The sequence below is a fragment of the Solilutibacter tolerans genome (assembly GCF_900155935.1).
Taxonomy (GTDB): Bacteria; Pseudomonadota; Gammaproteobacteria; order Xanthomonadales; family Xanthomonadaceae; genus Solilutibacter; species Solilutibacter tolerans.
The window spans coordinates 281740-338081 of record NZ_FTLW01000002.1 but is presented as its reverse complement, the minus strand read 5'-3'; the positions used below and the strand labels follow the sequence as shown (position 1 = coordinate 338081).

Below are 56342 nucleotides of genomic sequence, written 5' to 3'. Positions count from 1 at the left end.
ACCCATGCCCGCCGCCGAGCCCTTCGTCGGCAACATGGACACGCATTACAGCTTCGACAACTTCGTCGAGGGTCGCAGCAACCAGATGGCGCGCGCCGCTGCCTGGCAGGCCGCGCAGAAGCCCGGTGATCGCTTGCACAACCCTTTGCTGTTGTACGGCGGTACCGGCCTCGGCAAGACCCATTTGATGTTCGCCGCGGGGAACGAAATGCGTCGGCTCAACCCCGGCGCCCGTGTGCTGTACATGCGCTCGAACGAGTTTTACAACGAATTCTTCCGTGCCTTGCAGGACAGGACTGCGGATCAGTTCAAGCGCCGCTTCCAGAATATCGACGCGCTCTTGCTGGATGACATCCAATTCTTCGCCGGCAAGGATCGCACCCAGGAAGAGTTCTTCCACACGTTCAATACATTGTTTGATGGCAAGCAGCAGATCATCCTGACCTGCGATCGCTATCCTCGCGAAGTGGAAGGCCTGGAGCCTCGCTTGAAGTCGCGTCTGGCCTGGGGCCTATCGGTCGCCATCGACCCACCGGATTTCGAGACGCGTGCGCAAATCGTATTGGCGAAAGCCCGCGAACGCGGCGTGCAACTGCCTGAGGACGTGGCCTTCCTGCTCGCCAAGCGCATGCACTCCAATGTCCGCGACCTCGAAGGCGCCCTCAATACATTGGCGGCCCGGGCCAACTTCACCGGCAAACAGATCACCGCGGAATTCGCCCAGGACACCTTGCGCGACCTGCTGCGTGCGCAACAGGCCTCGGTTTCCATCCCAAACATCCAGAAGACCGTGGCAGACTACTATGGGCTGCCGTTACGTGAGCTCCTGTCCAAGCGCCGCACGCGCTCCCTGGCCCGCCCGCGGCAGGTGGCGATGGCGCTGGCCAAGGAGTTGACGGAGCACAGCCTGCCGGAAATCGGGGACGCTTTCGGGGGACGTGACCATACGACGGTGTTGCACGCCTGCAAGCAGGTGCGCAATCTCATTGCCACGGATGCCAAGCTGCACGAAGACTGGGACAAATTGCTGCGCAAACTCACTGAATAACCCTATCGATGAGTCTGTGCGTCGCCTGTGGATAAGTCGGGGACAGTTTTTGGCCTTAATTTTATCCACAGCTTGCTCCACCTTTTTACCAACCTTTCAAGCCATCGATCCAACTTAAAATTTCTCTTTAAAAACAGATGGTTAAGTAGGTTATCCAGTGTTTTTGGGCGCTCCTACACCACCAAGTTTTTAAAGTTATTACTTCTTAAAAGCCAAGCAGCTCGACGACTCAAGGAACCTACTCGATGCGTTTTTCCCTGCAACGCGAAGCCCTGTTGAAACCCTTGGCCCAGGTCGTCAACGTGGTTGAACGCAGACAAACCTTGCCGGTGTTGGCCAACCTGCTGCTTCAAGTGGAAGACGCGCGCATTTCATTGACCGGCACAGATCTTGAAGTCGAGATGATTGCTCGCGCTGAAGCGCAAGACACCGAAGCCGGTGAAACCACGATCCCGGCCCGCAAGTTCTTCGACATCGTCCGCGCCCTGCCCGATGGCAGCAAAATCACCGTCACCCAGTCTGGCGACAAGATCACCGTGCAGGCGGGCCGCAGCCGCTTCAGCTTGTCCAGTCTGCCGGCGAATGATTTCCCCTCAATTGATGAGGTGGATGCTACCGAACACGTACAGGTGCCCGAGTCCTCGCTGAAGGAACTCATCGACCGCACCGCCTTCGCCATGGCGCAACAGGACGTGCGTTACTACCTCAATGGTCTGTTGTTCGATCTGCGAGACAGCTCCCTGCGCTGTGTGGCCACAGATGGCCATCGCCTGGCCTTGTGCGAAGCCCCGCTGGAAGAAGGTGGGCAGAAGCGTCAGATCATCGTGCCGCGTAAAGGCGTGCAGGAATTGCAGCGCTTGCTCGAAGGCGGTGACCGGGTGCTGGATCTTGAGCTGGGTCGCAGCCATATCCGGGTCAAGCGCGACGATGTGACTTTCACGTCCAAGCTGATCGACGGCCGCTTCCCTGATTACGAAGCGGTGATCCCGATCGGCGCCGACAAGCAGGTTAAGGTGGATCGTGAGGCGCTCCGCGCGGCCCTGCAACGCGCAGCGATCCTGTCAAACGAGAAGTACCGTGGCGTGCGCGTTGAAGTGTCGCCTGGCCAGATGCGCATCCAGACCAATAACCCTGAGCAGGAAGAAGCCCAGGAAGACGTCGAGGCCGAGACCAAGGTGGATGGGCTCGCCATCGGCTTCAACGTAACCTATCTCCTGGACGCCCTCACCGCCCTGCGCGATGAACAGGTCATCCTGTCGATGCGCGATGCCAACTCCTCTGCCTTGGTGCAGGAAGCTGGCAATGAGCGCAGCCGGCACGTGGTGATGCCGCTTCGCCTCTGACGTGCGGCAAACAATGTTCCACGTGAAACCTCACCGCCCGGCATGTCCGGGCGGTTTCGCATGCATAGCCGTCTGAAATGCATATCTCTCGCCTTGACCTGCAGGACATTCGCTCCATACATCAGGCACGCTTGATGCCGGGTCCTGGGCTGAATCTGTTGGTTGGCGAGAATGGCGCTGGCAAGACCAGCGTGTTGGAGGCTCTACACCTGTTGGGTTATGGGCGTAGTTTTCGCGGCCGGGTGCGTGATGGCCTTATTCGGACAGGTGCTGAGGCTTTACAGGTGTACGCCGAGTGGCAGGATGCTGCGAACCGGCCAAGACGCGTTGGCCTGCGGCATACCGGCAGCGATTGGACGGGGCGACTGGATGGTGAGGATGTCGCTCAATTAGGTGATTTATGCGCGGCCATGGCGGTCATCACCTTTGAGCCCACCAGTCATGCTTTGGTTTCCGGCGGCGGCGACCCGCGACGGCGATTCCTGGATTGGGGTTTGTTCCACGTGGAACATGACTATTTGGGCCAGTGGCGGCGCTATGTTCGGGCACTGAAACAGCGCAATGCCCTACTCAAGGCGCGCAACGCCGGGGCCCAGCTTGATGCTTGGGATCATGAGTTTGCCGAGGCCGGGGAACCACTTCATCGGCACCGGCAGACTTATATGGCCGCACTACTGCCGCACTTGCAAGCCGTGACCGAGCAATTGTTGCCTTCTTTCGGTATTGCGGCGTTTGATCTCCAGGCGGGCTGGAAGCAAAGCCAGATGTCGCTGGCTGATGCCCTGCTCCTTAATCGCGAACGCGATCTCGCCCTTGGGCACACAGGGGTTGGGCCACACCGTGCGGATTGGCGGGTGGATTTCGTTGCCCGGCCTGATCGTGAGCCCTATTCCCGAGGTCAGGCCAAGCTCGTTGCCCTCGCCTGTCTGTTGGCCCAGGCCCGGCAACTGCATGAGGCGCGCGGTGAGTGGCCGGTAATTTTATTGGATGATTTCGCTTCGGAACTCGATTCACGGCATCGCCAACGCGTACTGGATCAACTCGACAACGATGGGATTCAAGTCTTCCTGAGCGGGGTCGATACCTTGCCGGAGATCACGGGGAAAAGTGTCACGATGTTTCACGTGGAACACGGTCAGATTCACCCGGCGAGCTGAATCTCGGGCAGGGTCTGGCGAGCGCTGGATGCTACAATAATGCGTTGAAAACCAGCCTTTCGGCGCGCCTTTTTGGCGGTGCCACAACGGAGTTCTGATCCGCATGACGGAAGCGACTGAAGCGACCCCCGGCCAGCCCAACGCCAACTACGATTCCAGCAAGATCACCGTACTGCGAGGCCTGGAGGCCGTTCGCAAGCGCCCGGGCATGTACATCGGCGATGTGCACGATGGCAGCGGCTTGCACCACATGGTGTTCGAAGTGGTCGACAACTCGATCGACGAGGCGCTGGCCGGCCATGCCGACGAAGTCATCGTCACCATCCACGAGGATGGCTCGGTGTCGGTCAGCGACAACGGCCGCGGCATCCCGGTCGATATCCACAAGGAAGAGGGTGTCTCCGCAGCCGAAGTCATCATGACCGTGCTGCACGCGGGCGGTAAGTTCGACGACAACAGCTACAAGGTCTCGGGCGGCCTGCACGGGGTGGGCGTGTCCGTGGTGAATGCGCTGTCGGACAAACTGACCCTCGACATCTGGCGCGATGGCGGCCATCACTTCCAGGAGTTTTCGCTGGGCGAGCCGGTGGCGCCGTTGAAGCGTCTGGGCGAGCAGGGCGGTCGTCGCGGCACCACGCTGCGTTTCTGGCCCTCGGCTGAGATCTTCACCGATACCGAATTCCACTACGACATCCTGGCCCGCCGCCTGCGCGAGCTGAGCTTCCTCAACTCTGGCGTCAAGATCACCCTGACCGACGAGCGCGGGGAAGGGGAGAGCACGACCTTCCAGTACGAGGGCGGTATCCGCAGCTTCGTCGAGCATCTGGCCCAGCTGAAGACCCCACTGCATTCGAACGTCATCTCGGTGACGGGTGAAGCGAACGGCATCACCGTGGACGTCGCCCTGCAGTGGACCGACGCTTACCAGGAAACGATGTTCTGCTTCACCAACAACATCCCGCAGAAGGATGGCGGCACCCATTTGCAGGGCTTCCGTGCGGCGTTGACGCGCACGCTGACCAATTACATCGAGCAGAGCGGCATCGCCAAGCAGGCCAAGGTGAGCCTGTCCGGCGATGACATGCGTGAGGGCATGATCGCCGTGCTGTCGGTGAAAGTGCCGGACCCGAGCTTCTCCAGCCAAACCAAGGAGAAGCTGGTCTCATCCGAGGTGCGCCCGGTCGTTGAGAGCACGTTCGGTGCACGTTTGGAGGAGTTCCTTCAGGAACACCCCAACGAAGCCCGCGCCATCGCCGGCAAGATCGTCGATGCGGCGCGCGCCCGCGAGGCCGCGCGCAAGGCCCGCGACCTGACCCGTCGCAAGGGCGCGCTGGATATTGCCGGCCTGCCGGGCAAGCTGGCCGACTGCCAGGAGAAGGATCCGGCGCTGTCCGAGCTCTTCATCGTCGAGGGTGACTCGGCGGGTGGCTCGGCCAAGCAAGGCCGCAACCGCAAGACCCAGGCGATCCTGCCGCTCAAGGGCAAGATCCTCAACGTGGAACGTGCGCGCTTCGACCGCATGTTGGCCAGCGCGGAGGTTGGCACGCTGATCACGGCGCTTGGCACGGGCATCGGCAAGGACGAATATAACCCGGATAAATTGCGCTACCACCGCATCATTCTGATGACGGACGCCGACGTCGACGGCAGCCACATCCGCACCTTGTTGCTCACCTTCTTCTACCGGCAGATGCCGGAGCTGATCGAGCGCGGGCATGTCTATATCGGCCTGCCTCCGCTATACAAGATCAAGCAGGGCAAGAACGAGCTGTACTTGAAGGATGACGCGGCACTGGACGTGTATCTAGCCAACAACGCGGTGGAGGGCGCATCGTTGATTCCCGCGGAAAACGAGCCGGCGATCGAAGGCGCGGCGCTGGAGAAGCTCTTGCTGTCGTTTGCCGAGGCACGCGCCGCGATCGCTCGCAATGCGCATCGTTATGACCCGATCGTGCTGGAGTCGCTGATCGACTTCACCCCGCTCGATGCCGCGTCGCTCGCCGCCAATACCGACGAAGCGCACGAGCTGGAAGCCCTGGCAGCGCGGCTCAACCGCACAGGCCTTGGCAAGCCGCGTTACGCCCTCAAGCTGCAGCCGGCGACCGAAGGCCATCCGGCGGCGCTGCTCATCGTGCGCACGCACATGGGCGAGGAACTGACTCAAGTGCTGCCGTTGTCGATCTTCGAGCATGGCGAATTGAAGCCGCTGCGCGAAGCCGCCGCCGTGTTGCACGGCTTGATCCGCGACGGCGCGCAGATCGTGCGCGGCAATCGCGCGCAGGAAATCGCGAGCTTTGCCGATGCACAGGCGTGGCTGCTCGATGAAGCCAAGCGTGGCCGCCAGATCCAGCGCTTCAAGGGTCTGGGCGAAATGAACCCCGAGCAGCTCTGGGACACCACGGTGAACCCGGAAACGCGTCGTTTGCTCCGTGTGCGCATCGAGGACGCGGTCGCCGCGGATCAAATCTTCACCACGCTGATGGGCGATGTGGTGGAGCCGCGCCGCGAGTTCATCGAAGACAACGCGCTGAAGGTCGCCAACCTCGACGTGTGACAACAGCAATGTGCAAGCAAGTGCCGCAAGCCGCATAGAAAACCCGCCGGATGGGTGACATCCGGCACATGGTGGAGCGCGAAGGCGAGGGCACACTGCTGGCATGAACATGCCACCAGCCATCCCAAACGAAAATCCCGCACCCACGGTCGCATCCTCGACGTCCGAAAATCCATGGGCAGGCTTAGCCATCGATTTTCTGATCGCGATCGCGGTGCTGATTGGCACCGTGGTGGGCGGGATGGTGGCATGGGGCTTCTACAAAGCCATGCAGGCCGGCATGCAGAACCCGGGTATGGCGGCAAACCCGGACGCAATGACCAAGGCTATCGGTGCGCCGAATGATGCGTTAATGATGATCATCAGCAGTATCGGCATGGCTTTGGCGGCGCTGAGTGTGTACTACTTCCGCCGACGTGCCACGCCGGAAGAGCGGCGCGTATCAAAAGCGGCCGCGGCCCAACCACGGACCTGGATCGAAGCCATTGGGCTGGGTTTGGCCCTATGCATCGCCAGCATGGCGCTGACCTGGGGGCTGGAAAAGCTGGGCCATGTACCCAACCCCACCAATTTGAAGATGTTGGAAGCCGCCATGGCATATAGCCCGGCGCTGCTGGTTCTATTGGCGGTGGTCATGGCGCCGGCGTTTGAAGAGCTGCTCTTTCGACGTGGATTTTTCGGGCGGTTTTGGGCGGCAAAGAAGCCGATGACCGGCATGATCGCCAGCAGCGTGCTGTTTGCCTTCGCCCACGAAGTGCCCGGTACGTCCGATTCACCCATCGCCATGACCTTGGTTTTGCTGTTGTTTTATACGGGCATGGGCGCCTGTCTGGCCTGGATCTACCGTCGCACGGGCACGCTGTGGGCGCCGATCGCCACGCATGCCACCAACAACCTTGTGGCCGTGGTGGTGATGATCGCTGGCTACGCAGGCTGAACGGAGATTGGGCGTTGACGCGCCATTGAACTGAAAAGGCGTAAAACCAGAGGCCATTCATCCTCGGAAATGCAGCCATGCGCCTTCGCCAGACTCGTTCACTCGTCCTTGCCGCCGCCGTAGCGGTCGCCGTCAGTGCCTGCGCTACGACAACCTCACCGACAGGGCGCACCCAAGTCGTGGGCGGCGTTTCCCAGCAACAACTCGACCAGATGGGCGAACAAGCCTTCGCTGAAATGAAGGCTCAAAAAGCGCAAACCACGGATGCGCGACAACGGGCGTATGCCGCGTGCGTGGTGAATGCCATCGTCCGCGAATTGCCGCCGGCATGGCAGCAGCGTTATCGCTGGGAGTCGGCGGTATTTGTCGACAACAGCCCGAACGCGTTCGCATTGCCGGGTGGCAAGGTGGGCTTGTACACAGGCATCTTTACCGTTGCGCGCAACCAGGATCAGCTCGCTGGCGTGATCTCGCATGAAATCGGGCACGTACTGGCCAACCATCACAACGAGCGTATTACTCGTCAGGTGGGTGCACAGGGCGCGTTGCAGGTGGCAGGTGCCATCCTGGGTTCACGCTACGGGCAGGGGATAGGCGATGCCGCGATGCAAGGGGGCAGCATCCTTGCCCAGACCGGTTTTCTGTTGCCGGGTTCGCGCGTGCAGGAAGCCGAGGCGGACGTGGTTGGCCAGCAATTGATGGCGCGTGCAGGCTTCGATCCGCGTGCTTCCGTCGGGTTGTGGGAGAACATGATCAAGGCCAGTGGTGGCAACCGCTCGCCCGAATGGCTGTCCACCCACCCCGAGCCGCAGGCGCGCCTGGCCGAAATGAACCAGCGCGCCACGACGCTGATGCCCGAATATGAAAGCGCCAGGGCAGCAGGCAAACGCCCGAACTGCGGCTAACGGCCCGCACAGCAGCTGAACGCGAGCGTTGGCAAGACCTGCCGGCGGCTGGCGCATTCTGCTAGGTTTTACGGTCTACGCCGCTAGGCAACAAGACCGTTTTTCAGGAGAGCATCATGAAGACCCTCAACCGCCCACTGACCGCAGCTATTGCATTGGTACTGGGTGCCGCCATTGTCTCCCCCGTCTTTGCCGATCCGCAGAGTCGCCAGGCAGGCCGGCGCGATAGAGCAGCGCAAAAAGCGGACGAGCAGCAGAAAGAGGCCCCGCAGTTTCCGGAGGCCACACGCGAAGAGCCGAAAGCCCGCGCCACCGCCAAGGGTGCCAAGCAGCTCAAGGCCATGAGCGAGGCCTACAACGAAGAAAAGTATGCAGAAGTACTCGCCATCGCTGTGCCGTTCGCGGAGTCGAGCGAAAGCGATTACGAAAAAGCCTTCGCCTACCAACTGGCTGGTGTAGCCGCGAGCGAAGCCAATGACAGCGCGAAAGCCGCGCAATATTTCCAGGCCGCCATTGACGCCAACGGGTTGGATAACAACAGCCACTACCGGGTGATGAACAATCTCATCGCAACCCAGGCCCAACTCGAGCAATGGGATGCCGCGATGAAGACGCTGGAACGCTTCCTTGCGGAAACCAAGTCGCAGGAGCCGCAGTATCAGTCGATGCGGGCCAGCCTGTTGTCGAGTGCTGGTCGCAGTGAAGAGGCGTCCAAGGCGTTTGCGGAACTCTTGGCGAAGAACCCGAATGACAAGAAGTTGCTGATGAACACCGTGGTGACCCTGCAGCAGGCGGACAAATTTGCCGAAGCCAACAAGCTGCTGCTGGACGCCCAGAGCAAGGGCATGCTGACCGAGGCGAACGAATACCGCGCCTTGTATTCCGGCCTGTTGAATGAAGACGATGGTTGGAAGCGGGCCGCGGCAGTGGTTGAAGATGGCGTGGCCAAGGGTGTGTTGCCTAAGGACCAGGATCTTGGCAAAGCGTGGTCGGTCGTGGCCAACCAGGCATTTTTTGCTGATGACCTTGACGCTGCCGCGAAATACTATGCGGCAGCAGCGCCGCTGATGCCGGACGGTGAGGCGTGGCTCAATCTGGCCAAGGTCTACAACAACCAAGGCAAGACGAGCGAGCAGCGCGCTGCCGCCAAACAGGCCTTGGCTAAGGGCGTCAAGAACACGGCCGAGGCGCAGCGCCTGGCCAACGCCAAGTAAGGCCTGTCGCACAAACCCGGACCTGCGCGTAGTGCATCACGCGCAGGGTTTGGTATAAGCTTGCAGGTTCCTGCCGCCTCCGGGTGGCAGTCTCCATGAACCGGGCGTCCGCGCCCAGCAACAACGAGCCAGCGCATGACGGAAACCACCGCCCGCTACGAGTATCAGGAAGACCGCGAGGAAGGCCTGAACTGGCCCCGGATCGCAGGCATCTCGGCGGCTATTGCTGTCCACGTGGCCGCATTGATGTTGTTGATGGCGCCGGTTTCTCCGCCGCCGTCGGCGGATGAGCAAGAAGATCGCGTAGACGTGCAGTTCATCGAACCGCCGCCACCGCCACCGCCGCCGCCGCCGCCGCCGAAAGAGCCGCCCAAGGAGATCAAACTGACGCCGCAGCCTCCGCAGCCGCAGCCGAAGACGATCACCCCGCCGCCGCCGGAGCAGCCGCCGATCGTCACCGACACCCCGCGTGCGGTCGATGTCCAGGCCCCGCCGCCGTCGCCGCCGGCCCCGCCGACGCAGCCGCCGGCACGGCCAAGTCCGCCATCGGGCGACTTGTCCGCCAGCGTATGTTCGCGCGTGCAGCCCACGTATCCACGTGAAGCACTGCGTGCGGGCATCTCGGGTACGGTCCAGGTATCGGTCTCGTACAACAACTCGGGCGCCGTCACTAGTGCCTCGGTTGGTCGCAGCAGTGGCAATCGCGACCTGGATCGTGCGGCGACGTCCGCGGTGAAGCGCTGGAAGCTGTGCCCGGGTTCGGGTGATGGCAGCGGCTTCATCAACGTCGACTTCAATATGGGCGGATAATCCGTCTATCGAATCATCACTAACCCCTTGGGTCTTTTCATCCACTCAACAAAGGTAAGCGTCATGCTGCAGCAGCCCACCACCCAGCCCGCCGCCGGCGGCAACAATGCCGAAGCGCTCAACCAAATGAGCTTTGGCAACCTGATTCAGCATTTCGACTTCGTCGGCTGGATCGTGTTCATTACTCTGGTTGTCTTCTCGCTGTTCTCGGTCTACTGGATCGTGGTCAACTTCGTGAAGAACATGCGCCTGCGCGGTAGCGCTGACCGCGTGACCACCACGTTCTGGCAGACGCCGAACGCCCAGGACGCGATCCGCTACATGGAAGAGCAGCCGAAGTCCGAGCCGTTCTCCAAGATCGCGCTGGACGCTGCCCAGGCAGCTGCCCACCATCAGCGTCACGAAGGCTCGCGCCTGGCTGAGTCGCTGAACCGCTCCGAGTTCGTGGACCGCGCCCTGCGTCAGGCCGTGACCCGCGAAAGCGCCAAGCTCGACAACGGCTTGACCCTGCTCGCCACCGTCGGTGCGACCGCGCCGTTCGTCGGTCTGCTGGGTACGGTGTGGGGTATCTACCACGCGCTGATCCGCATCGGTTCGACCGGCGACGCCTCCATCTCGGCCGTGGCCGGCCCGGTGGGTGAAGCGCTGATCATGACCGCGCTTGGCCTGTTCGTGGCGATCCCGGCGGTGTTGGCGTACAACTTCTTCAGCCGCTTGAACCGCGTGACGAACTCCAAGTTCGACACCTTCGCGCACGACCTGCACGACTTCTTCGCGACCGGTTCGCGCGTCGGCGAGGCTAGCCGCTGATCCCAGCGGCTTCTCGGCTCCAATTCCACGCTAAGTTCGACCAAGGAAATCCTGCCCCATGGCAATGAGTAGCGGAAATGAAAGCGGCGGCGTCATGGCCGACATCAACGTCACGCCCCTGGTGGATGTGATGCTGGTGCTGCTGATCATCTTCATGATCACCACGCCGCTGATGAACCACAAAACCAAGGTTGAACTGCCGCAAGCGGAGTTGACGCCAGAAGTGAAGCGCGCCGATGAGGCACGCAACAAGGGCGCCTCCCCGATCACCATCTCGGTGACCGAGGGGGGTGAACTGTTCTGGAACGACGAACCGATCAGCCGTGAGCTGATCGAAAGCCGCCTGTCCAGTGAGGCCCAGAAGCAACCGCAGCCGCCGCTCAATTTGCGTGGCGACCGCACCACCAAACTGCGTGTGATCAACGACATCACCAAGCTTGCCCAGCAGCAGGGCATGTTGGATATCGGTTACGTTGCGACCCGCGAGAAGAAGAACTAAGGAGCATCCGCCATGGCATTTACTTCAGGTGGTGGCAAGGGCCCGATGGCCGACATCAACGTTACGCCGCTCGTCGACGTGATGTTGGTGCTCCTGATCATCTTCATGGTGACCATGCCCATCCAGTCCTACCCGATCAAGATCGACCTGCCGCAAAAATCGAACCTTCCGCCGCCGGAAGACAAGAAGGATGTGGAGCCGATCAAGCTGCGTATCGATGCGTCGGGTCAGGTGTACTGGAACGACTCGCCGACCCCGGTCAGCGCGTTGGAAAACATGATGTCGGCCGAGGTCCAGAAAGACCCGACCAATCAGCCGCAGCTGCAGATCCAGACCAATGACGACGCCGAATACGAGGTGTTGGCCAAGGTCCTGGCCGCAGCCAAGAACGCCGAGATGCAAAAGATCGGCTTCCTGCAGTCCGAGTGATATTCAGCGGGCGCTCGCCGCCCACTTTCGATATGAGTGGATCGACGCCGCCCCTTACCGGGCGGCGTTTTTTATGATGTCGAGGTAGCGGCGGACTGTCGTATCCAGGCCGGCATAGAGCGCTTCGCTGATCAACGCATGGCCGATCGAGACTTCCATGATGCTGGGGATGGCGGCCAAAAATGCGCCAAGATTGTCTTGTGACAAGTCATGGCCGGCATTGACGCCCAAACCGGCAGCCTGGGCGATGCCTGCTGCGCGCGCACAATCATCGAGGGCGGCCTGGTCTCCACGCGCATGGGCGTCAGCGAAAGGGCCGGTATAGAGCTCGATGCGGTCGGCGCCACATTCGTTTGCACGAGCAAGTGCGGGGTGATCGGCATTTGCGAACAGGCTGACGCGACAGCCCATAGTCTTGAGTGCGCTCACTAGCGGCGTCAGCTCGGCCATGGCGTGGTCGAAGTCAAAACCGTGATCAGAGGTGATCTGGCCATCGCTGTCCGGCACCAGTGTCGCCTGCGCGGGACGCACCGCGTCGCACAAGGCAAGGAAGCCGGGATAGCCAGGACGCGGCGGTGCGAAAGGGTTGCCTTCCAGGTTGAACTCGACGGCGTACTCTGCGCATAACGCGGCCAGGGCATGCACATCATCCTCGCGGATGTGTCTCGCATCGGGGCGAGGATGCACCGTGATGCCATCTGCGCCGGCATCCAGACAGGTACGCGCGGCGCGCACGACATCCGGTTCATGACCACCGCGCGAATTGCGCAAAACCGCAATCTTGTTGACGTTGACGCTAAGGCGGGTGCTCACGTGCTGCGTTCACCTGGGATGATGACGGAGCTCGGTTCATCCGGCACCACAAATACCGCGCGGCCGGTCAAGGGTCTTTCGACGGCAGCAGGCCCGGGTGCGATGGGCATCTGAGTCACATCAGGCACATGGTGCGAGGGCGCGGGATGTGCAATCGGGTGGATCGGATGCAGGGCCTCGGATTCGGCGGCGAGGCGCGCGCTGGCTTCGGCTTCGCGATTGGCCTGCGCTTGAAAACGAAGGCGAGCCAATTCGGCCGGATCAAGCGGGGTGAGGTCGGCGCTGGTGTCGCGCACCGGGAATAGCTGCCGGTAACGAAACCATGTCCATGCCGCCAGTGCGGCAAACACGACGCAGAACCACATCAACATCAAGCCGGGGGACGGCGTGCGCAGCGCCAGGATCAATGCCAGCGCAGCAGCAGGCAAGAGCAGCCAGTACATGGGCAGACTCCTCGGGGGATAAGGGGAGTGTAACGAGCCTTGGCGCCAGAAACGCCGCCGTCGGGGGCGTAAAAATCACCGTTCATTCTGCAAATCTAAAGCAGCGGCGACATCAGCCGCGCGATGGCTTCGGGCAGACGGGCAGTGAATAGCGGCCGGCGGTCGGTGCCTGGATCGCGGACGCGGGGCGCGTGGGCGAACTCACCTTCGATCAACTCCTCCAGTTCGCCGGCGATGTGGCGGTCATGGATGATTGCGTGGACCTCGAAGTTGAGGCGAAAGCTGCGGTGGTCGAAGTTGGCGCTGCCAATCATCGCCAGATCGTCATCGACCAACAGGGTCTTGCTGTGCAACATGCGTGGTCCGTATTCGTAGAGTTTCACGCCCGCGGCCAAGAGGGCATCGTAATAAGAGCGCGCGGCGAACGTGACCAGCTTGCTGTCACTCATCTTCGGCACCATCAGGCGGACGTCGATGCCACCGAGGGCCGCGGATGTCAGCGCCATCATCGCGGCCTCGCCGGGGACGAAATAGGGTGTGGTCATCCATACGCGGTGATGGGCGGCGTGGATGGCCGAGACATGGGCGCGATGGATGGCCTCCCAGCGCGAATCCGGTCCGGAGCTGACGATCTGTACCGGGATATCGCCGGCCACCAGCGGCGGCATCCCCTGCACCACGTCGGAAATCAGGCTGCGGTCGTCGGTGGCGTAGATCCAGTCTTCGACAAAGACTTGTTGCAGCTCGCGCACCACATTGCCCTCCATGCGCAGGTGGAGGTCGCGATAGGCATCGGTACGCAAGCGATCATCCTGCTCGTCGGTGATGTTGATGCCGCCGGTGTAGCCGATGCGGCCATCGATGAGCACGATCTTGCGGTGGGTACGCAGGTTCACCCACGGCCGCTTCCAGAATTTCCACACCCGGCCAAGGCGCATCGGGTGGAACCACGCCAGCTCACCTCCCGCATCGAGCAAGGGCTGGAAGAATTTCTTCGACGCTTTCTTCGAGCCGACCGCATCAAGCAACAGTCGCACCTTGGCGCCGCGCTTGGCGGCGGCGGTCAGTGCATCGCGCAGCGCGGTGCCGTTCTGGTCGGGCTCGTAGATGTAGTACTCGACGTGCACCTCGCGCGTGGCGGTGGCGATGTCTTGCAGCAGGCGTGGATACTTGTGGCTGCCATCGACCAGCATGTCCACGTGGGTGGCCGAGGCGGGCGGAAAGCCGGTGGTGGCTAGCACCATGCGCTGCATTTCCGCGTATTCGGGATTGCTGCTTTCGTCATCGAACGCCGCCAGGGCGACACGGCGACGGGCGCGGCGCAGGCGATGACGATCAATCTTCTGCGGGCCGAGCAGGTAATAAATCAGGAAGCCGAGGTAGGGCAGGAAGGCGAGGCTCATCAACCAGCTGAGCGTGGCGGCCGGCTCACGCTTTTGCAGGATGATCCAGCCACCCAGCCAGACCAGGTACGTCAGCCAGCCGAGGATCAGCCAGGTCTTGATGTGGGGAATGGCCCAAAAACCGTCCCAGCCGGTGTGCAACGCATTCAGCAGGTCCTGCAATGTCATGTCTCCGTATCGCAGTCTGTGCGATCCCGCGACGCTAGGCTAACCGCATGGCTTCTCCCAACAAAATCCGCATGCCCGAGGCGAGCGCCATCAAGGGGCGCGGCGCGGCATCGCAAGTGGTCGGGCGCTTCGAGAAAACCGTCAGCAGGGGCGAGGACGACGGCTGGGGCTCGCTCTATGCCGAGGATGACACCGACCCGATCCAGCCTGTGCAAACCGAGGTGCGAATCGAGCGCGCGCGCACCATCATCAGCCGCAACCAGTCACCCGATGTGGGGTTTTCGCAATCTGTAAACCCATACAGGGGATGTGAGCACGGATGCGTGTATTGCTTTGCCCGGCCTTCGCACGCGTATCTGGATTTGTCGCCGGGACTCGATTTCGAAACCAAGCTGAGCGCCAAGACCAATGCCGCGGAGCGCTTGCGCGATGAATTGGCCAAACCCGGCTATCAGCCGCATCCAATCGCGCTCGGCATCAATACTGATGGCTGGCAGCCGATCGAACGCGAGCATCGCATCAGCCGCCAATGCCTTGAGCTGCTGCTGGAGACGCGGCATCCGCTGTCCATCGTCACCAAGGCGTCGCTGATCGTTCGCGACATCGACCTGTTGGCTGAATTGGCACGACATGACCTGGTTCATGTGATGGTCTCGGTGACCACACTCGACAACCGATTGTCATCAAAACTCGAACCGCGCGCCGCGGCGCCGCATACGCGCTTGAAGAACATCCGTTTGCTGCGCGAGGCGGGGGTGCCGGTAGGCGCGTTGCTGGCCCCAATCATCCCGATGATTACCGATGCGGAAATCGAACACATCCTGGAGGCCGTACATGAAGCGGGCGCGATGGGCGCGGGCCACATCTTGTTGCGGCTTCCACATGAACTGAAAGAGGTCTGGCGCGAATGGCTGCATCTGCATTACCCAGAACGCGCGGCGCACGTGATGAGCCTGATCCAGCAGATGCGCGGCGGCAAGGATTACGACAGCCGCTTTGGCAAGCGCATGCAAGGCGAAGGGCCGTTCGCGCAATTGATCACCCAGCGGTTTCGCAAGGCCTATGCGCGATTGGGTTTCTGTGGGATGCCGCCGCTGGATGATTCGCACTTCACCCCGCCGCGCAAGATCACGCCGCAGGGCGAATTGTTTTGATCGCGAAGCCGATCAGCCGCCGCCGAGTTGCGGCCACAACGGGCCGTCCAGCCATAGCCATCGCGCCATCCATGCACTGACGAAGGCGACGACCACGGTCAGGGGCAAGCCGATCTTGAGAAAGTCGCCGAAGGTATAGCGACCGGGGCCGAGGATGAGCAGGTTGCCGTGATGGCCGATGGGCGTGAGGAAGGCGACCACCGCGCCGAGCGCCGTGCAGACGACATAGGGCGTGATGGGTTCGCCCAGGGCTTGCGCCAGTGAAATGGCGACTGGGCCGAGCAAGGCCGTCGTCGCTGCATCGGACATCACCTGGGTCAGGAACGCGGCGACGGTAAACATCACCAGCAAGATGGCGAGCGGCGGCCAGGTATCGACGACTTGCAAGAGACCCTTGGCGAGGAGATCCGCGGTGCCGGTTTGTTCCATCGCGATACCGAGTGGAATCACGCCGGCAATCATCACGAAGATACGAACGTCGATCTCTCGATATGCGCGGTCGATGTCGACGCAGCGGGTGGCGACCATCGCGACCGCGCCCAGTAGGAAGGCCAGCGGCGCCGGTAACCATTCGGTCGCGGCGGCAATGATCGTCGCCAGCAAAATAATCAGCGCCAGCGGCGCGCGGATGCGGCGACGGGTCTCGCCCGCGAACGGCACCAGCATCAGGAAGCCATGGTGTTGGGCGAGATCACTGAAACGATTGGCCTTGCCCCACAGCACCAGCAAATCGCCTTCTCGCAGGCGCGCATCGGACAGGCGCGGCGCGATCGCGCCATCGCGACGCCACAGACCGGCGATGATCGCGCTGAACTGCTTGGAGAAATCCAGCTCACGGATGGAGCGGCCGATGAACTCGGAACCCGGCGCGACCACGGCTTGCACGAATTGCGAATCACCTTCCCCGCTCACCGTGTCGCCATGGCGATTGAGCGCATACAAATCCAGGCCGATGTCGTCGTGCAGTGACTTCAACTCGTCCGCAGGCGCTTCGATCAGCAAAATGTCGCCGGAGAGCATCGGGCTGTCCGGGGTCAGGTCGTCGCGGCGCACGCCTTCGCGCAGCCAGCCCAGTACGGTGACGCCAAAGGCTTTCTGTAGCTCCGACAACGGGCGCGTGGCCCAACGCGAATCCTTCATCACCAGCAGCTCGGTGCGGTAGCGATCAAGGCGCAGATAGTCTTCATCCCCTTGTTCGCCGCTGCGTTTCGGAATGAGCCAGCGTGCCAGCAGCATGTAGACGACGCCCACCAACACCAGCGCGATGCCGATCGGGGTGATGGAGAAGATGCTGAGGCCCTTGCTGTCGTCGGCGCGGGAAATCATGTCGTCTGCCAGCAGGAAGGCGGGCGCACTGACCAAGGTGAGAGTGGTGCCGAGCGAGGCAGCCAACGACATCGGCATCAACAAGCGTGAGGCCGGCAGCTTTCGCTCGCGCGCATGGCGCAGAAGGATGGGCAGCATCATCGCCGTCACCATCACGTGGTGGGTAAACGCCGACAACGCTGCGACGGCAGGCATGGTCACCGCGATCGTTCGCGCCTCGCCTTTGCCCGCGGCCTTGCCGATCCACTGGCCCAATTTTTCGGTGATGCCGGTGGCCGCCAAGCCGCCGGAGATCACGAATACCGCAGCGACGATGATGGCCGGTTCACTGGCAAACCCCGACAGGGCTTCCTTCGGGTTCAATACCCGCGTCAGCACCAGTGCGAGCAGGATCAACATCGCGGTGACGTCAACCCGAAGTTTCTCGGTGACGAACAGATACAGGCCGCCGGCCAGGATCAGCAGGAAAATGATTTGTTGGGATTCCATGCGTTCATTCTGCCAGTGCGGGCCTTCACATGCTTTAGACCTGCATCTGCGGCGATGCAGGTAGGCTGAAGGCATCCCATGAGACAGCAAGATGAGCGGCGCCCCCCCTACCCAAACGCTTGAAAACCCAGGCGTTGACGGCAACGGTCAAGCAGACAAACTGCTGGACGTTGCGGAGCTTCGTGCACGCATCAGCACGCTGGAAATGCAGTTGGCCCAACTCTCGGCCGTGCAAGCGGCGATGGCCCAAGGCATCTCGCATGACTTGCGCGCACCGTTGCGTGCCATCGATGGGTTTGCCATGCAGCTGGCCCGCGAGCTGGATTCGGATGAAGCTGCCAGCCAGCAAGTGGCGAAGATCCGCGCTGCGGCGGCGCGAATGGGCGGTCTGACCGAGTCACTCATCGAGTATGCAAGGATGGCGAGCGCGCCGTTGCAACTGACCGCCGTGGACATCCCTTTTCTGGTCGATTGGGCGGTGATGGATCTGCGCGGGCAATATCCGGACCTGGATATCGATGCGCAGGTGCAGGCTGATCTCGAAGTTGCCGGTGATGAGCGCTTGCTGCGGATTTTTTTCGACAAGGTGTTGGACAACAGCCGCAAGTTCACCCGGCAGGGGAATGGCACATCGGTGCGCATTCGCGGTGAACGTACCGACGAAGGCATCCATATCGAGGTGTCGGATGATGGTATCGGGATGACGATGCGTAATGCCGAACAGCCCTTCGAGCCTTTCATGCGCTTGCATGGTCATCGTGATGGTGCGGGCGATGGCCTGGGTTTGGCGATTGCACAGGCCGTGGTCCTTCGACACGGGGGACGCATCTGGGCCGAGTCCGAGCCAGGCAAGGGCACGACAGTGCATGCCGTCCTGCCAGGATTTCCGCCCACGACGAAGGCGTAATGACCGTTGTTTCAGGTGCTGTAACAGCGGGGCGCGCAGTGTGACATCCATGCAACACCCGTTCGAACGGCGTTGCCACGGGGCTGTTTCGCCTCGGGTTTAGCCGCTCTGGGCGAGGCAGATGCAACATCGGTGTTACACCCAGGCGGGATGGCCACAGGCGTTACTTTGACGCAACCGATTGAATTAAAAGTATTTTCGGCGGTGGCATGAAGCGTGCGTGATGACTTCGTACCGGCGTATTGCCGAAACGAGGTGTGACTGCCATGCGCGTGCTATTGCCGCTGGTGATGATGTCGATGCTCCTTCCCGCTTGGCAGGCCAAGGCCGGGGATGCGCGCATCGGCGTGCACCCCAAGCATGGCGAGATGGTGTTGTTGCGCAATGTCGATGCGCGACCCGCGTACCGTCCGGCTCCGCCTGGGATCGCGCTGATCGTTGACCCAACACCGACCCGTGAAGTGCAGGCCGTCCATCAGGCAGGGGAGATGACCGACGCCGACTTCGCTGCGATGGTCGGCGGGACGACAACACGCACTACGGAAGTGACTCAGTCCATCGGCAGCATCTTGGGTGCTTCGGCCGACGGTAATACCAACACACGTATCGATAGCAGTGGCGTGGCAGGCATCAGCGGCTTGAACAGCCCGCTGGGCGCTGTTGGCGGCGTGACCGGCACAGTCGGTGCCAGCATCCGCGGCGCGCTTTCGCAATTCCCGATTGGTGGCAAGCAAGGAGGCGGGCCATGAAACTGCGAGTGCTATCCGCCATGGTGGTATTGGCAGGCCTGTTGGCCGCATCGCCTTGCATGGCGCAAGCGAGCGATGAAAGCCGCATCGATTACGACGCGGCGCTGGGTTGGCTGGCCAATAGCCGCATCGATGGCAACGCGCTGAGCGGCGCACGCGGCAGCATCGCGGTGAACCAGGCGGCAGGCGACCTTAACGTGCAAGCGAACCTGCGCAGCATCGCGGTCGGTCAATACGCCGCCGCAGATGTCGACGCGATCCAGTTTCAAACCAATAACCAAGCGAATGCGCCCACCCATGCCTCGGCCGTCATCGGCGGACGGGCATTACAGGGTGCCGGCGGCATTGCATCAATCAATCAGGCCAGTGGCAGCGGCAACACCGAGCTCAACGCGGTGTCCGTGGCATTGGCCCAACAGGGCATACGCGAGGCCAGTGACGACTTTCTGTCGCTCAGTGGCGTCGCGTCGGCAGTAGGGGCGCGCACCATCACCGAACCAGGGGACAAGACGACGCAAACCCGCAAGGTAGGCGTGGAGGCATCTGCCTTGCATGGGTTCGAAGGTGTATTGCAGCTCAACCAAGTTGCCGGAATGGCCAATGCCACGGAAAACCGCTTGCAGGTAGCCGTGCAAGGGCCATGAAGGCGCAGCAAAACCACCACGTGTAATCAAGGAGAGGAACATGAAATCGAACCTGAAAAAGACGGCGTTGGCCGTGGCAGTGGCTGCGATGGCCATGGGAATGGGGACGGCGCAGGCAGAAGACGATGGCAGCAATGTCACCAAGACCGTCACCATCAACAAGAACATCAACAAGAACTACACATCGAACCACACCGACACCCAGAACCACACTGAGAACACGAACTACAACCACAACGTCAACGTGAATCAGTCGTTGAACCAGTCCGTGAATCAGTACGTCAGTGAGTCCTACAATTCGCAAGTCAACGAGAAGGTCAACTTGGAACTCGATCTGCGCGAGCAGAACATCCAGTCCGACATCCGCAGGGAACGCAACGAGCATGGCGTCAGCGTGCAGATGGACAAGTCGCTGCGTCTGAAGTCCGACATCGAAATCACCGGCCGTCCGACGGTCTCGGGGGATATCGCCATCGACTCGGCGGCGATCTCGATCATCGACAACCGCCAATCCTCGAGCGACAACCTGGGCTTGAACGAGAACGTGACGAACGATGCCTCGATCGCCGATGACGTGGCTTCCAGCGCATCGGGCAACCTGGGCTTCAACGTGGCAGCGGGCGACAACAACGTGCAGGACAACGCAGCAGCGCTGGCCTCGACCGATGCCGCTTTCGCATTCGGCATGGCTGATTCCGAGATCTTCGTGAACCAAGCGGGTAGCGGCAATCTGACCTTGAATGTTGGTGTGACCAATAACGCCAACATTGGCGGCAATGCCTTCGAGAGCGCCTCGGGCAACATCCAGGTCAATGTGACCTCCGGTAACAACAACCTGCAGAAGAACGCACTGTCTGCCTCGGTTGCCACGACCAACTATGCAACGGCCAGTGTCAGCTCGAACCAGCACAGCGCAGGAAATGTGGTTGAAAACAACGGCCTGGCGCAGAAGTACACCGATACCGTTGAAGTTGCGATGGGCGGCACGGTGAGCGGCTATTCGCTTGCCATCGGCGAGGGCGGGTATGAAGGCAGCGGCAACGCCTACCAGTCCAGCAACTTCTATGCGGATTCGTGGGCGGGTGGTAGCCACCCGGGCGGCGGTAGCACCGGGCATGTCGACTTCGACAACCAAAGCCAGGGCGCAGTGCTCAACCCGAACCGTCCTGGTGTCGGTGGTCTCGGCTTTGATACCGAAGAGTCGGGCCAGTTGGGCTTCGTCGAGCTGGGCTATTCCGAGCTCGAGGCTTCTTTGACCGGCACTGTGGCCACGACCAACTGGTTGATCAAGGATGCGACCAACACCGCATCGTTGTCAGGTAGCGCCTTCAGCAGCGCCTCCGGCAACATCGGCGTCAACGTGTCGTCCGGCACCGGCAACATGCAGGCCAACAGCCTCGCGATGGCCGTCGGTCGTCCGGCAGCGGGTGGCGGAACGCCTCCCGGCGGCGAGTAATCGCCAGGCTAGAACATTCCCGCCCGAGAGGGCGGGAGTGCTTCGAAGCCCCGTTCGCCACCCCCGGGCGGGGCTTCATTCTTCGGAGTAGACGCAGATGTGGAACGCGGTGTCCAAGATGGTTCTGGCATTCGTCGTGATAGGTATCGCGGCAGGGGGCGAAGCGCGCGCCGATGGCAATCAATTTGCCGGCGTTCTGCCCAACGGCCCGGTGCTGACCAAGAAGGTCGAGAGCATGTTGGCTGCGCGGTATCGTCACTTGGTCAGGCAGCGGACCGATTACAGCTGCGGCGCTGCATCGCTCGCCACCATTCTGCAATACGCGTATGGCTTGAATGTCGATGAGGCCACGGTCATCGAAGGGATGATGGGCGTGGCGGATCCGGCGGTCGTGCAAGAGCGCGGATTCTCCCTGCTGGATATCAAGCGCTACGTGGAGTCATTGGGGATGCGTGGCCGCGGATACCGTGTGGACGAAGAGCGTCTCGGTAGCTTGCGCGTTCCCGGCTTGATCTTGATGGACGTGGCGGGCTTCCGCCATTTCGTCGTTCTCAAGCGCGTGGACGATGGTGAAGTTGAACTGGGTGATCCCATCCTGGGAAATCGGCGGTTGCCCATCAAGGAATTTCTGGAGGCCTGGCCTTCGCGTGCGGTGTTTGTGGTGATCGGTGCGGATTTCGATCGCAATACCGTGCTTCTACAACCTTCGGCGCGGCCCAGTGCACGCGCCCTGTATGCCCGACAAGGGCCCATTACCGATGCGGAGTTGCTGGATTTCGGCTTCACCCATGCGGATCTGTTTTAGGAGGCGTGTCATGGAAGCGCAACATGCCAAGGATGCAAAGGTTCGTCGTTCCCTTCCACTCATTTCAAGTTGGTTGTTATCGGTATGCCTGGGCCTGTTCGCCACGGCGCCATTGCTGGCAGAAGAGCAGCGCCCCGCAGCAAAGGGCTTGCATGAAATTCCCGATGGTGAGCTCGACCTCATGCGTGGTCGCTACACCGTCGGCAACAACAAAGTGTTGTGGTTTGGGGTGTCGATGATCACGACGTGGCAAACCCAAGCCGGACAAAGCGTGCAGGGGACGCTGAAGATCGGCATGGATTTTCAGAATGGGGCGCCGACCATCACCTTCACCCCCAACGTCAACATCGGGGTGGCGGATGCCGATGTTGCAATCGCCACGGGCGAGCGCACTATCGATAGCTCAGGGTTGAATAACGCGTCAGGCTTGGTGCAGAGCGTGCAAATCGCCGGTGACGGCAATCGCGCAGGCAATGCGACATCCCTTATCGTCCGCGATGGCGACGTCGCGGACGGCCAGGGCGCGAATACTGGGGCCTCGTCCATGGAAGCGGCTAACAGCGCAGCCACGGCAAGTGCACGGATGGATGCCAATGGCGCCAGGCTGACCATTGATGTCGCCGGCCAGGGCGTCGCAGAGCAATGGGTGCGCGCAGGAAGCGTGGGCCAGAGCATTCGCATCGCCGGTGATGGCCAGAACGTCAGCAACCAGTTGCAGTTAGAACTCGTGCGACAGGCCGTGCCGACCAACGCATTGGTCATGGCAAGTGTTGCCCGGGCCATCACACTCAACCAAGGGATTGGTAACCGGCCATGAGCAGTCAGGAGCTGGAGGGACTGGCGCACCGCCAGCGGCATCCGCTGGCGGTTGCTTTGGTGGGCGCGCTGGGATTTTCGATGCCCGTGGTCGCCATGGCACAACAAGCGCCGCAACAGCCGCAGCAACAAGGGCAAGACGAACAAGAAAATGAGCCCGAAATAAGCCAGGCAGATGCCACTGAAGTACAGCAGCTGCTGCGAGAGCTTGAATCACTCAAAGCAAGTTACGCCAGTGAACTAAGGCGCCTGCGCGAGCTTGATATGCAGATCCAGGCGCTCAATGCTCGCGTTACCGGGCGGGTGCCGCAGGCCATGCAAGCACCCGTTGCCACGCAGTCGCCGCCGGAAGGTGCCTCCACGATGGGCGCACCGCCGCCGCCCGTACAGACCAGCCGCACGCCGCCCACGCGGATACCGCAAGCCGGGTATGCCAGTACGCCTGCCGAGGCCAAGGCGGCGCAAGAGCGTGAGGCGCGCAGCGTCGAAGACGTAAAAGAACAGCAGCAGGCTTTGTTCAACAGCGGGTTCACGATTGAAAACGGCATCAGCTATAACCGTTATGACCGCAAGCAACTGTCCTTGAATGGCTTCCTGGCGTTGGATGCGATCTTCCTTGGCAACATCGCGATCGAGAATGTCGAATCCGACACCTTGGTCCATGACCTGAGCCTGCGTTGGGGCGCAAGCCCGCGCCTCACGCTCAACGCCAACCTGCCCTTCATTGCACGCAAGACGGTCTATCAAAAAGGCGGCGCTGGGGGGTCGGCTGCGGCCATCGCTCAGGAAACGACGACAGGCACGGGGATAGGTGACGTTACTGTTGGCGCCAACTACAAACTGTTTGGCGAGAATGGCTGGCGACCAGATGGTGTGTTGAACGTCAGTGTCACCGCACCCACGGGGCGCGAACCGTATGGCATCCCATGGCGCATTCTGGAGCGTGACGACGATGACTTCATCCGCTTTGCCGTGCCCGAAGAACAACCGACCGGCAACGGGTTGTGGCAGGCGAGCGTCGGCATGTCGTTCGTCAAGACGACGGATCCGGCCATCATCTTTGCCAACATCGGCTACACGCGAACCTTGACGGGTAGCTTCGACGATCTGGACAACAGCCCGGACACGGTCAATCCGGGCAAGGTGCGCCTGGGCGATGCTTACAGCTTTGGTGCGGGTGTCGCGTTTGCATTCAACGAGCGCACCAGCTTCAGCATGTCGGTCAGTGCACGCTTGGCGGCGCGCGCGCGCATGCGCTACGAAGGCGCGGAATGGAACAAGGTGATTGGCAGTGATGCCACGGCGGCCATGTTTAATCTGGGCGTCACCCATGCACTGACCAAGCGCACCACGGTGGTGGGGATGTTGGGGATTGGCTTGACGCCGGATGCGCCTGATTTCAGTCTCAGCCTCAAGGTTCCCTACGGCTTTTGAGGCGAGTGAGCAGCGCCGTCAGTTGCGTAGTTGCTCCAACGACAAGCCATGCTTGCGGCATAGTCGGTAGATGGTGACGCGCGAGACTTTCAGCTTGCGCGCACAAGCGCTGACGTTGTAACCGGTTTCGCGCAGGGTTTCGATCAAGGTTTCATGCTCGGCGTGGACGCGGGCGCTGTCCAGACCACTGGCGACTTGCGCGCCGGTATCCAAGCCAAGGTCTTCTTCGCTGATCATGCTGGCGGTGGCCACGACGGCTGCGCGGCGAACACGATTCAACAACTCTCGAACATTGCCTGGCCATGCGTGTGCCGCCATGCTGCGGCGGGCGGCGGGGCTGAAGCCGCGCGCGATCGTCGCCGGATGATCGTCGCGAAAGTCGCTCAGGAAATGATGGGCCATGAGCTCGATGTCATCGCCACGCTTATGCAGCGGCGGCATCTGCAAACGAAGGACGTCCAGGCGGAACAGCAGGTCGTTGCGGAAATTGCCGGCATCCACTGCGCGATGCAGGTCGATGTGCGTGGCAGCAATCACGCGCACATCGACAACCACAGGCTGGCTGCCTCCCACGCGCTGCAGGCTGCCCTCTTGGAGGACGCGCAACAAGTTGACTTGCGCATCCAGCGGAAGGTCGCCGATTTCATCTAGAAAAATGGTGCCGCCGTGGGCAGATTCGAAATGACCGATCCGCCGCGTGGTCGCACCGGTGAATGCGCCGCGCTCGTGACCGAACAATTCCGATTGGATCAGGTTGGTCGGCATCGCGCCACAGTTCACCGCAACGAAAGGCCCTTCCGCGCGCGAGGAGAGTTCATGCAATGCGCGCGCGGCCAGCTCCTTGCCGGTACCGGTCTCGCCGCAGATCATCACCGGCAACGCGATTGGCCCGTACTGATGCAGGCGTGCGCGCACCTCTAACATGGCCTGGCTTTGGCCAAGCAGCATATCTATCGCGTTGGCTTGCGGGCCATGCGAACGGCTGCTTGCATGCGCACTGCATTCCTCCAGCGCCCGCTGCAAGGTGTTGGTTTGTAGCGGCAAGGACACATCGGCGGTGCAGGTGCGCAGCAAGCGCTGCACATCCTGATCGGTGCGGGTTCGGGGATCGACGATCGCCAACACAGGCAAATCGGGATGGGTCAAAGCCAGCTGCTCGGCCTGCGAGAGCACATCGGCATCCAGCGAGCGCGTATCGATGCACACCACCACGGTCTCGTTGCCGCGCATGCCAATCTGCGCGGTCTGATCCGCTTCGATTGCACGCACGTTCCACCCCACGGCGGCCATGATTTGTCGATCTCGCGTACTCGGTTGGCCAAGCCAGATCAAGCAACGCTTTGTTGCTGAAGCAAAATCCATTCCCGTGCTACCTCCCCGTTGCGACTAGCAGCCGTACATCGGCCGTGGTCTTCGACAGGATGGCCCCCCTGCGTGCCAGTTCCCTACCGGCTTGCGCATCCGCCCACAAAGATACCACCGTGGCAGATATTTCCTGCAGCTGGGATGTGTGGGCGGACGAGAGCCGCCCATGTTTCCAGCCGACGTTTTGAAGTGGGCGGTGATGTCCAGTCAAGGCATTTTCGTGGCATCGGGTGGGTGTAGTTGATGGGCCCGAGCATCAACAGGCAGCACGCATCCCGTGTCGGTTCATGAGGCGATACAGGGTGACGCGCGAAACCCCCAACTCGCGGGCAGACTCGCCAATGCGATGTCGATTCCGGCGAAGCGCGGTGAGGATCGCATCACGCTCGGCGCCGGCGCGGGCTTCATCCAGAGTCAGGGCGGGCAAGGCGTCTTCGTTGTTGAGGCCCAGGTCGCTGGCCGAGATGTAACGACCTTCGGCCTTGATCACGGCCTGACGAACGCGATTGTGCAGCTCGCGGACGTTCCCTGGCCAAGCATGCGCTTGCAGCTGGCGCAGGGCGCAAGGGCTGAAACCTTTGATCCGGCGCCCATACTCGCTGGCATATTTCATCCGTGCGTGATGGGCGATGTGTTCGATGTCCTCACCGCGCTCGCGCAACGCCGGCAGCTGCAAGCGAAGCACGCTAAGACGATGATAGAGATCGGCGCGGAAGCGTCCCTCCGCCACGGCAGCTTCCAGGTCGTGATGGCTGGCCGAGATAACGCGGACATCGACGGGGATGCCGTCTTCGGCACCTGGCTTCATCAAGCGGCCAGTTTCAAGCAAGCCCAGTAACATGGCCTGGCTATCAAGAGGAAGGCGATCCGCCTCGTCCAAGAACAGCGTTCCGCGATGCGCCGATTCGATTCGTCCGCGTTGTTGCTCGTGTCCGGCCAGCATCGATAGCAGGGCCCCTGGCGCACTGCTTTCGCAATGGATGGTGATGAATGGTTTGCCGGCGCGGGCAGAGTGCTCGTGCAATGCCATTGCGGCCAGCTCTTTGCCGGTGCCGGTTTCCCCGGCGATGAAAACCGGCGCATCGTTGGATGCGGTTAGTCGCAGCAGCCGGAACAGCGAGCGCATCTCGGGGCTTTCACCAACCATTCCGCCGAAGCCGGCATCGTCATGGGGCAAGTAAGTCGTGCCGCGACCCAGCCAGGCCAAGCCAAATGCATGGCCGATAACCGTATCCAGGACGTCATCGGGGCAGGGCAACGTGACGAAGTCAAAGCAGCAATCGCGCACCAGCTGACGCATGCTGTCATCGGCGATCGTGCGGGCATCGGTCATGGCCACGCATCCCAAACGCGGATGCGAGAGGACCGGCGTCAGTTCTGCCACGGCTTCCTCAGAGCCCAGGTCGCGCAGGTCGATCAAGCCCGCCGCGGCGACAAGATCATCGCGGTCATGCAGGAAGCATTTCAGCGAAGGCAGGTCGGCGAAATGATGGACCTGCCAGCCCAGGCTACCAAGGCGCAGTACGAAGGGCATCTGAGCGTGCAGACGCGATGACAGCAAAAGCAGTGTCCGTTGGGCGGGGAGGGGTGGCAGGGCCATCCGGAACCACCAGGCATCGTCTCAGGAAACCTGAACATAACACGAACAACGCATAAATGTGAACTAAGTCACAAATTTCATAAGACGATCTGGCTGCGCGTTCAGCCAGGCAGGGCGTCGTGCTCCAGGTGGTAACGGGTCGCCGCTTCGACCTCTTTCTTTGAGCCGAGGAAAACCGGCACGCGCTGATGCAGCTGGTCGGGCGTGATATCAAGGATGCGCATGCGGCCATTGGTCGCGGCGCCGCCGGCCTGCTCGATCAAGAGGCTCATCGGGTTGGCTTCGTACATCAGGCGAAGCTTCCCGGGTTTGCCTGGGTCTTTCTTGTCCCATGGATAGATGAAGACGCCGCCACGGGTGAGGATGCGATGTACGTCTGCCACCATCGAAGCGATCCAGCGCATGTTGAAGTCCTTGCCGCGCGGGCCTTCCCTGCCGATCAACAGGTCATCGACGTACTGCTGCATCGGCGCTTCCCAATGCCGCTTGTTCGACATGTTGATGGCGAATTCCTTGGTTTCCTCGGGCACGGTCATGCTGCGCGTGGTCAGTACGAAGCTGCCTTGTTCGCGATCCAGGGTGAACTGATGCACGCCGTGGCCGACGGTCAGGATCAGCGTGGTCGAGGGGCCGTACACACAATAGCCGGCAGCGACCTGGTCACAACCGGCCTGCAGGAAGTGCGCGTCTTCAGGCGTGGTCACGCCTTCGGGGCAGCGCAGCACCGAGAAGATGGTGCCGACCGAGACGTTCACATCGATATTGGATGAGCCATCCAGGGGATCGAACAGCAGCAGGTAGTTGCCGCGCGGGTAGACATCCGGGATCGGCTGGCTGTGCTCCATTTCCTCGGAGGCAAGGCCCGCCAAATGGCCGCCCCAGGCATTCGCTTCCAGCAGCACATCGTTGGCGATGACATCGAGCTTCTTCTGCGCCTCGCCTTGCACGTTACCGGTGCCGGCATCGCCCAACACGCCGCCCAACGCACCCTTGCCGACCGCAACCGAGATGGTCTTGCAGGCACGGGCCACGACTTCGATCAGCAAACGCAGGTCGGCGCTGACGTGGCCGGCGCGCTGCTCCTCGATCAAATAGCGGGTGAGCGAAATCGGTTGGTCGACGGGCGGCATGGCGAAGCTCCGGTGGAATCTCGCCATTGTCGCCCAGCTCGACGCGAAGGCGAAACCTCAGTTGCCGGGCAAACGCAGCCACACCGCATTGGCGGGCGCATCGGCCGCAAGCGCGCGGCGATCATCGGCGTTGGCACCGCGCGCGGTAGTCACCAGGACACCTTCGGCGCGCGCCAACTCCGACACGTCGCGTGCGCGCTGGATGGCGGCGTCTTCGTCCTGGGCAATGCCGACCACCTCGATCCCGTTTGCCTGCCAGCGCTGCATCGCCCAGAGCTGGGTGGCCAAGGTCGAAGAAGGCCCTGGCTGCAACTTGCCGTCGGCATCCACCGCCCACGGCACGGGCGGCAGGGTTTGCAGCGGCGGCAATACGCGCGGCGGCGGTGCGGATTCGCCGACCACACCTGCCAACTCGCCTTCCAACGCGCGCGCTTGCGCCAGCGACATGACGCCAGGGTTGAGGCGCAGGCGCATCACCCCATCGTTGGCGGGTTGCTCCAGTGTGCCGATGCGCGAAACCAGCGCCTCCAGCACCGACAAGCGGGCTTCGCGCTGGCTCTGCATGGCCTGGCCGCGCTGTGCATCCGCCTGTTTGAGTGACGCGATGGAGCGGCTGAGTTCGGACAAGGTCGCCTGTTGGTTGGCGATGCTCTTGTCGTCGGCGGTGACCACTTCACGCAATTGCACGTCCACCTTGCGATCGAGCTGGCGGGTCAATATCTCGCTCAGGCGCTCATCCAGGCCATTGACGTAACGGGGCGTCATCAGCACCGCGTCCACGGTGAAGGCGTTGCCGACCGGATCCACCCGCAAGGCCGATACGCGCCCGCCAGACTCGGCAGCCGCGGCATCCAGCGCAGCGCGAATGCTGACTTCTGCCTGGGTTTGCAGGGCGATCCGACGCAGCGACAAGCCCAGCGGAATCGACAGCAGGACGAAGGTGCCGATGATGAGGCCGGCCTGCCACGCGGTTTGCTTGGGCGAATCGCTGCCGCCAAAGCCATACAGGCGCGCAACGACCGTTGCAGAGAGCGATATCGCCAGCAAGTTGGTCATCAGCAGCAAGCCCGCGCCGCCAACGATGCTCCAGTTCGCGAGCGCGAGGCCATAGGCCACGACTGCCAGTGGCGGCATCAACGCCGTGGCGATGGCGACACCGACGATGGTCTCGCCTTTCTGCGTGATGGTGGCATACGCACCGGCAAGGCCGGAGAACACCGCGACCAGCAAATCGAAGAAGGTCGGCTGCGTACGCGCAAGGATCTCGGGCGTCGCCTGTTTGAGTGGCGACAGCCAGACGATGATCATCGCCATCGCCAAGGCCAACACGATGCCGACGCCTATCGTTTTGAGCGCCGAACGTACGGTGCGGAAGTCGAATGTGGCCAGACCCATGCCGAGCTCGATGATCGGCCCCATCAACGGCGCGATCAGCATGGCGCCGATGATCACGGCCGCTGAATTCTGCAAGAGCCCCAGCATCGCGATGCCGCAGGCCATCAGCGTCATGAAGGCGAATCGCGGCCCCAGTGCGCCGGCATCGTCCACGTGGCTGAGCACGGCGACGCGGTCGATCGAGTCAACGAGTTCGTTCTTGCGCCATTGGCGCAGCCAACGCCAGAAGGCGCGCGGGGTCGGGAGGTCGTTCAGGTTCATCCGCGCAGGGTAATGCGACTGGCGTCAAGAAGCAGCAATGGTCAGATGATCCGCAAGGTGATCGCCTTCAAGACGGCGCGGGTGCGGTCTCGCGTATCGAGTTTTTCCAGGATCGCCGAAACGTAGTTTTTCACCGTGCCCTCGGCCAGGAACAGGCTGCGCGCGATTTCTTTGTTGCTGTAGCCGCCTGCCATCAGGCGCAGGACGGCGACTTCACGCTGGCTGAAAAGTGCAAGGGGGGCATCCTCTGCGTGGTAGCGATACCGCGCCCGCACCGGAGCGGTGCTCACGGGCTGCAAGAGCGACTCGCCGGAGGCGGCGCGAACGATGGCGTCTTGCAGGTCTTCCGGCGCGGCATCCTTGAGCAAAAACCCTTGTGCGCCAGCATCACAGGCCGCGAGTAGTAATTCGCTGTCATCAAACGTGGTGAGGAAGACGCAAGGCGTGGCATTGCCGCTTGCTCGCAGCATGCGCAGCGCTGCGATGCCATCCATGCCGGGCATGCGGATGTCGGAAAGGATGAGGTCGACCGGCTGTCGGGCGAGGTGTTGGATCAACTCTTCGCCACTCTCAGCCTCGAACGCGACTTGGATACCTTGGCGCTCCAGCAGCGCGACCAAACCTGCGCGCACCAGGGCTTGGTCGTCGACCAATGCTATGGAGAGGGGCGTCGCACTCATGCAGGCAACATCACGTCGAGGCGCAGGCCGCCGTGCGGGCCACGTGTTAGCGACAGGCTTCCGCTGCGCTCTTCAATGCGCTCGCGCATGCCGGTTAGGCCATTTCCTTCGCGCAGTGCGCCACGCAATTTGCCGTCATCCTGGAGCGCGATGTGCAAACGGTTTGCTTGCATCGACATATCAACCCGCAAGATCTTTGCAGCACTGTGCCGCGCCGTGTTGGTCAGGGCTTCCTGCACGATGCGAAGCACGGTTTCTGCCAGAGACGGATCGCTGATGCGCACGGCTGGTGCCATGTGCAGGTCAAGGCGCGTGGCAGGAAATGGTGCAGCCAGCGCTTGCAAGGAGGTGGCGATGTCGAGTCCGTCGGCATCGCGCAACGTGTGCACCACGCCGCGCACATCATCGAGTAATTCGGCCGACAACTGGTCGCACAACTTCAGGCGACCAGAGATACCAGGCTCGCCCGCGAGAGAGCGCAGGTTGATGCGCAAGGCGGTCAGTTTGTGGCCAAGCACATCGTGTAGTTCGCGAGCGACGCGCATGCGTTCGGCATCGCGACTGGCATCGGCCAGCAGGCTGCGAGTGGCAAGCAAGTCTGCATTGACACGTGCCAGTCGATCGCGAGCTTCTTCGGCGCGACGTGATGCCTGCACGGTGATGCCGGCGAACATCTGGAAGCCCACGTAGATCAGTACCATCATCAGGGCTTGGTCATGATCCTTGGCGCGCAGGATCAGGTACATCGCAAGATTGAGTGTCAGTGCGACGACGACGACCCAGCGCATCGGCCAGCACGTCGCAAGGCCTGCGACCAGCATTACCAGCAACACGGGTGCAACACCGCTGGCGGCAGACAGCCAGATCAAACCTAGTGCCGACGCGGCCTGCATGATCAACAGCAACAGGCGCAAGGCCGAGTCGCGGGGGACAAAATCTTCGCCGAAAAAAGCGAACAGGAAAACGAGCGCCATGGCCCAGCGCAGGCCAAGCGCCTCCGGTGGACCGTACTGCAAGGTAAAAGCCACGGCCGCCCACGTGAACAGGCCCGCGAGATTCAGCGGGCGCAGCAAACCGCGCAGGTGTTGGCGAAAGGACGTAGGCATGACGCCATGCTGAAGAGCGCGACAAGCGATGGCAAGACGCATGCGCAAGAAAGTGACTTCCGGCAGGGTGTGGTGGTGACCGTTGGGCCTGTGATGTGCAATGCGCGGAGTGGACGATGAGAGCCAGTCCACTGGAGCGTATCGAGATGCCCGCCTATCCCTACTTTGTTGCATTACACGCACTATTGGGCACGGTATCGCTCATCACCTTCTGGTCGGCCGCGGGGATGAAAAAAGGCAGCCAGCGACATCGCACCATCGGCAAGATTTTTTTGCTGGCGATGTGTGGAGTAATCGTCAGCGGCATCCCCTTGGTGGTCGAGTACGTCTTCTTTCGCCAAAATCTGGTTAGTGGTGCGTTTCTCGCTTATTTGCTGCCATTGACTGCGCAGGCCTGCTGGCTGGCGTGGCGTGCGGTGACCGACAAGCGCGACTGGCGGGTGATGACATCGCGTGTCGGTTGGCATTTGGTGTTGTGGTTGCCCGTGCTATCTGCCCTGCCGGTATTGGCACTCGGGCTGATGAAGATGCAATGGTTGTTCATCGGGTTTTCGATGATCGCCCTCATAAATGCCTGGCAGATGCTGCGGTTTGCCAAACGCGGGCCGAGCAAGCCGAACTGGCACGTCGTGCAGCATTATCAAGGGATGTTGGGCGCAGGAGTCGCCACGCATGTCGCCTTTCTCGGCATCGGCATGCAACCGGTATGGCGCTGGTTGAAAACAACGACGGATGTGCCGCCGGTGCTGATCGAGCTGTTTCCGTGGTTCGCACCGTTGGCGGTGGCGATGGCCGCCGCCGTCTGGCTGGGACGCAAATACAACCGCCCTCGCGCAGTACGCAACAACGCGAGGTTTCAATAGGGCTAAGCGTGCTGCGGCTAGGTGATGATCAGGTATCCGCGTCGGTCGGCCAGCCTTCACCACTGCCGCGATGGATCACGCGGTCATCGGCCTGCAGCTCACCTGCGGGGAACGAGGGCAAATCGGCCAGGCGCTCGTAGATCGGCGTGAAGTCGGGGCCGGTCGCTTCCATTAATTGCTCGAAACTATCGATGACGAAATAGGTCTTCTGGTAACTGTCGATGCGATAGCGCGTGCGCATGATGCGCTCAAGGTCAAAGCCAACGCGGTTGGGCGAATCCGATTCCAGCGAATAAATGCTTTCGCCCTTGGATGACACGATGCCGCTGCCATAGATGCGCAGGCCATCTTTCTGCTGGATCAAGCCGAATTCCACCGTGTACCAGTACAGGCGCGTCAGGTGGACCAGTGCATCGGGGTTGATGCCATGTGCCTTCACGCCGCCGCGGCCATACGCCGCCATGTAATCGGCAAACACCGGCACCATGAGCAGCGGCACGTGACCGAACAGATCGTGGAAGAGATCAGGCTCTTCGATGTAATCGAGTTGGTCCGGGCGACGGATCCACCACGTCACCGGAAAGCGGCGGTTGGCGAGATGATCAAAGAAGTCGAGTTCCGGCAGCAAGCCTTCGACACCGATGATCTCCCAGCCGGTCGCGGCTTTCAGCACGGCATTGAGGTCAGCAAACTTGGGGATGCGGTCGGGCGTCATGCCCATTGCATCCTGCGCGACAAGGAACTCATCGCTCGCACGGCCCACCAGCAACTCACGTTGGCGTTGATACAACATGCGCCAGACATCGTGATCGGTTTCGCTGTAACCCTCCCACGGCTGGTCGATGATGCCGGTCGCGTAAACCGGGACCTTGCCCTTGTCAGTGACGATGTTCTCGACGCGGCGTGGAGTGCTGTTCATACAATGATTCTACGCCGCGGGCCAAGCGCGCGCTTGCGCTGGATCAAGGCAGGACGATCAAGGCAGGACGCGCAGGTGATAGTCGCGACTTCCCTTCAATGTACAGCTGGACGGACCTGTCGATAAACAACGGACTTCTGCGCGCTGACCGACCGCGGGCAGGCTGTTGGGCTCACCCCAGACGGGGTTGTTGAGGCGCTCGCCGGTCATCGTCGTGACCACCACGCCATCGACGGTTGCGGTGCACACGCCATCGACATAACAGCCGGTATCGATGGCCGAAACCTTGCCACTGAAGGTCAATACGCCGTTTGCATCTGGCCTGGGCGATGTCGATGCGCAGGCAGTCAACATCACCGTGGCAGCAACGAGGGCAGCAAAAAATTTCATCGGCGACATCCACGATTGAAGATGCGGGGATATTGCAGCGCCGCGTCTTCGTAACCGGTGAAGACAAGGGCTGAAGACAAAAGGGTTGGCGGTTTCGATCTTTCTCGTTGCGAAAGTCGATGTGCGCAATGCGTCAAGGAACATATTGTTGCTAGCGCGCGATGGCGTCGCTGCTACGGTTGTCATACGCGCATGATCGGCAACGGGGCTGGACTGTCTGCCAGCCCCATTGAGCCGGATCAGCGCAGACTGACCTTCAATTCGAATGTTTTGGGCGCTGCATTGCGACGCGCCTCGGCGCGCACTTGGGCGACACGGATTTCGTATTCGCCCGTTTCAGGCAGCATCGCATCCAATTTGTCCAAGGGGCCGGCGATAGCGGTGTCCTTGGCGCTTGGCGCAAACAACAACGCAATCAAATACGGGCTGCCGATCAGGACCACCTCGATACGCTGACCTGCCTGCCCTTGCATGCGAAAGCTGCAGCCAGCATGCCCGGCGACCTTCCCAGATGCTGTCGCGGCGTTGTTGCCTGCGGCAAACGTAATGGTTTGATCGCAAGCGGTAGCCACCGCTGTCGATGTTGCTTTAGTACCCGGTGCTTCGGCGATGGGCGTAGCCGATACCGGCGCGGGCGAGGCTGCGCTGGCGGCGGCAGATGCGGTTTCAGCGGCGGGGGGAGTAGTGCGCGCATTTTGTGCCGCATCGTTGGCGGCTGGTGTACAGCCGATGAGTGCGGCAGCGAGGGCGAACGGCAAAGGGGCGTGGACAAGCTTCATATCAATATCCAATGGGTGCCGATCAATCAGTGGCGGCGCAGCTGCTATCGCGTCCAATCCAGCGGCCCAGCTTGTCCAGCAAGCTGGGATCGCATTTTGGTTTGGCTGGCGGCGGCGTGCGCTTGGCGATGGCCGCGGCGCGCGCACGCTGCCAAGCAGCGATCTTCGCCTTGATCTGCGGCATCGCTGCCTGGGTCGCGCGTTCGCCTTCCAGGATCGCGACATTCTTTTGCTCGAAATCCGCCGAACCAATCTTGCCGACGCGTGGGCGGATCACGATGTCCGCGCGCGCGAGTTCTTGCTCGCCCAGCTTCTGGCCCATGATCGTGATTGACTGGTTGACGATGCCAAGCATGCTGCCCGGCTTGTTCCCCGCCGCCTTGCTGGAGATATCCACCGCGATAACGACATCCGCACCCAGGTCTCGCGCGGCATCGACCGGTACGGGGCTGACCACGCCGCCATCGACATAACGGGTCTTGCCGATTTGCACGGGCTCAAACACACCGGGAACACTGCTGGAGGCGCGTACCGCTTGTCCCGCATTGCCGCGGACGAAGACCGTGCGCTTGCCGGTGGAAAGTTCCGTCGCCACCGCGCCGAACGGTTTGTTGAACGATTGCATCGGCTTTTGCTTCAGCAGGGTATTGACGTAATCCTGCAGCTTCTGGCCTTTGACGAGGCCGCCGGAAAACAGGCTGACATCGCGGATCTTGGTTTCATCCAGCGCGAAGGCCTGCGTTTGCAATTGATACGGGGTCATCCCGCTGGCGTACAGGGCGCCGACCACGCTGCCCGCACTGGTGCCGGCGACCACATCGGCCTGGATGCCGTTGGCTTCCAGCATCTTGATCACGCCGATGTGCGCAAAACCTTTCGCCGCACCGCCGCCGAGCGCGAGGCCGATCTTCGGCTTGGGCAGCGGTGCTTGCACGGTGGGCTTCGAGGCGGGCACAGCCGTCTTGACCGGTGCACTGCCGCATGCCGCGAGCGCGCAGGCCGCGGCAACGAGAGAAAGAGAACGAAGCGACATCATCATGACCATCGCACCATTGTCGGCGATGCGCGTGGCGCGATCACCACGCCACGCGTCATCGGCCACGCAGCGTTCAGAACGGGCTGTCACCGTCGAGGATGCGACCCAGGCCGCCCAGCACCGAGCCTTCGCCGACATTCTTGCCGCCGGCCTGCGGCGCGGCCGCCAGCATGCGACCGGCCATGCGTGAGAACGGCAACGACTGCAGCCACACCTTGCCCGGGCCACTCAACGTGGCGAGGAACACGCCTTCGCCGCCGAACAACATGCTCTTGATGCCGCCGACCGGGCGGATGTCCATGTTGATGGTGGATTCGAATGCCGCCACGCAGCCGGTATCGACATCGATGCGCTCGCCCGCGCGCAGCTCGCGTTCGACCAGCGTGCCGCCGGCATGCACGAACACCCAGCCATCGCCATCGAGCTGCTGCATGATGAAGCCCTCGCCGCCGAACAAGCCGGTTAGGATGCGCTTCTGGAAGAAGATGCCCAGCTTCACCCCGCGCGCGCCGGCGAGGAAGCTGTCCTTCTGGCAGATGATGCGGCCGCCATGTTCGGACAGACGCAGCGGGATCACGGTGCCTGGATAGGGTGCGGCAAATGCCACCTTCGCCTTGCCTTGGCCCGCGTGCGTGAACACGGTGGTGAAGAGGCTTTCGCCGGTCACCACGCGGCGCGCGCCGGCGAAGATCGCATCCATCACGCCACTGCCGCCACCTTCCTTGCGGCTGCCGTCGCCAAACACCGTGTCCATTTGCACAACGGCGTCCTTGTACATCAGTGCGCCGGCTTCGGCGACCGCGCTTTCGCCGGGGTCCAGCTCGATCTCGACGAACGGCATGTCGTTGCCGACGATGCGGTAGTCGATGTCGTCGGCCACCATGCGCGAGGACTGCGCGGCCGAAGGAATCGGCGGTAGGTCATCCGGCAGGCCCGCGCCGAAGGCTTCGGCAAATTCGGGCATCGCGCGTGCCGGCTGCCAGCCGGACAGGCCTTGCCGCCAGCACAGGGCATCGGGATGGGATTTCACATGGTCGAACGCGGCCTCGGGATCAAGCGGGCCGGTGCGCTCGGTCTGGCCGGGCTGGATGAAGAACCACTGCGACATGGGAAACTCCTTGTATCGGGACGCGGGTTGTCAGGCCCTCAGCATGCGATCAGCAGCGCCTCACCGTCACCGGCCGGAAGTCATGTCGATGTCGCTTCGTTCATCGATCGGACGGAGTTGTGCGGCGGAACGGCAGCACGTTGTTTTCATCGTCGGGAGCGGCTGTATCGCGATGCCACAACACCGGCACATTCTCCGGCCGCGCGGGCTCGAACTGCGCATCCAGCAAGGCCTGGCGTTCGGCTTCTTCTTCCTCCAGCTCCCAGCTGTATTTGCGTCGCGGCGGCATCGGATCGGCGCGGCGGAACAACCAGGCGGAGATCGCGCCACCCAGCGCGCCACCCAAATGCGATTGCCAGCTGATCCCGGGCTCCTGCGGCAGCACGGTCAGCAGCATCCCGCCATAAAAGAGAAAGGCCAGCATGCCGGCAGCAATCGCCGCACGATCACGCCGGAGCAGTCCCAGCGTGAACACCAGGAAGCCCAAGCCATGGGTCACGCCGCTGGCGCCGAGATGATGTTCGCCTGGGCCGCCCAAGAGCCATGCGACCAAGCCCGACGTGACCCACATGATGGGCAGGGCGCGGATCGTGGCGCGCGGATACACGCTGCCGGCCAGCGTGCCCAGCATCAGTATGGCGATACTGTTCATCGCCAAATGCTTCAGATCGCCATGCAGGAGCGGCGCCGTAATCACGCCAACCAGGCCCGCCAGGTCATGCGGCATCACCGTGAACTGGCGGAAATCAAAGGCCGATTGGCTGAAGAAGATCACCGTCAGCACCAGCACGGTCGCCAAGCTCATATTGAAGGCGCGCAAGAGGCGCCTGCGATCCTGGGCGCGCTGGGCGGGGGTGTCGGGGATGTCGTCTTGTGGCAGGTCCATTACGCAGACATGGTGGCAAAGGCCCGGCATTCAACCCGAGGAATCCGCCTTGGCCGGGTGGCGCAGGCTGAGCACCACCACACCCGCCAAAATTACCGCTACCACGCCTAGCGACGCGGCCACCGGGATCTTGTAGACGTCGATCAGTAGCATCTTGGCGCCGATGAACATCAGGACCAATGCCAAGCCGTAAGGGAGCAGATGGAAGCGATCCGCCATACCCTGCAAGAGGAAGAACATCGCGCGCAGACCCAACACGGCGAAAACGTTGGACGTCAGCACGATGAACGGGTCATCGGTGATCGCGAAGATGGCCGGGATCGAATCCACCGCGAAAATGACATCGGTAATGCCAATCAAGGCAATTACCGCAAACAAAGGCGTCAACCAACGCACGCCATCGCGGGTGACGCTAAGCGCATCCCCTTGGTAATCCTGGGTCAGGCGCAAGTGGCGGCGCATCCATTTCAACGCGGGGTTCCGCTCCAGGTCGGGGGCGTGGCCGGCGCTGCGCATCATCTTGTAACCGGTCAGTAACAGGAAGGCGCCGAAGACATACAGAATCCAGTGGAATTTGGCCAGCAGCAACGCGCCGACGAAGATCAGGATGGCGCGCAGCACGATGGCCAGCAGGATGCCGATGATCAGCACGCGCTGGCGCTGGATCTCCGGCACCGAAAAGTAGGTGAAGATCATCAGAAAGACGAAGATGTTGTCGACCGCCAGCGACTTCTCCACCAAATAGCCGGTCAAGAACTCCAGACCGACGCGATTAGCCTCCGCAGCGTCCGATTGCTGGCCCACGTACCACCACAGCCAAGCGTTGAAAGCGAGTGCCAGCAACACCCAGCCTGCGCTCCACCACGCGGCCTCCTTGAAGGTCACCTTGTGCGGGCCGCCATGGCGCAGCAATACCAAGTCGATCACCAGCGCAAGCACCACCAACAGGCCGAACACGGCCCAAAGTAGGGGGTTACCAATAGTTTCCATAGTCACGTTGTCCGTCAAAGTGTGCGCAAGGCACGAGACGGCTCTGGGGCTTCTGATCGAAGACGCACCTTAGCCGCATGGGCGAAGGTCTGGCTCACAGGCTGGTCTGCCTGCCACGACGCCGGGGACGGATCCGAAATGACGACGACGTGATTGGGAGTTACTCCCCTTCTGGGGTCACAATAGCAGGCCGCAGTCCGGAAAATCCACCGTCTCATGACCTCAGATCTGCCCGTTGTACGCCTGAAGAACGCGTGGAAATCCACGCATCCGTGGATTTTCCAGCGTTTGGTTGAAAAGCCGCTGCAGAAGCCCAAGCCCGGCAGCCTGGTGCAGGCGTACGGCGTGGACGGGGCCTTTATTGGCACCGGTTTCTACAACGGCCATTCGCGGATCGCGTTGCGCATCTTGGAGACCAATCCGGATGTGGTGATCGATGCGGACTGGTTCTCGCACAAGATTGCCGAAGCGATTCGTCTGCGCCGCGAGGTGTTGAAGCTGGATGAAGTGTCCAACGCGTGGCGCGTGTTCCACAGCGAAGGCGATGGCATCAGCGGCCTGGTTATCGACCGCTATGACGACTTGCTGGTGGTCGGCTTCTTCAGCGCCGGCGCGTGGCGACACCGCGACATCATCTTCAATGTCTTGCGCGAGGCGTTTCCCGGCTGCCGCTTCCACAGCTTTGCCGACGAGCACGTGCAGAAGCAGGAAAGCTTCGATTACCGCGACACCCAAGGCACCGAGGCCGCGGTCATCACCGAGTACGGCATCCAGTTCAATGCGGATCCTGCCGGCGCACACAAAACCGGCTTTTTTGCCGACCAGCGCGAGAACCGCGAATGGTTATCGCACCAATGCGCAGGCAAGCGTGTGTTGGACCTGTGCTGCAATACCGGCGGTTTTGGTGTGTACGCAGCAGTGCGCGGCGCAGAAGAAGTGGTCGGCATCGACATCGACCCATCCGTACTCGACATCGCGCGCGCCAACGCGAAATTGAACGGCCTGCATGGCAAGGCGATGCCGCGCTTCGTACAGGCGGATATCTTTCCGTGGTTGCGCGACGCGCAAACCAATGGCGAGCGATTTGATGTGGTCATCCTCGACCCCGCCAAGATGACCCGCGACCGCGAGCAAGTGATCCCGGCGCTGAAGAAATACCTCGACATGAACAAGGCGGCGCTGGGCGTAGTGAAGCCGGGCGGCCTGTTCGCCACGTTCAGCTGCACGGGATTGGTGAGCGAGGAGCAGTTCCTCGACATGCTGCGCCGCGCCGCGTTCTATGCCGGACGCACGGTGCAGGTGCTTAAAGTAGCCGGCGCCGGTCCGGACCATCCGTGGCTGGCGCAGGTGCCGGAGTCGCGTTACCTCAAGGCGGTGTTCTGCCGGGTGCTGGACTGACGGATTGTCATGATCAAACCCATCGCCACCCCGCATCATGAGCGGCATCGCAGCGAACATATTGGATGGTTGCGCGCCGCGGTGTTGGGGGCGAACGACGGCCTGATATCCACCAGCTCCCTGTTGGTGGGCGTCGCGGCCGCATCGGCCTCCCCGCATACGATTTTGATGACCGGTGTGGCTGCATTGGTCGCCGGCGCGTTGTCGATGGCGGCAGGCGAATACGTCTCGGTGAGCTCGCAGGCCGACACCGAAAGTGCCGACCGGGCGAAGGAAGTGCGCGAGCTGGAAGAAATGCCCGAGGCCGAGTTCAGGGAGCTCACGCATATTTATGTGCAGCGTGGTCTGTCCAAATCGCTCGCCGAGCAGGTCGCGCGTGAGCTGACCGCCCACGACGCGCTGGGTGCGCATCTGCGTGACGAGCTGGGCATCGTAGGCCACATGAGCGCGCGCCCGGTGCAGGCGGCGCTGTCATCGGCGGGTGCATTTGCGTTGGGTGCGTTGCCGCCGCTGTTGTTGGCCGGGTTGTGGCCCGGCAGCAGCCTCAGCATCGCGATCATCAGCATGACTTTGGTGCTGTTGGGCGTGTTGGGCGCAATGGCCGGGTGGCTGGGTGGTGCGTCCATGGCCAAGGGTGCGGCGCGCGTATTGTTCTGGGGCGCATTGGCGATGGGGGCGACCTCGCTGATCGGTCGTTTGTTTGACGCGCAAGTGGCCTGATCTCCAGCGTTGAGACCGGCCTCGCTACACTGGGTGCATGGACAATCAAAACCTCATGCTTGTTTTGTTCCTGCTGGCCGTCGCCGGGGCCGTAGTCACCCTGTTGCTATGGCGACGAACGAGTTCCGCGCTGAGCGCGGTAGCGAGCCAGAATCAACAACTGCAGCATTCATTCACTGAATTGCAGAAGCAGTACGCTAACCTGTCAGTGGAGGCTGCGAGGTTGACTGAGCGTTGTGAGGCCATCCCCAGGCTTGAATCGGCGCGCGATAGTGCGTTGCAGCAGCTCGAAGAAGTGAAGCAGGCCGCCACGACATTTGAAGCACAGAACAAGGCACAAGAAAATGCCATGCAAACGGAAGTTGCACGCGGCAAATCGTTGCAGGAGCAACTGGATTTGCAGAGAGAGAAATTTCAGCAGTTGAAAACCGAACATGCAGATGCCACGGCGCATCTCCAACATGCATCACGTGCTAATTCTGAAATGCAGGCATTCCTTCTGGAAGCAAAAGCACGGCTCTCAGAATCATTCGCCGAACTTGCAGGCAAGGCTTTTGACGAGCGGTCGAAGCGAGCGGCCGAGCAGTCTCGAACGGACCTCGATACTATCTTGAAGCCATTTTCCGAGCGACTCAATAACTTCAGAGAGCGGATAGACACGCTTTATCAAGATGAAGCAAAAGAGCGTCGCGAACTGGCCGGTGCCGTCAACGCTCTGAAAACCCTGAACGAGAATATGGCGGGTAGCGCTGATGCTTTGACGCGCGCCTTGAAAGGTAATGCAAAAGTGCGCGGCGACTGGGGCGAGCTTATGCTCGAAAACGTCTTGCGTGGCTCAGGCCTGGAAGAAGGTTCACACTATGATCGGCAAAAGCGAAGCACGGACGAAGACGGCAAGACTTTGCAGCCAGACATCATCGTGCGGTTGCCTGATGACCGCCGTGTTGTGATTGATAGCAAAGTGAACTTGATCGCTTGGCAAGAAGCGATGAATGCCGATTCCCCTGAAGAGCAATTGGATGCCATGCGGCGTCATGCAGTGGCGTTGCGCCAGCATGTAAAAGATCTCGCCGAACGCAATTATCCAAAGTCAGTGGGGGAGAGTGCATTAGACATCACGCTGGCCTTTGTACCCATTGAGGGGGCACTGTCGGCTGCATTGGGGGCTGATGCTGATTTGCAAAGCTTCGCGTTCGAGCGACGCGTTGCTTTCGCGTCCCCCAATACCTTGATGGCCGTGCTGCGAGTGGTTGAGAGACTCTGGACTCGAGACAAGATTCAGAAGCAGGCGCTTGATATCAGCGAGGCAGGGGGTAAGGTGCTTGATGCTCTTCAAGGTTTCCTTTCGGATTTCGATCAAGTAGGAAAGAAGCTTTCAGAGGCACAAACGGCATTCAATAGCTCCCGCAACCGTTTGACCGAGTCTAATCAAGCAGTAATTCCTCGCGCGCGCCGCTTAGTTGAACTAGGCGCCCGGGGTAAAAAAGTGCTGGTAGAAGAACTGAAACCCGAAACGCAGGCGCTGCAGTGGATTTCGGAAAGGAAGAGCGGAGACTAAGCCCTTCTTAATGCCCTGCGATCAGGGCTGGATCGGGATCGCGTCGATCGGCACGTCGGGATTTTCGATTTCCTCGTCGAGGTAATCGGGCAGGCTGCTGTCCTGCTCTTGCTTGTCGCGAATGCCGCTCATGATTTGATAGTTGCGACGCTGCAGCCAGGCATCGCGATACAGCGCGTAATCGTCCGCCGCGCCTTCGCGCATGCGGTCGACCGAGAACAGGCGCGAACGAATATCGGCCAGTTGCAGGGTGCGCAGCGCGGTTTGCGCTTTTTCCTGCCCGATATGCGGCAGCGGCGAGAGCGGTGCGTCGCCCAACATGCCGAAGATGTCACGCACGGTGCGAGGCCCAAAGATCGGCAACTCCACATACCTTGAAGTGCGCCAGCCCCATACGGCGAGCGTTTGCCCGAAATCTTCGTCGCGGTAAGGCACCTTCATCCGGCTGGCGACATCGAACAGACCACCGACGCCCAGCGTGCTGTTGACGCTGAAGCGAAGCAGGGAGAACCCGGCGTCCTTGGGCCTGCCTTGCAACAGGGCATTCACCGCGCCGACCGGTTGGCCCAGATTGTTGAAGAAGTTGCTGACTCCGAGGCGCATCGGGCGCGGGATCGCCTTGACGTACAGGCGCGCGAGCGGCGCGGCGAAGTAGCGATCAATGAAGTTGTTGAGATCGTGGACGCGGCGGTTGAAGGGCTCCCACGGGTCGTAGCTGGAGGGCATCACCACGCCAGGCGGCAAGGTTGAGTCGGCGACCGGGTCGTATTCCGGGTTGCCGTAGAGCGCGTTGAAGTCGTCCTCGGCGGCGGTCAACGTGGGTGCTTGTTCGCTCTGCTGCGCGGGAGGTGTGGAAGCGGTTTCATCCACGGCCTTGGCAGTGATTTCTTCGGCGCTGCTGCTATCGGATGTCGATGCGGCTACCGCCGCAACATCGACCACGGCTTGCGTGCTGGCGTCGGCCGCTTCATCGCCCGTCACCTGGGTGGCAACGGTGCTCTGCCCGGACACGACCGCAGCAGGCGCTTGCTCGCGCACGTGTGATCCAGCGCATGCCGATAGCAGCAAGGCCATTCCAATTGCGAGCGCGCGGGGATCGAAGAGACGGGTCATGGGGGTGGGGATGACAGGGCTTGAGGATTATCGGCGATCAACCCGCCGCGCAGGCGAGTGATTCGTCCAGACGATAGGCGGTGCGCAATTCGGCGTAACCGTTTGGGCTGCCTTGGATATCGGCGATGCCGGCTTGGCGCGCCAGTGCCGAGAGCATCGCCAAGCCCGCGCTGTCGATGTGCGAAACGCCGCCCAATGCCAACTGGCGCGCGCCGGACAATAAGGGCTGCGCTTGCCGCCATGCGGATGCGACGACGGGGCGCGTCAGCACCCCGTCGAACACCAAGGCGTCACCGCGGCGCGTGACCGCGATGGTGGTGGCCTCAGCGATTGGCACTGGCCTGGATCCGACCGGTCTTGAGTTCAGCAGCCACCGCGCGGATACCGCGCTGCGACAACGGTGAGTCGAACTGGTTGCGGAAGGTCTGCACGAAGGACACGCCTTCGACCATCACGTCGAAGACCTGCCACTGGTTGCCGACTTTGCGCATCAGGTAGTCCACCGGAATCGGTTCGCCACCGGCGCGCAGCATTTCGCTGGACACGCGCACGCCACGATTGCCTGGCAGCGCCGTTTCGGACTTGATGCGCACGCGCAGCGCGGTGTTGAAGTCGAGCAGAGACGAGCCATAACGCGTCATCAGGTTTTCGGCCAAGGCATCGGAGAACAGCTTCACATCCGCGTCGGCGGCACCGCGCGCATGGCGACCCAGCACCAGGCGCGCCGCATAGTCGCGGTCGAACATCTGGTTGAATTCACTGTTGATGAAGGCGTTCAGTGCGCCGCGGTTCTTGGTGAACTCGGCACGACGCTTCTCCAACGTCGACAAGACGCGAGTGGTGTTGTCGAGCACCAGCTTGCTGGGCGTACCCACCATGCTTTGCGAGGAGGCAGCCGGCTTCTTCACGGCCTGCGCCTGCACAGGCGCGACAAGCGCGAAGGAGGCGGCGATGGCGAGCGGGAGGATCAAACGATTCATGGGGTGGTTTCCGTGGGGATTTCGGTGGGGGTCGCGGTGTTATTGACCGCGTCTTCGTCCGCTTCCGCGGGGGTTTCTTCGGGCTTCGGCGCGCCCGAGCCAAACATGTATTTACCGGCCAGTTGCAACAGATCCACGGCCGGCTGGGTGAAGGCGATTTCGTCGCCTGGCTTCAGCACTTCCACATCACCGCCGGGTTGCAGGCCAATGTAGGCCTCGCCCAAGAGGCCGCTGGTGAACACGCCTGCGGTGGTGTCGGCGGGCATGTCCTTGTACTTGTTGTCGATGGCCAAGGTGACGATGGAATCGTATTTAACCGGGTCCAGCTGAATGTCGGCCACATTGCCGATGGTGACGCCGCCGATCTTCACCGGACCGGACGCGCGCAGCTGGCCGATGCTGGAGAAGCGCGCCTTCAGCGGATAAGTGCCGCCGCCCATGGAGAACTTGCCATTGGTGGAGGCAAGTGCCAACACCAGCAGCGTCGCCAGTGCGAGCAACAGGAATGCGCCAACGGCGAATTCGAGACGGGGGCCACGGATACTCATGGGATCACCTTGCAATACAGTCGATGAGGCTCAGCGGAACATCAGGGCCGAGAGCACGAAATTGAACATCAGCACCAGCAGCGATGCGTTCACCACCGCGCGGGTGGTCGCCACCGACGTGCCTTCGATGGTGGGTTCGGAATGGAAGCCGACATAAGCCGCCACCAAGGCCGAGATCGCACCGAAGACGCCAGCTTTCAGAAACGCGGAGAGGAAGTCGGTACGGAAATCGACCGCATCCTTCATCACCTGCCAGAACGTGCCGGCATCCAGGCCAATGATGTGGACCGCCTCGAACCAACTGGCGAGGATCGCGAAGCTGATGAAGAAGGCGGTGAGCAGCGGCACGCAGATCACGGCGGCCCAGAAGCGCGGCGCGACGACTTTCGCGACCGGATCGATGGCCATGAGGCCGAGCGCGGTGATCTGGTCGGTGGCGCGCATGAGACCGAGCTCCGCCGCGATGGACGAACCCGCGCGGCCGATGAACAAGAGCGCGGTCAGCACCGGGGCGAGTTCGCGATACAGGCCAAGACCCAGCATCGCACTGACCTGATTGCTGGCGCCGTAGGTGTCGAGCGCGCGATAGCCGAGCAGGATCACCGACAAACCGACAAACGCGCCGCCGACCGCAATGATCGGCAGCGAACGTCCGCCGATCTTGTAGATCTCGCGGGTCAGCTCGGCGAAGAAATCACGCGTCGGCTTGGACGCACGCAACACGGCGAGCGAAAACAGGCCCGCTTGGCCGATGGCGCGAATCAGGGCGGTCAGGTGCTTCATGCGGCGGACCTCGCGCTGCTATCGAAGGCGATGGGACCGTCGGGCTCGCCGCCGAGGAATTGTTTGACCAGCGGATCGTCGCTGCGCTCGAGTTCTTCCGGCGTGCCATCGAACACGATGCGGCCATTGGCGATCACCACCGCGTGGTCACAGACCGGCAGCGTCTCGTGCACGTGGTGGGTGACGATGATGCTGGTCAGGCCCAAGGTTTTGTTGAGCCGCGCGATCAGGCTCATGATCACGCCGGAAGCAATCGGGTCCAGGCCGGTCAGCGGCTCGTCGTAGATCATCAGCGGCGGGTCGAGCGCCAGCGCGCGGGCCAGCGCCACGCGGCGGGCCATGCCGCCGGAGAGCTCACGCGGATACAAATCCTTTGCGGCGCGCAGGCCGACGGCATGCAGCTTCATCTCGACCAAGGCGTCGATGACGTCACTCGGCAAATCCGTGTGGGTGCGCAGCGGCAAGGCAACGTTCTCGCCTGCGGTCAGGTCGGTGAGCAGACCATTGCCTTGCAGCAACACGCCTAAACGTTTGCGCATCGCCAAGAGCTCGCGGCTGCTCTGCGGCACCTTTTCGCCAAACAGGCGCACGTCACCTGTTGCCGGGACCAATTCGCCAGTCAAAGCTGCCAGCAAGGTGGATTTGCCGCTGCCGGACGGCCCCAAGACAGCCGTCACGCTGCCGGTCGGAACCGTCAGTCGGATGTCATCCAGCACGGTGCGATTGCCGCGCACAAGGCGCACGGCATCGAGGTGGACGGCAGTTTCAGCAGTCTGTGTCATGGCTGTCATAAGAACCCCAGCGTGCAAGCGTGGGGGATGGCACCTGAATGGCGGCCTGTATGGCGATCCGGAATCAAGATGGCCTTTGGGGATGCGGCATCCCTGCATCGCGTTACCATGCCCGCATGAACGCACCCGACGACAACGATAGCCGCCACGGCGTCGGCCGCACCGAGGCCGAAGCTGCGGTCCGTACCCTGCTGAAATGGGCAGGCGAAGACCCCACCCGCGAAGGCCTGCTTGATACGCCCAAGCGTGTGGTCAAGGCCTATGGCGATTGGTTCAGCGGCTACGCGATCGATCCGGACGAATACCTATCGCGCACCTTCGAGGAAGTTGGCGGTTACGACGAGATGATTGTCCTGCGCGACATCGAATACGAAAGCCACTGCGAGCACCACATGGCCCCGATCATCGGCAAAGTGCACGTCGGCTACCTGCCCAATGGCCGCGTGGTCGGTATCAGCAAATTGGCCCGGGTGGTCGATGCGTATGCACGTCGCTTCCAGGTGCAGGAGAAAATGACCGCGCAAATCGCCAATTGCATCCAGCGCGCGCTCATGCCGGCCGGCGTGGCCGTGGTGGTGGAAGGTGCGCATGAGTGCATGACCACGCGCGGCGTGCACAAGCGGGGCGTGAGCATGGTGACGTCCAGCATGTTGGGCGTATTCCGCGAAGATGCCCGCACCCGCAAGGAATTCCTCAGTTTCATCGAGGGCGGGCGTCGCTGATCGCCGCTTGACAATATCGCCCGGACAAAAACAATGGGCGATATGACATCGCCCGACCCTTACCGCATCGATACCCGATGCACCGCCTTCCTGGACGACCGCCGGATTGCTGCGGGCGAGCTTCGCCATGTCGCCCTGCGTGCTCAGCAGGCGTTGGAGGCCCAACCCGATGCGCGGCTGCTGATCTTTGACGATGCCGACGCTCGCCTGATTGACCTGGACCTGCGCGGCGGCGCGGCGGAGGTCGTGCAGCGGCTTAATCGGGGCGAAGTGCCCACCCCCAGTGGAACCGAAGTCCCTAAACGCGGCCGCGGCCGACCCAAGCTGGGCGTGGTGGCGCGCGAGGTCACCCTGTTGCCGCGCCATTGGCAGTGGCTGAGCGCGCAGCCGGGCGGCGCATCGGTGGCGCTGCGCAAATTGGTCGATGCCGCACGCGGCGAGCATGCAGCGGGCGATCAGCGGCGCGCAGCGCAGGAGCGTGCGTATCGTTTCCTGTCCTCGATGGGCGGCGATCGCCCCGGTTTCGAGGAAGCCACGCGCGCCTTGTTCGCAGGCGACAGTCTGAAATTCGATGCCGAAGTCTCGGCATGGCCCGACGACGTACGCGATCATGCGACCATGCTCGCCGCCGATGCCTGGCCGCACTGACGCCGGCCTCACTCCTTTCCGGATAACCGCATGACTTCGACGCCCGCCCCCCAGGCTCGCCGCGCCGCGCTGGTGTTCATCTTCGTCACCGTGCTGATCGACATCCTGGCGTTCGGCCTGATCATCCCGGTGCTGCCGCATCTGGTCGAAGAATTCGTCGGTGGCGATACGCGCACGGCGGCGTGGTGGGTCGGGATCTTCGGCACCGTGTTCGCGGCAATCCAGTTCTTCAGCGCGCCGATCCAAGGGGCGTTGTCCGATCGCTACGGCCGCCGGCCGGTGATCCTGCTGTCCTGTCTGGGGCTGGGCCTCGACTTCATCCTGATGGCGCTGGCGCCGAGCCTCATGTGGCTGTTCGTCGCGCGGGTGATTTCCGCGATGACCTCGGCCAGCTTCACCACCGCCAACGCCTACATCGCCGATGTCACCCCAGCGGAAAAACGTGCCGGCGCGTTCGGCATGGTGGGCATGGCATTCGGTGTCGGTTTCATCATCGGCCCGATGCTGGGCGGTTGGTTGGGCCACTTCGACCTGCGCTATCCGTTCTGGGGCGCGGCGATCCTGGCCCTGCTGAACTTCTGCTACGGCCTGTTCGTGTTGCCCGAATCGCTGCCGCCGGAACGCCGCAGCGCGCGCTTCGAGTGGAAGCAGGCCAACCCGATCGGTTCGATCAAGTTGATCCGCCAGTACCCGCAGCTGGTGGGGTTGGCGGCGATCCTCTTGCTCAGCAACCTCGCCCATTACGTGTATCCGAGCGTGTTCGTGCTGTATGCCGATTACCGTTATGGCTGGGGCCCGATGACGGTCGGCCAAGTGCTGGCGGTGGTCGGCGTGTGCTCGGCCTTGGTGCAGGGCCTCGTGGTGCGACGCATCGTGCCCAAGTTCGGCGAGACCAACACGCTGGTGCTGGGGTTGATGGCGGGTACGTTGGGGTTTGCCGCCTACGGCGCGGCGCCACTCGGCTGGCTGTTCCTGTGCGCGATCCCGTTGATGTCGCTGTGGGGCTTGGCCGGCCCGGCCGCGCAGGCGTTGGTGACCCGTGAAGTGGGGCCGGAAGTACAGGGCCGCATCCAGGGCGCGATGGCCAGCCTGATCAGCCTGGCGGGCATCCTGGGGCCGACGCTCTACACCGGTGCCTTCGCCTTGTTCATCGGCGACAAGGCGCCGATCGAGCTGCCGGGCATGCCGTGGTTCATCGCCTCGTTGTTGTTGGCGCTCGCGTTGCTGCTGGCATTGCGTCGACGCAACACGCAGGGCGTCACGGCACCTGCCGCGCCTTGAGCATCAACGGGCGGCGAGAGCTTTTCTGACGGCCGCAACGAACTGCGGATCCGGCACGCTGCCCAACTGCTCGGTGCGGGCCAGGATGCGGCCTTCGGCATCCAGCAGGACCAGTGCGCTGGTGTGGTTGAACTCGCCATCCGCCAGCTCGCGATAACGGATGCCAAGCACCCCCGCGATGGAGCGCACATCGGCGGATTGCGGTCGCAGCAATGCCCAACGCTTGAGGTCGAGCTTGCGACGCGTGGCCACCCGGGACAGCGCTGCTGGGTTGTCGCGCTTGGGATCCATGCTGATCAGGGTGATGCCAAGGCGTTGTTTCTCCGCAGGCGTGAGTTTTTTCTCGATCGCCAAACCGCTGTCGATGATGAGCGGGCAGATGTAACGGCACGAGGTATAGAACATCGACACCAGTTGAACGCGGCCACGACGACTCGCAAGCGGGGTGCTGCGCGCGGACTGGTCGGTCATCGACGCGTCGAGCTGGTACACCGAATCACGCGGCAAGGCGTGCTGCGCGAAGACGGCGATGGGCAGCAGCATCGCTGAAAGCAAGGCGATGCTGGCAAGGAAACGTTTCATTGCATTCTCCTGAGCGCTGCCGCGATCACTTCGCGCAGCGAAAACCGAGGTTCGCGGTGACATCGTTGGCCTCGAGCGAGGACAGCATCGCCACCCGCATCAGCACCGCGTAGTTGTCGCGATCATTCATCGACAGCGCGCCGGCGCCGCAGAACTTGGCCTTGTCGGCATCCCCCTGCTTGCGGTTGTCGACATCGACCAACAGCGATCCGGCATCGCCCGTCCATTCCCAAACCAAACCATGCAAATCGCGCACGCCGTAGGCGTTCGCCGCCTGCAAGCCGACCCGCGGCAACGCGCTTCGCGAGGGGCGCGCGTACCAGCCCAAGATGCGTTCGCGCCAGACCCGGTCCTTGCGTGCATCGGTGCGGGTTTCATCAGCCGCGGCGGCGTATTCCCATTCGTTCCAATCGGGCAGGCGGGCGCCTTTCGACTTGCAGTACGCATCGGCGGCGAACCAGCTGACGTTGACCACGGGCTGGTTGGGTTGGGCCTTGGCGCCGAGCGTGACGAGCCCGGCCCAGTGCTGCAGGTAGCGATCCTCCGCGAACACGGCGGCGGCGCGACCGCGTTGCCACTTGGGGTGCTTTTTCACGAATGCGAGAAAATCCGCGTTCGTCACCGCCGTTTCCATCAGCTGGAACGGTGCGGTGCGCACCAGGCTGCGATCTTCGTATTTCAGCGCGGAACGGAAGTTGCCGCCCGGCAGCCGCACCCAGCCGCCCGTGCCGGCGGCCAGCGCCATCAGGGGAAGCAGGAGCAGCGACAGGGCGGCTATGCGACGCATCGTCAGTGCGCCGCGGCCGCATCGGCGGGCTTGGCCGCGCGCGCTTTCTTGGCATCGTCGCGGGTGACTTCGCCGCCCTTGTTGCCGAAGCTGTTGAGGACATAGGTGCCGATGTTGGCGACCTCGTCATCGGTCAGCTGCACCATCGGCGGCATCACCGAGTTGTAATCCTTGCCGTTGACGGTGACCTTGCCCTGCAAGCCGTGGAGGATGATTTCCGGCAGCTTCTTCGGGTTCTTGGCGAGGTAGTCCGATCCGGCGAGCGGCGGGAATACGCCGGACATCCCCTTGCCGTCCGGGCCGTGGCAGGTCGAACACGTCCCGGCGAACAAGGTCTTGCCGGCAGCGATACGCTCATCCTTGGTGGCGTTGCCGGTCGTGGCGGCGGTGGCAACGGCGGCAGCCACCGCACCTGCCGGGGCAGAGGCGGCCTTGTCGCCCAGATAGACCTCATCCACCTCCTTGCCAGAGTAGATCGTCTTGTTCTCCGGACCATCGGCCTTGAGGATCGCCAGCGCCCCTTTGTTGAACGCGCGGAAGATGCTGTGATCGACCAGCACGTAGCTGCCCGGCACCTCCATGTGGAATTCCATCATCGCCGCGCCGCCCGCCGGGATCAGCGTGGTCTGCACGTTCTCCTGGTACTTGGTGCCGCCTTCGTACCAGACCTTGTCGAAGATCTCGCCGATGACGTGGAAGCTGGAGATGAGGTTCGGCCCGCCGTTGCCGACGTACAGGCGGACGTTTTCGCCCGTCTTCGTCTGCAGCGCCTTGTCGTTGGTGAGCGCGCCTTCGCGGCCATTGAACAGCACGTAGGTCGGGTGCTCGTCGATCGCCTTCTCCATGTCAAAGCCCTGGTGGCCTTTGTCGTGGTACTTGCCGGTCGTGTAGAAGTCGCCCTGCATCACGTAGTACTCGCGATCGACCTGGGGCAGGCCTTCCGGCGGCTCGACCAGGATCAGGCCGTACATGCCGTTGGCGATGTGCATGCCCACCGGCGCGGTGGCGCAGTGATAGACGTACAGCCCGGCGTTGAGCGCCTTGAAGGTGAACTGCGAAGCGTGGCCCGGCGCGGTGAAGCTGGACGCCGCGCCGCCGCCCGGCCCGGTCACGCCGTGCAAGTCGATGTTGTGCGGCATCTTGCTGTCCGGCATGTTGCGCAGGTGGAATTCCACCGTGTCGCCCTGGCGCACGCGGATGAAGCTGCCGGGCACGGTGCCGCCGAAGGTCCAGAACGTGTAGGTCACGCCTTCGGAAATCTCCATGTCCTTTTCGACGACATCCAGCTCCACGATCACCTTCGCCGGTGCGGTGCGGCCGGTGGCGGGCGGCACCAGCGGCGGGCTGGTCAGTACGGCCTTGACCGGCTCGCCTTGCGGCGGGCCGAAGTCGCCCTGTTGGGAGCCGCCGCTGTCGACGGCGACGACGGGTTTGTCCGCCTTGCAGCCGGCGAGTGCCAGCGAGGCGGCGATGAACAGGCAAAACATTTGGCGGCGCATTGGCAATCCCCTTGATGGATGTCGCTTCTGCAGTGAACGTTGCGCCGTCGCGTTGCCGCCCTCCCTGATTCACATCAAATTTCGAGAGCCGGCCAGCGAAGAGTTGCGTGCGATTGATCCAGATCAGGCGCATGTCCCTCATGACGCGAGCGATGGTCGCGCGGGCCCAAACAGGCTGACTGGCTGAACGGAATCGGTTCCATACCGAAGCGCATTGCGCTGTTTGCTGCCTACACTTCCGGGTTCACTCGATGCACATCGGATCCTGATGACCCGTCCCTCTGCTTTCGATCGCGACGCGCTGCTGTCCTGCGCGCGCGGCGAGATGTTCGGCCCCGGCAATGCCCGTTTGCCTGCGCCCCCCATGCTGATGTTCGATCGCATTACCGAGATCAGCGAAACCGGCGGGGCCAACGGCAAGGGCGTGATCCGCGCCGAAATGGACGTGCGTCCCGACCTGTGGTTCTTCGACTGCCACTTCGAAGGCGATCCGGTGATGCCGGGGTGCCTGGGCGTGGACGCGATGTGGCAGCTGACCGGTTTCTATCTGCCGTGGCTGGGCGAGCCTGGTCGCGGCCGCGCGCTGGGCGTTGGCGAAGTGAAATTCACCGGGCAGATCCTGCCGACGTCGAAAGTCGTGCAGTACGAGATCGATATCCGCCGCGTGCTGCGTGGCAAGTTGCGTTTGGTCATCGCCGATGGCCGCACCTTGGTCGATGGTCGCGAGATCTACACCGCCAAAGACTTGCGCGTCGGCCTGTTCCAGTCGGTGGAGGATTTTTGATGGACAGCGCTTCGCCTCGTCGCATCGTGGTCACGGGCTTCGGCATCGTCTCGCCGCTGGGCAATGATGGCGATGCGGTATCGAAGGCCCTGCGTGACGGCGTGAGCGGCATCCGCCACATGCCCGAATACGCCGAGATGGGGTTGCGCTCGCAAGTCGCCGGGGTCTGCGACATCGACCTGGACGCGTTGATCGACCGCAAGCAGAAGCGCTTCATGGGCGATGCGGCTTCGTACGCACACATCGCCATGCAACAGGCCATCGCGGATGCGGGGCTGGATGTTGCCTCGGTCAGCGATCCGCGTATCGGCGTGATCGCAGGCTCTGGTGGCGGCTCGCCCGAATGGCAGATCGCTACCGGCGACTTGATGCGCGAGAAGGGCGTGCGCAAGGTGGGCCCGTACATGGTGCCGCGCACGATGTGCAGCACGGTGTCGGCCGCACTGGCGACGGCGTTTGCGATCAAGGGCGTGAGCTATTCGCTGTCGGCGGCGTGTGCGACGTCCGCGCATTGCATCGGCGCGGCGGCCGATCTGATTCGCCATGGCGCGCAGGACATCGTGTTCGCCGGCGGCGGCGAAGAGCTGCACTGGGGCATGACCTGCCAGTTCGATGCGATGGGCGCGTTGTCCACGCACTTCAACGACACGCCTGCCGTCGCATCGCGCCCGTATGACGCCGCGCGCGATGGCTTCGTCATCGGTTCCGGTGGCGGCATGCTGGTACTGGAAGACTACGATCACGCGGTCAAGCGCGGCGCACGCATCCATGCGGAATTGCTGGGCTATGGCGTCACCAGCGACGGCGCCGACATGGTCGCGCCGAGCGGCGAGGGCGCGGTGCGCTGCATGAAAATGTCGATGCAAGGCTTGGATCGCCGCATCGACTACCTCAACACCCATGGCACCTCGACGCCGCTGGGCGATGTCACCGAACTCGGCGCCGTGCGCGAAGCATTTGGCGATGACGTGCCGCCGCTGTCATCGACCAAGGCGTTGTCGGGCCATTCGCTGGGTGCGGCCAGCGTGCATGAGGCGATCTATTGCCTGCTCATGATGCGTGACGGCTTCATGGCTGCATCGCACCACATCGACAAACTCGACGAGCGCTGCGAAGGCTTCCCGATCGTGCGCGAAACGCGCGAGGCCAAGCTCGACACGGTGATGTCGAACAGCTTCGGGTTTGGCGGCACCAACGCGACCCTGGTGTTCGGTCGCATTTGAATTCAGTCGATGCCGCGTTCAAGCAGCGCGGCCAATTTCGATTTCCACGGTGAAGGGTCGATGCTGCGTGCGGCCAGCCAGGCGGGGTCGTACCGGGTTTCGCGATAGCGCGCACCGCGATCGCACAGCAGCGTGACGATGCTGCCGCGCGCATCGGCATCGCGCATGCGCTCGGCCAGCTGCAGGCAGGCAACGAAGTTGGTGCCCGACGAGCCGCCGTATCGAACGCCCAGACGTTCTTCCAGCAATTGGATCGCCGCGATCGACGCCGCATCCGGCACTTCGATCACCGCATCGACCACATTGAACTGGAAGCTGGGCTCCACCCGCTGCCGGCCAATGCCTTCGATCACGCTGACGGTGTGCACTTCGGCTGAGCGGTCGTGGTGGGGCCAGGCTTTCGCGTACACCATGCCCTCGGGCTCCGCCACGCATAGTTGGGTCTGCAGCCCGCGATAACGCAAGTAACGACCGAGGGTGGCGGACGTGCCGCCCGTGCCGACGCCGCAGGCGACCCACGCAGGCTCGGGATGCGGCTCGCGCGCGAGTTGTCCCAGGATCGATTCGGCGATGTTGTTGTTGCCGCGCCAATCGGTAGCGCGTTCTGCCAATCCGAATTGGTCCAGGAAGCATGCTCCATCCGCGGCGATGTCGCGTGCGCGCGCCTGCGTGCACTGGCCGGGCGCCGTCAAATCGATGTGGCCACCCAGGGCGCGCACGGCTTCGATCTTGCCGGGCGCGGTGGTGTCCGGCATCACTGCAGTGAATTCCAGGCCAAGCAAGCGCGCGAACCACGCCTCGGAAATCGCCGTGCTCCCCGAAGACGCATCGACCACGGCTTGTCCGGGCCGCAACCGGCCATTGCACAGCGCATACAAATACAGCGAGCGCGCCAGGCGATGCTTCAGGCTGCCGGTTGGATGTGCGGCTTCGTCCTTGAAGTAGAAATCGATGCCGGGAAAGCCAGCAAACGTCATGTGCAGGAGATGCGTATCCGCCGAGCGGGCCGCTTCGCGTTGCAGCGTCGCGATGGCGCTGCTCGTCCACTGCCGTGCATGGACGCAACGGAGGGCGGCAGCATCAATCTGCATGGATGCTCATCATCATGAAAGGTGCGGCGCCAGCCATCCCCACGGATGGTGCAGCCGCGCAATGCCGATGATGCCGATGAATGTCGCAAGCGCCGCTAAGTAGCAGAACGTCCTTGTCTTGCGCGGAATCGCGGGGCGCATCGCGACCACACCCAGGAGGATGTAGACGACCACGTACGCCAGCTTCATCGCGAGCCAGCCATTGGCAAACATCCCCCGCGGCAACATCGTTGCCAGCATCGCGACCGAGGTGAGGAGAAAGGTGTCGATGGTGTAACTGCCGTAGCGCAACACGGTATGGCGTGGCCAGCGGGCATCAAGCAGCGCCGCGCCGCCCCGTAGGGCGAACAGCGCGCCGGAGAGCAGCACCAGGAAAACATGCAGGGACTTGATTTGCGGGTAGAACTCGATCATCGCGTGCGTATCGAATGTGGTGAATGGCCGGCATCAACCTGGGCGCTGGTCGATGCGTGGCCGCAGATAGATGCCGGCCGAGCGCAGCACCCAGGGCAGGAAAGCCAACAGCCAACCAAACGCGGCCACGGCTTGCCACAGGCCGGGATCAGGCAACACATCGGCGGTGACGCGCATCACCGACACCCCTTGCAGCGTCACGAAGGCGAACCAGCCAATACGTGGCATGGCCAGTGGGCGGCCAGAGTGGCCTTGGGTGACCCGCGTGACCATCGCGACCAGCAACGAGCCGAAGAACCCGATGTAGATCGCATGCGCTGGCCCGCGTCCTAGCAGAAAGTCGCCGGTGGTCGCATACAGCAGGCTTTGCATCGCATACAAGCCAAATGCCAGCGGCAGCCACGCAAAACCGATGAACAGAACCCACAGAAGACCGGGTGCCGATTCACGTGGCCACCAGCGCAGCAAGATATAGCTGGTCAGCAACATGAGCGGGATGTCGATCCAGAACAACGCCGCATAGGCGTGCGTCAGTTCCAGTGCCAAGTGGGTCAAGAGCATCGGCCACAACACTGCCAGCAACCACATCGGTCGCCACG

At 62.2% G+C, this 56342-nt stretch carries 57 protein-coding genes (2 of these 57 only partly in view); 28 read left to right on the top strand and 29 right to left on the bottom strand.

Going from position 1 to position 56342, the window contains the following annotated elements; translation table 11 throughout:
- The 11 genes from dnaA to BW989_RS04655 all read left to right on the top strand — a co-directional run.
- Positions 1 to 1048, top strand: partial view of a chromosomal replication initiator protein DnaA gene (dnaA, locus tag BW989_RS04705; RefSeq protein WP_425476648.1) — the 3' portion only. 257 nt of this gene lie to the left of the window's left edge; 1048 of the gene's 1305 nt are visible here — the last part of the coding sequence; the start codon falls outside the window, past its left edge; the stop codon is at positions 1046 to 1048.
- A gap of 245 nt (positions 1049 to 1293) precedes the next feature.
- On the top strand, positions 1294 to 2391 hold the full coding sequence (dnaN, locus tag BW989_RS04700; RefSeq protein ID WP_076585852.1) for a DNA polymerase III subunit beta: 1098 nt from the start codon (positions 1294 to 1296) through the stop codon (positions 2389 to 2391).
- 77 nt (positions 2392 to 2468) lie between these two features.
- Positions 2469 to 3548: a DNA replication/repair protein RecF gene (gene recF / locus BW989_RS04695; protein ID WP_076585850.1), complete on the top strand. Its 1080-nt coding sequence runs from the start codon at positions 2469 to 2471 to the stop codon at positions 3546 to 3548.
- 103 nt (positions 3549 to 3651) lie between these two features.
- Complete coding sequence (gyrB, locus tag BW989_RS04690; RefSeq protein ID WP_076585848.1) at positions 3652 to 6102, top strand: DNA topoisomerase (ATP-hydrolyzing) subunit B; 2451 nt, start codon at positions 3652 to 3654, stop codon at positions 6100 to 6102.
- A 103-nt stretch (positions 6103 to 6205) separates the two neighbouring features.
- Positions 6206 to 7039: a CPBP family intramembrane glutamic endopeptidase gene (locus BW989_RS04685; protein ID WP_083688234.1), complete on the top strand. Its 834-nt coding sequence runs from the start codon at positions 6206 to 6208 to the stop codon at positions 7037 to 7039.
- 77 nt (positions 7040 to 7116) lie between these two features.
- Positions 7117 to 7944 carry a M48 family metallopeptidase gene (locus tag BW989_RS04680; RefSeq protein ID WP_076585845.1) on the top strand — a complete coding sequence of 276 codons (828 nt, stop codon included), beginning with the start codon at positions 7117 to 7119 and terminating at the stop codon, positions 7942 to 7944.
- Positions 7945 to 8060: 116 nt separating this feature from the next.
- Positions 8061 to 9158 (top strand): tetratricopeptide repeat protein, encoded by a 1098-nt coding sequence (locus BW989_RS04675; protein WP_076585843.1) that lies wholly within the window; start codon positions 8061 to 8063, stop codon positions 9156 to 9158.
- A 135-nt stretch (positions 9159 to 9293) separates the two neighbouring features.
- Entirely contained in the window at positions 9294 to 9968 is a 675-nt protein-coding gene (locus tag BW989_RS12875; RefSeq protein ID WP_076585841.1) for an energy transducer TonB, read from the top strand.
- A gap of 63 nt (positions 9969 to 10031) precedes the next feature.
- Positions 10032 to 10778, top strand: coding sequence for a MotA/TolQ/ExbB proton channel family protein (locus BW989_RS04665; RefSeq protein WP_076585839.1), 747 nt, complete (start codon positions 10032 to 10034; stop codon positions 10776 to 10778).
- 58 nt (positions 10779 to 10836) lie between these two features.
- On the top strand, positions 10837 to 11277 hold the full coding sequence (locus BW989_RS04660) for an ExbD/TolR family protein (protein WP_076585837.1): 441 nt from the start codon (positions 10837 to 10839) through the stop codon (positions 11275 to 11277).
- 12 nt (positions 11278 to 11289) lie between these two features.
- Positions 11290 to 11706: an ExbD/TolR family protein gene (locus BW989_RS04655; protein ID WP_076585835.1), complete on the top strand. Its 417-nt coding sequence runs from the start codon at positions 11290 to 11292 to the stop codon at positions 11704 to 11706.
- 54 nt (positions 11707 to 11760) lie between these two features.
- Here BW989_RS04655 and BW989_RS04650 read toward each other — a convergent pair whose 3' ends face one another.
- The 3 genes from BW989_RS04650 to cls form a co-directional block, all read right to left on the bottom strand.
- The gene (locus tag BW989_RS04650; RefSeq protein WP_076585833.1) at positions 11761 to 12519 is read right to left on the bottom strand and encodes a pyridoxine 5'-phosphate synthase; all 759 of its coding nucleotides are present in this window, start codon (positions 12517 to 12519) and stop codon (positions 11761 to 11763) included.
- Positions 12516 to 12962 carry a hypothetical protein gene (locus BW989_RS04645; protein ID WP_076585831.1) on the bottom strand — a complete coding sequence of 149 codons (447 nt, stop codon included), beginning with the start codon at positions 12960 to 12962 and terminating at the stop codon, positions 12516 to 12518. The genes BW989_RS04650 and BW989_RS04645 overlap by 4 nt, the downstream gene beginning before the upstream one ends.
- 95 nt (positions 12963 to 13057) lie before the next feature.
- The gene (gene cls, locus BW989_RS04640) at positions 13058 to 14518 is read right to left on the bottom strand and encodes a cardiolipin synthase (RefSeq protein WP_425476647.1); all 1461 of its coding nucleotides are present in this window, start codon (positions 14516 to 14518) and stop codon (positions 13058 to 13060) included.
- A 62-nt stretch (positions 14519 to 14580) separates the two neighbouring features.
- On the opposite strand from cls, the gene BW989_RS04635 reads away from it, so the two are divergent.
- Complete coding sequence (locus BW989_RS04635) at positions 14581 to 15687, top strand: PA0069 family radical SAM protein (protein ID WP_242651310.1); 1107 nt, start codon at positions 14581 to 14583, stop codon at positions 15685 to 15687.
- A gap of 12 nt (positions 15688 to 15699) precedes the next feature.
- Here the strand turns inward: BW989_RS04635 and BW989_RS04630 are convergent, their stop codons facing one another.
- Positions 15700 to 17502, bottom strand: coding sequence for an SLC13 family permease (locus tag BW989_RS04630; protein ID WP_076585827.1), 1803 nt, complete (start codon positions 17500 to 17502; stop codon positions 15700 to 15702).
- Positions 17503 to 17593: 91 nt separating this feature from the next.
- On the opposite strand from BW989_RS04630, the gene BW989_RS04625 reads away from it, so the two are divergent.
- The 7 genes from BW989_RS04625 (at position 17594) to BW989_RS04595 (ending at position 24313) form a co-directional block, all read left to right on the top strand.
- Positions 17594 to 18409: a sensor histidine kinase gene (locus BW989_RS04625; protein WP_076585825.1), complete on the top strand. Its 816-nt coding sequence runs from the start codon at positions 17594 to 17596 to the stop codon at positions 18407 to 18409.
- A gap of 257 nt (positions 18410 to 18666) precedes the next feature.
- Entirely contained in the window at positions 18667 to 19158 is a 492-nt protein-coding gene (locus tag BW989_RS04620; RefSeq protein WP_165688553.1) for a hypothetical protein, read from the top strand.
- Positions 19155 to 19802, top strand: a complete 648-nt coding sequence (locus tag BW989_RS04615) for a hypothetical protein (RefSeq protein ID WP_242651307.1) — start codon at positions 19155 to 19157, stop codon at positions 19800 to 19802. The genes BW989_RS04620 and BW989_RS04615 overlap by 4 nt, the downstream gene beginning before the upstream one ends.
- Positions 19803 to 19842: 40 nt before the next feature.
- Entirely contained in the window at positions 19843 to 21258 is a 1416-nt protein-coding gene (locus BW989_RS04610) for an adhesin (RefSeq protein ID WP_076585821.1), read from the top strand.
- Positions 21259 to 21376: 118 nt separating this feature from the next.
- A complete protein-coding gene (locus BW989_RS04605) occupies positions 21377 to 22063 on the top strand; it encodes a C39 family peptidase (RefSeq protein WP_129582846.1) in 687 nt (228 codons plus the stop codon).
- 10 nt (positions 22064 to 22073) lie between these two features.
- Positions 22074 to 22880 (top strand): hypothetical protein, encoded by an 807-nt coding sequence (locus tag BW989_RS04600; RefSeq protein WP_242651305.1) that lies wholly within the window; start codon positions 22074 to 22076, stop codon positions 22878 to 22880.
- Positions 22877 to 24313 (top strand): transporter family protein, encoded by a 1437-nt coding sequence (locus tag BW989_RS04595; RefSeq protein WP_242651301.1) that lies wholly within the window; start codon positions 22877 to 22879, stop codon positions 24311 to 24313. The genes BW989_RS04600 and BW989_RS04595 overlap by 4 nt, the downstream gene beginning before the upstream one ends.
- A gap of 18 nt (positions 24314 to 24331) precedes the next feature.
- Here the strand turns inward: BW989_RS04595 and BW989_RS04590 are convergent, their stop codons facing one another.
- The 6 genes from BW989_RS04590 to BW989_RS04565 form a co-directional block, all read right to left on the bottom strand.
- Positions 24332 to 25603, bottom strand: a complete 1272-nt coding sequence (locus BW989_RS04590) for a sigma-54 interaction domain-containing protein (protein WP_425476641.1) — start codon at positions 25601 to 25603, stop codon at positions 24332 to 24334.
- Positions 25604 to 25934: 331 nt separating this feature from the next.
- The gene (locus BW989_RS04585; protein ID WP_076585816.1) at positions 25935 to 27278 is read right to left on the bottom strand and encodes a sigma-54-dependent transcriptional regulator; all 1344 of its coding nucleotides are present in this window, start codon (positions 27276 to 27278) and stop codon (positions 25935 to 25937) included.
- 101 nt (positions 27279 to 27379) lie between these two features.
- The gene (locus tag BW989_RS04580) at positions 27380 to 28408 is read right to left on the bottom strand and encodes a class 1 fructose-bisphosphatase (protein ID WP_076585814.1); all 1029 of its coding nucleotides are present in this window, start codon (positions 28406 to 28408) and stop codon (positions 27380 to 27382) included.
- 57 nt (positions 28409 to 28465) lie between these two features.
- Entirely contained in the window at positions 28466 to 30064 is a 1599-nt protein-coding gene (locus BW989_RS04575) for a DUF389 domain-containing protein (RefSeq protein WP_076585812.1), read from the bottom strand.
- Positions 30065 to 30105: 41 nt separating this feature from the next.
- Positions 30106 to 30744: a response regulator gene (locus tag BW989_RS04570; protein WP_076585810.1), complete on the bottom strand. Its 639-nt coding sequence runs from the start codon at positions 30742 to 30744 to the stop codon at positions 30106 to 30108.
- Entirely contained in the window at positions 30741 to 31850 is a 1110-nt protein-coding gene (locus BW989_RS04565) for a sensor histidine kinase (RefSeq protein WP_076585808.1), read from the bottom strand. The genes BW989_RS04570 and BW989_RS04565 overlap by 4 nt, the downstream gene beginning before the upstream one ends.
- Before the next feature lie 116 nt (positions 31851 to 31966).
- On the opposite strand from BW989_RS04565, the gene BW989_RS04560 reads away from it, so the two are divergent.
- Positions 31967 to 32713 (top strand): hypothetical protein, encoded by a 747-nt coding sequence (locus BW989_RS04560; protein ID WP_076585806.1) that lies wholly within the window; start codon positions 31967 to 31969, stop codon positions 32711 to 32713.
- Between the two features lie 28 nt (positions 32714 to 32741).
- On the opposite strand, the gene phhA is transcribed toward BW989_RS04560, so the two are convergent.
- From phhA to BW989_RS04530, 7 genes are all read right to left on the bottom strand, one after another.
- Complete coding sequence (phhA, locus tag BW989_RS04555) at positions 32742 to 33632, bottom strand: phenylalanine 4-monooxygenase (protein WP_076585804.1); 891 nt, start codon at positions 33630 to 33632, stop codon at positions 32742 to 32744.
- A 57-nt stretch (positions 33633 to 33689) separates the two neighbouring features.
- Positions 33690 to 34022: a hypothetical protein gene (locus tag BW989_RS12395; protein WP_129582813.1), complete on the bottom strand. Its 333-nt coding sequence runs from the start codon at positions 34020 to 34022 to the stop codon at positions 33690 to 33692.
- A 239-nt stretch (positions 34023 to 34261) separates the two neighbouring features.
- Positions 34262 to 34801, bottom strand: a complete 540-nt coding sequence (locus tag BW989_RS04550; protein WP_076585802.1) for a hypothetical protein — start codon at positions 34799 to 34801, stop codon at positions 34262 to 34264.
- 22 nt (positions 34802 to 34823) lie between these two features.
- Positions 34824 to 35846 (bottom strand): patatin-like phospholipase family protein, encoded by a 1023-nt coding sequence (locus BW989_RS04545; protein ID WP_076586451.1) that lies wholly within the window; start codon positions 35844 to 35846, stop codon positions 34824 to 34826.
- A 64-nt stretch (positions 35847 to 35910) separates the two neighbouring features.
- Positions 35911 to 36945 (bottom strand): TIGR00266 family protein, encoded by a 1035-nt coding sequence (locus BW989_RS04540; RefSeq protein WP_076585800.1) that lies wholly within the window; start codon positions 36943 to 36945, stop codon positions 35911 to 35913.
- A 100-nt stretch (positions 36946 to 37045) separates the two neighbouring features.
- On the bottom strand, positions 37046 to 37831 hold the full coding sequence (locus BW989_RS04535) for a rhomboid family intramembrane serine protease (RefSeq protein WP_076585798.1): 786 nt from the start codon (positions 37829 to 37831) through the stop codon (positions 37046 to 37048).
- A 30-nt stretch (positions 37832 to 37861) separates the two neighbouring features.
- Positions 37862 to 38821, bottom strand: a complete 960-nt coding sequence (locus tag BW989_RS04530) for a TerC family protein (RefSeq protein ID WP_076585796.1) — start codon at positions 38819 to 38821, stop codon at positions 37862 to 37864.
- Positions 38822 to 39037: 216 nt separating this feature from the next.
- Here BW989_RS04530 and BW989_RS04525 point away from each other — a divergent pair, with 216 nt between their 5' ends.
- The 3 genes from BW989_RS04525 to BW989_RS04515 are packed head-to-tail and all read left to right on the top strand — an operon-like array spanning position 39038 to position 42497.
- The gene (locus tag BW989_RS04525) at positions 39038 to 40219 is read left to right on the top strand and encodes a class I SAM-dependent rRNA methyltransferase (protein WP_076585795.1); all 1182 of its coding nucleotides are present in this window, start codon (positions 39038 to 39040) and stop codon (positions 40217 to 40219) included.
- A 12-nt stretch (positions 40220 to 40231) separates the two neighbouring features.
- On the top strand, positions 40232 to 40939 hold the full coding sequence (locus BW989_RS04520; RefSeq protein WP_207551627.1) for a VIT1/CCC1 transporter family protein: 708 nt from the start codon (positions 40232 to 40234) through the stop codon (positions 40937 to 40939).
- A 37-nt stretch (positions 40940 to 40976) separates the two neighbouring features.
- Positions 40977 to 42497, top strand: a complete 1521-nt coding sequence (locus BW989_RS04515; RefSeq protein WP_076585791.1) for a DNA recombination protein RmuC — start codon at positions 40977 to 40979, stop codon at positions 42495 to 42497.
- Between the two features lie 21 nt (positions 42498 to 42518).
- Here the strand turns inward: BW989_RS04515 and BW989_RS04510 are convergent, their stop codons facing one another.
- From BW989_RS04510 to BW989_RS04485, 6 genes are all read right to left on the bottom strand, one after another.
- Entirely contained in the window at positions 42519 to 43535 is a 1017-nt protein-coding gene (locus BW989_RS04510; RefSeq protein ID WP_242651296.1) for an MlaA family lipoprotein, read from the bottom strand.
- Positions 43536 to 43647: 112 nt separating this feature from the next.
- A complete protein-coding gene (locus tag BW989_RS04505) occupies positions 43648 to 43947 on the bottom strand; it encodes an STAS domain-containing protein (RefSeq protein WP_242651293.1) in 300 nt (99 codons plus the stop codon).
- On the bottom strand, positions 43934 to 44590 hold the full coding sequence (locus BW989_RS04500; protein ID WP_076585789.1) for an MlaC/ttg2D family ABC transporter substrate-binding protein: 657 nt from the start codon (positions 44588 to 44590) through the stop codon (positions 43934 to 43936). The genes BW989_RS04505 and BW989_RS04500 overlap by 14 nt, the downstream gene beginning before the upstream one ends.
- A complete protein-coding gene (gene mlaD, locus BW989_RS04495) occupies positions 44587 to 45138 on the bottom strand; it encodes an outer membrane lipid asymmetry maintenance protein MlaD (protein ID WP_083688232.1) in 552 nt (183 codons plus the stop codon). Before mlaD ends, BW989_RS04500 begins: the two co-directional genes overlap by 4 nt.
- A gap of 30 nt (positions 45139 to 45168) precedes the next feature.
- Positions 45169 to 45921, bottom strand: a complete 753-nt coding sequence (locus BW989_RS04490) for an MlaE family lipid ABC transporter permease subunit (RefSeq protein WP_076585787.1) — start codon at positions 45919 to 45921, stop codon at positions 45169 to 45171.
- Positions 45918 to 46703 carry an ABC transporter ATP-binding protein gene (locus BW989_RS04485; RefSeq protein ID WP_076586445.1) on the bottom strand — a complete coding sequence of 262 codons (786 nt, stop codon included), beginning with the start codon at positions 46701 to 46703 and terminating at the stop codon, positions 45918 to 45920. Before BW989_RS04485 ends, BW989_RS04490 begins: the two co-directional genes overlap by 4 nt.
- 125 nt (positions 46704 to 46828) lie before the next feature.
- Here BW989_RS04485 and folE point away from each other — a divergent pair, with 125 nt between their 5' ends.
- The 3 genes from folE to BW989_RS04470 are packed head-to-tail and all read left to right on the top strand — an operon-like array spanning position 46829 to position 49363.
- Positions 46829 to 47434 carry a GTP cyclohydrolase I FolE gene (gene folE, locus BW989_RS04480; RefSeq protein ID WP_076586443.1) on the top strand — a complete coding sequence of 202 codons (606 nt, stop codon included), beginning with the start codon at positions 46829 to 46831 and terminating at the stop codon, positions 47432 to 47434.
- Between the two features lie 42 nt (positions 47435 to 47476).
- Positions 47477 to 48082, top strand: coding sequence for a DUF2239 family protein (locus tag BW989_RS04475; RefSeq protein ID WP_076586441.1), 606 nt, complete (start codon positions 47477 to 47479; stop codon positions 48080 to 48082).
- A 30-nt stretch (positions 48083 to 48112) separates the two neighbouring features.
- Positions 48113 to 49363: a TCR/Tet family MFS transporter gene (locus tag BW989_RS04470; protein WP_076585785.1), complete on the top strand. Its 1251-nt coding sequence runs from the start codon at positions 48113 to 48115 to the stop codon at positions 49361 to 49363.
- A 3-nt stretch (positions 49364 to 49366) separates the two neighbouring features.
- On the opposite strand, the gene BW989_RS04465 is transcribed toward BW989_RS04470, so the two are convergent.
- From BW989_RS04465 to nirK, 3 genes are read right to left on the bottom strand one after another with little or no spacing between them, the layout of a single operon-like run.
- The gene (locus tag BW989_RS04465; RefSeq protein WP_076585783.1) at positions 49367 to 49945 is read right to left on the bottom strand and encodes an SCO family protein; all 579 of its coding nucleotides are present in this window, start codon (positions 49943 to 49945) and stop codon (positions 49367 to 49369) included.
- A gap of 25 nt (positions 49946 to 49970) precedes the next feature.
- Positions 49971 to 50732 (bottom strand): formylglycine-generating enzyme family protein, encoded by a 762-nt coding sequence (locus BW989_RS04460; RefSeq protein WP_076585781.1) that lies wholly within the window; start codon positions 50730 to 50732, stop codon positions 49971 to 49973.
- A gap of 2 nt (positions 50733 to 50734) precedes the next feature.
- Positions 50735 to 52231, bottom strand: a complete 1497-nt coding sequence (gene nirK / locus BW989_RS04455) for a copper-containing nitrite reductase (RefSeq protein WP_076585779.1) — start codon at positions 52229 to 52231, stop codon at positions 50735 to 50737.
- A 268-nt stretch (positions 52232 to 52499) separates the two neighbouring features.
- On the opposite strand from nirK, the gene fabA reads away from it, so the two are divergent.
- Entirely contained in the window at positions 52500 to 53015 is a 516-nt protein-coding gene (gene fabA, locus BW989_RS04450) for a 3-hydroxyacyl-[acyl-carrier-protein] dehydratase FabA (RefSeq protein ID WP_076585777.1), read from the top strand.
- Positions 53015 to 54238, top strand: a complete 1224-nt coding sequence (gene fabB / locus BW989_RS04445) for a beta-ketoacyl-ACP synthase I (RefSeq protein ID WP_076585775.1) — start codon at positions 53015 to 53017, stop codon at positions 54236 to 54238. Before fabA ends, fabB begins: the two co-directional genes overlap by 1 nt.
- 2 nt (positions 54239 to 54240) lie before the next feature.
- On the opposite strand, the gene BW989_RS04440 is transcribed toward fabB, so the two are convergent.
- The 3 genes in view from BW989_RS04440 to BW989_RS04430 are tightly spaced (at most 33 nt apart) and all read right to left on the bottom strand, a layout consistent with a single transcriptional unit that may run on beyond the window.
- The gene (locus tag BW989_RS04440; protein WP_076585773.1) at positions 54241 to 55329 is read right to left on the bottom strand and encodes a PLP-dependent cysteine synthase family protein; all 1089 of its coding nucleotides are present in this window, start codon (positions 55327 to 55329) and stop codon (positions 54241 to 54243) included.
- Positions 55330 to 55341: 12 nt separating this feature from the next.
- Complete coding sequence (locus BW989_RS04435; protein ID WP_076585771.1) at positions 55342 to 55743, bottom strand: SirB2 family protein; 402 nt, start codon at positions 55741 to 55743, stop codon at positions 55342 to 55344.
- A 33-nt stretch (positions 55744 to 55776) separates the two neighbouring features.
- A protein-coding gene (locus BW989_RS04430; RefSeq protein ID WP_076586439.1) for an NnrS family protein crosses the window boundary here: on the bottom strand, positions 55777 to 56342 show its 3' end. Its footprint extends 679 nt past the window's final position; the window shows 566 of its 1245 coding nt (coding positions 680–1245); the start codon falls outside the window, past its right edge; it ends in the stop codon at positions 55777 to 55779.

Coding starts and splice junctions, on each gene's coding strand:
- dnaN (WP_076585852.1), top strand. CDS start 1,294: ATGCGTTTTTCCCTGCAACGCGAAGCCCTGTTGAAACCCTTGGCCCAG.
- BW989_RS04655 (WP_076585835.1), top strand. CDS start 11,290: ATGGCATTTACTTCAGGTGGTGGCAAGGGCCCGATGGCCGACATCAAC.
- BW989_RS04550 (WP_076585802.1), bottom strand. CDS start 34,801: ATGAAGCTTGTCCACGCCCCTTTGCCGTTCGCCCTCGCTGCCGCACTC.
- phhA (WP_076585804.1), bottom strand. CDS start 33,632: ATGAACAGCACTCCACGCCGCGTCGAGAACATCGTCACTGACAAGGGC.
- BW989_RS04600 (WP_242651305.1), top strand. CDS start 22,074: ATGGAAGCGCAACATGCCAAGGATGCAAAGGTTCGTCGTTCCCTTCCA.
- fabB (WP_076585775.1), top strand. CDS start 53,015: ATGGACAGCGCTTCGCCTCGTCGCATCGTGGTCACGGGCTTCGGCATC.
- gyrB (WP_076585848.1), top strand. CDS start 3,652: ATGACGGAAGCGACTGAAGCGACCCCCGGCCAGCCCAACGCCAACTAC.
- BW989_RS04605 (WP_129582846.1), top strand. CDS start 21,377: ATGGTTCTGGCATTCGTCGTGATAGGTATCGCGGCAGGGGGCGAAGCG.
- BW989_RS04540 (WP_076585800.1), bottom strand. CDS start 36,945: ATGTCGCAGTGGTTCTTCATCCAGCCCGGCCAGACCGAGCGCACCGGC.
- BW989_RS04470 (WP_076585785.1), top strand. CDS start 48,113: ATGACTTCGACGCCCGCCCCCCAGGCTCGCCGCGCCGCGCTGGTGTTC.
- fabA (WP_076585777.1), top strand. CDS start 52,500: ATGACCCGTCCCTCTGCTTTCGATCGCGACGCGCTGCTGTCCTGCGCG.
- BW989_RS04685 (WP_083688234.1), top strand. CDS start 6,206: ATGAACATGCCACCAGCCATCCCAAACGAAAATCCCGCACCCACGGTC.
- BW989_RS04680 (WP_076585845.1), top strand. CDS start 7,117: ATGCGCCTTCGCCAGACTCGTTCACTCGTCCTTGCCGCCGCCGTAGCG.
- BW989_RS04645 (WP_076585831.1), bottom strand. CDS start 12,962: ATGTACTGGCTGCTCTTGCCTGCTGCTGCGCTGGCATTGATCCTGGCG.
- BW989_RS04675 (WP_076585843.1), top strand. CDS start 8,061: ATGAAGACCCTCAACCGCCCACTGACCGCAGCTATTGCATTGGTACTG.
- BW989_RS04610 (WP_076585821.1), top strand. CDS start 19,843: ATGAAATCGAACCTGAAAAAGACGGCGTTGGCCGTGGCAGTGGCTGCG.
- BW989_RS04630 (WP_076585827.1), bottom strand. CDS start 17,502: ATGGAATCCCAACAAATCATTTTCCTGCTGATCCTGGCCGGCGGCCTG.
- mlaD (WP_083688232.1), bottom strand. CDS start 45,138: ATGAGTATCCGTGGCCCCCGTCTCGAATTCGCCGTTGGCGCATTCCTG.
- BW989_RS04485 (WP_076586445.1), bottom strand. CDS start 46,703: ATGACACAGACTGCTGAAACTGCCGTCCACCTCGATGCCGTGCGCCTT.
- BW989_RS04565 (WP_076585808.1), bottom strand. CDS start 31,850: ATGCCTACGTCCTTTCGCCAACACCTGCGCGGTTTGCTGCGCCCGCTG.
- BW989_RS04590 (WP_425476641.1), bottom strand. CDS start 25,603: ATGGCCGCCGTGGGGTGGAACGTGCGTGCAATCGAAGCGGATCAGACC.
- BW989_RS04625 (WP_076585825.1), top strand. CDS start 17,594: ATGAGCGGCGCCCCCCCTACCCAAACGCTTGAAAACCCAGGCGTTGAC.
- BW989_RS04515 (WP_076585791.1), top strand. CDS start 40,977: ATGGACAATCAAAACCTCATGCTTGTTTTGTTCCTGCTGGCCGTCGCC.
- BW989_RS04545 (WP_076586451.1), bottom strand. CDS start 35,846: ATGGTCATGATGATGTCGCTTCGTTCTCTTTCTCTCGTTGCCGCGGCC.
- recF (WP_076585850.1), top strand. CDS start 2,469: ATGCATATCTCTCGCCTTGACCTGCAGGACATTCGCTCCATACATCAG.
- folE (WP_076586443.1), top strand. CDS start 46,829: ATGAACGCACCCGACGACAACGATAGCCGCCACGGCGTCGGCCGCACC.
- BW989_RS04635 (WP_242651310.1), top strand. CDS start 14,581: ATGGCTTCTCCCAACAAAATCCGCATGCCCGAGGCGAGCGCCATCAAG.
- BW989_RS04460 (WP_076585781.1), bottom strand. CDS start 50,732: ATGCGTCGCATAGCCGCCCTGTCGCTGCTCCTGCTTCCCCTGATGGCG.
- BW989_RS04435 (WP_076585771.1), bottom strand. CDS start 55,743: ATGATCGAGTTCTACCCGCAAATCAAGTCCCTGCATGTTTTCCTGGTG.
- BW989_RS04525 (WP_076585795.1), top strand. CDS start 39,038: ATGACCTCAGATCTGCCCGTTGTACGCCTGAAGAACGCGTGGAAATCC.
- BW989_RS04595 (WP_242651301.1), top strand. CDS start 22,877: ATGAGCAGTCAGGAGCTGGAGGGACTGGCGCACCGCCAGCGGCATCCG.
- BW989_RS04665 (WP_076585839.1), top strand. CDS start 10,032: ATGCTGCAGCAGCCCACCACCCAGCCCGCCGCCGGCGGCAACAATGCC.
- BW989_RS04585 (WP_076585816.1), bottom strand. CDS start 27,278: ATGGCCCTGCCACCCCTCCCCGCCCAACGGACACTGCTTTTGCTGTCA.
- BW989_RS04580 (WP_076585814.1), bottom strand. CDS start 28,408: ATGCCGCCCGTCGACCAACCGATTTCGCTCACCCGCTATTTGATCGAG.
- BW989_RS04575 (WP_076585812.1), bottom strand. CDS start 30,064: ATGAACCTGAACGACCTCCCGACCCCGCGCGCCTTCTGGCGTTGGCTG.
- BW989_RS04465 (WP_076585783.1), bottom strand. CDS start 49,945: ATGAAACGTTTCCTTGCCAGCATCGCCTTGCTTTCAGCGATGCTGCTG.
- BW989_RS04500 (WP_076585789.1), bottom strand. CDS start 44,590: ATGAATCGTTTGATCCTCCCGCTCGCCATCGCCGCCTCCTTCGCGCTT.
- BW989_RS04530 (WP_076585796.1), bottom strand. CDS start 38,821: ATGGAAACTATTGGTAACCCCCTACTTTGGGCCGTGTTCGGCCTGTTG.
- BW989_RS04570 (WP_076585810.1), bottom strand. CDS start 30,744: ATGAGTGCGACGCCCCTCTCCATAGCATTGGTCGACGACCAAGCCCTG.
- BW989_RS04615 (WP_242651307.1), top strand. CDS start 19,155: ATGAAACTGCGAGTGCTATCCGCCATGGTGGTATTGGCAGGCCTGTTG.
- BW989_RS04490 (WP_076585787.1), bottom strand. CDS start 45,921: ATGAAGCACCTGACCGCCCTGATTCGCGCCATCGGCCAAGCGGGCCTG.
- BW989_RS04440 (WP_076585773.1), bottom strand. CDS start 55,329: ATGCAGATTGATGCTGCCGCCCTCCGTTGCGTCCATGCACGGCAGTGG.
- nirK (WP_076585779.1), bottom strand. CDS start 52,231: ATGCGCCGCCAAATGTTTTGCCTGTTCATCGCCGCCTCGCTGGCACTC.
- BW989_RS12395 (WP_129582813.1), bottom strand. CDS start 34,022: ATGAAATTTTTTGCTGCCCTCGTTGCTGCCACGGTGATGTTGACTGCC.
- BW989_RS04560 (WP_076585806.1), top strand. CDS start 31,967: ATGAGAGCCAGTCCACTGGAGCGTATCGAGATGCCCGCCTATCCCTAC.
- BW989_RS04475 (WP_076586441.1), top strand. CDS start 47,477: ATGACATCGCCCGACCCTTACCGCATCGATACCCGATGCACCGCCTTC.
- BW989_RS12875 (WP_076585841.1), top strand. CDS start 9,294: ATGACGGAAACCACCGCCCGCTACGAGTATCAGGAAGACCGCGAGGAA.
- BW989_RS04660 (WP_076585837.1), top strand. CDS start 10,837: ATGGCAATGAGTAGCGGAAATGAAAGCGGCGGCGTCATGGCCGACATC.
- BW989_RS04535 (WP_076585798.1), bottom strand. CDS start 37,831: ATGGACCTGCCACAAGACGACATCCCCGACACCCCCGCCCAGCGCGCC.